Raw genomic sequence first — 57,671 nt, 5'->3', positions numbered from 1 at the left:
ACTGTGGCTGTATTCATACCGCCAGATTGATTAACAACTACCATGTGCCCACCACCCAAACCACCATTGCCTGACTGCATAATCGTAGCTTGGTTCAGATAACCATCCTGAGTAACAAAGGCACTGTTGTACCAAGAGACTTGAACAATTGTACTGTTGTTACTCTCGCCTTTTTGTAAGATATCTGCTTCGTTATACATATCGGACTGGGAAATTTCGGCGTTATGCGACATGCCAGACTGAGAGATGTTGGCATAGTGGCCTGTTCCCTTTTGGCTGATCATTGCTTCGTGGTAAGAGCCGTCTTGGAAAATATATGCCTCTGAATTAAAGCTGGCATACTGTCCTACTAATGCGCCGTGAATATTTCCTATTTGTTCAATAACTGAGACATTATCACTACCTAAATGCTGTTGAATTTCAGCTTCGTTGCCCATGCCATTCTGGAGAATTTTGGCCTGGCTATTTTGAGCAGAAATCTGGAACGAATTAGCGTGGTTATCCATGCCCCCCTGAAAAATCAAGGCTTCATTTCCGATGCCCCCCATTTGTAAACTATAAGCTTCGTTTAACTTATCTTCTTGTACCTGATATATAAGGCTATCCGTTTCATTTGTCTGGACGGCCTCAGCGTTATTAAGATTGCCGCTTTGAGAGATTTCTACAGTGCTGTCGATAGTGCTGCTGTCAGTTTGATCAACCAAAGCGTGATTATTGTTGCCGTTTTGCTCAAAAGTTACTGTGTTTCCTGACGCATGTGTGAGCCCACTGGCAGAGGCCATAATTACCAGAGACAGGGCTGTAATCTTTCTCACGTTTAACTCCTGTATACTACTTAATCCATCATCGTTCAGCGTGTTTCTGGAATAGCTATACCTATTTAATATTGGTAATAGTCGCTTTCTGCTATAACTTTAGCTTAACTTATTTGGAGTAAAGTCTAATGGCGTTAAGTACTTTGATTTTTTGAATCTAATTTTTAATCTGCGCGGTGGGTGGGGTATTTTAGGTGTCATAGAGAGGAGGTTAGATGACAATCTTATATCTGTTTTGTGAATTTAAAATAAGTTTCGGTTAATGAGCTGGGGGCATAATAGGTCAATACCTGATTTTATTGTTGACACTGACAAATACGTATAAAAGTGTGTCATTATCAATTTGACTGGAGTGGTATATGGCTATTAACTGTGTGAATTGTTAAGAGGTTAGGATTTAAATTGATATTAGAGGTTTATTCTAATGTTTATTGCTCGCATTTAAAAGTGATGTCAGCTTGTTGTCGAGAAGCTATCAAGGCTAGCTGCCAAATAAGAGATTGGTTGTTATTGTACAGCTGTTACTGTAAATATTTTTGTATTGTCTGGTAGGGTTTTTTCTTTAATTTATTGATGTCTGTGCTCAGCATTTTGGCTGGTTGGTGAGTGCGGTAGCAGTGCTAAAAATATTAATATTTCAGTATTGCTTAGCTATCTTTGTTTTCTAGTATAAAAATATGCCTGTTATTGTATTTTGGTTGAATATAGAAAAATTTCTTTTGGGGGTTGTGTTCTGTTTGCTAATCGAAATCAGAAGGTTTTAGCTGTTAGAGGGTTGGGTTCAGTTTATATTAAGGTTGTGAACGTAGCCTTCTTGTCAATTCTCATTAATGTCGTTTTTCAGCATTTTTTTGTTGATGCTTTCTAATGGGTAATTTTGCTTTCCTTCAAAAGATAATGTTTGAATTATCTTTTGAAGGATTTTAGATGGGATTTCTAAGGTATAATAAGGATGTTTCCGTCACCAATCTGGTTTACCATCATTATGCTATTGTCGTCAGCTTGTACCACCGAGATGAAGTTAGAGCTACCAATTTGCATCGCATTAAATATATTATTGTCTCCAAACTGGGTGATAAAGTATTGATTCAAGTTACCACCAGATTGACTGATGGTGGATTCATTCATATCACCTGGTTGAGAGACTCCAACAGTGTTCTCTTGAGATAACTGTTCAGAAAAGGACATATTTCTGTCTCCCGATTGGTTGTGCACAGCCATGTTGGACTCCCAGTACTGCTCTATATTGATCCGGTTGCTTGAACCTGACTGTGCGATAGTTAGCTCATTGTATTTACCAAATTGGAAGGTTGCAGATTCATTTCCAGCTCCATCCCCCTGGGACACGTAGGCAATTTGTGCGTTGCCAACTTGTGTGGAAGAAATAAAGTTAGCTAAACCATCAAATTGGATTGTATTAATCTGATTGCCCCCAATAAAGTGCCCTTCCTGATTTATTATTGTAAGGTTTGAGTCCACGTCAAACTGGATTACTATGGCGCTATTGGAATTTTTGGTCTGGTTAATTATGGCATCTGATAAGAAGTTGCCGGTCTGATTAACTAGTGCCATTTGTCCACCCCAACCACTCTGAGAAATTGTTGTTGATGTGATATTGGTTGATAACTGATTGGTGGTGGCGTCGTTATCGTTGGAGCTTTGGGTAATAGAGGCAGATGTCTCTACGGTACTGCCTTGAATAGATGTGGCACTATTTGTGTTACCGACTTGGGTATGAGTAATCTCGCTATCAGTAGTGTTGTCTTCTTGTTGCGGGTTAGAGAAATTAAAGTTACCAGTTTGATTGATAATTATATCGCTATTAGTTACAGAAGCTTCTTGCACTGGAGTAACTAAATTCCCCATACCATTCTGGTTGATAATTAGGGTATTGGCCATGGCTCCACTTGTGGTAATTGTTACCAGTAGGGTGGCAGTAATTGGAGTGTACTTGTTCAATGGTTACTCCTTGTGGATATCAGGATAAATTTAATAGATTTTCTGATCAAGAATACATGTTAAATGTAAGTAACTTTCTTTCATTTGGGCTTTCTTCTTGCAGGGTGACCTCTTCAATATTTCTCTTTCAAAGAAATAGAAAAGATGATGGATCTAGTTTTAATTTTAATTCTAACTTTGAGATTTAGTGCATCTTCTCGATGTATTTCACGTGATGTTATGTATAGTTTTGTTGAGAAATTTGCCGTTTTCCATGAGAGATAAGACTCATTGATGTAAGGGAAAAGTATGATTCTACTTTGATAAGCATTTTAGTGATATACAGTATCTGTTGCCGTAGGGATGATTTTGGGTTGATGAAATTTGGCATTTTTCTTTTGCCAAGAGTGATTGTTAGTTCTTCTAGAGTGTTGCGATAAATTATTCGTTAACTTATTCTTGATAGAAATTTATGGTTATATCAATATCTTTCTTGGCAGGCTTAATTTGGAGGTTGTGATTTACGTGGAAATGTTAAATCTCTTGATGATTTAAATATGTATGCAGGTGTTTTTAAGGGTTGGTTGATGAAAATATTTGATAATTATTTAAATTGTTAAAATACATCATTAAACTAAAAAGCTGACCCGCCTGGGTCAGCTTTGGTGTGAGCCTAAACAATAACTCTATGGAACAATAACAAAATGACCATCGCCAATCTGGTTGATTACTATCAGTCCTGGAGCTGCTTGGTTCACTGCATAAAAGTTTGAGTTACCGTCCTGCAAACCAACAAACATACCACCATTTGAAGTCTGAGTAAGGAAACCTTGGTTCATATCTCCAAATTGAGTTATATCAGAGGTGTTCATGTTGCCAATTTGGTTCACACCTACAACGTTTGACATGCCGTCCTGTAGAGTCATGGCCCAGTTATTACTACCAGACTGAGCATGCACAGCTACGTTAGACTCCCAGTATTGCTCAATATTACTGATATTGTTATCTCCTGATTGGGCGACACTAATATCGTTGTACTTACCAAACTGGTAGGAGAAAGATGAATTACCTGATCCTCCTATTTGGGAAACGAGTCCAGTTTGTGCGTTACCAATCTGGGTGGCATCAATAGAGTTAGAGTCACCATTTCCTTGATTTGTCTCGATTTCATTATTACCAATAAAATGCCCTTCTTGCGTAACTACCGCTGTGTTAGCCGTTCCGCTGAACTGATTCACCGTGGCGGTGTTTAAATTCTTTGTTTGGTTGACTTGAGCAGAGTTTGCGGTAGTACCAAACTGATTAACTGTTGCCACTTGGCCTACCCAGCCACTTTGTGAGATACCGATTGCTGAGCTGGTGGTAGAGACCTGGCTAGTAGTTGCACTGTTATCGTCATTTACTTGGGTAATCACAGCGGATGAACCGGAGGCACCATCTTGTACTGATGCTGCTCCGTTCGTGTTACCAAATTGGTTGTGGAGAATCAAACTATTACTGGTGTTATTTATTTGCTGTGGGGCGGAGAAATTCATGTCTCCAGTTTGGTTAATGAAAATAGTGCTGTCGGTCACTGTACCATCTTGAAGGGGGGCGACAGCGTTTCCCGCACCATTCTGATTAATGATCAGGGTGTTAGCAGCCATGGCGCCACTTGCAGCAATTGCCAGGAAAACACCTGCAGCAATCGGGGTGTACTTTTTCATCGGTTACTCCTTAGAGATATCAGATTTAGCTTGAAAGCTTTTTTGCTAGAGAGATTATCAAAACAGCATCGGAAGCCTGCGTGAAAATTGCTTTTCCTGGTGTAGGGGAAAATCGTTGAGGTTTTTTCCAAGGATTTCAATTGGAAATTTTTCCATTTGAGTTCTAGGAAAAATCATAGGTACCTCGTGAATATCAGCTTGATGCTGTGTAGAGTTTTGTGGGAAAAGCGCTAGACGGCTATGGGAGATAAGTTTCGTTGATCTAGGAAGAAAGTATGTTTTTTAGCTGCGTGAATATTCGAATGCCATACGATTTTTACTTAAATAGCAGTGAGTTATAGGGTGATGTATATCGCGCAAATTACTAATGGTTGATCATCTTTCTGGACCGCTGACCTTAATAAAGCTAAAAGAATATTTTTCGTAAAAGAAAATCCAGTCATAAAAAAGGCGGTCAAATGATGACCGCCACAAGATATTCTCTCTCTAAGAAGCTACAGTAAGAGCTACTGGAAAATGAAACCGACGTTAAATGCTCCAGCTTGATTCGCCATAGCTGTTTCGTTGGAACCGAGCTGGACAGTGGTATGCACATTGAGAGTTCCAGCTTGTAAGGTCTGTGCACTATGCCCTACACCACCTTGAGTAATGGTAGCAATATTGATTATGCCAGCTTGTGCGGTAAAGGCGTCGTGAAGTGAGCCTGCTTGTGCATGGATTGAGATATTGCCAAAACCAGCTTGGAGAGTGTTTGAGTCATTGGCCAGCCCAGCTTGAAGCACTGTGGCATTGTTCAGTGTACCCAACTGTGAAGAGCTTGAGCTATTTAGTAGGCCAGATTGAGCGTGGGTTGCAATGTTGAGGGTGCCAGCCTGATTAGCGACAGCAGTATTACCAACGGCTAAAACCTGGGCCAAATTTGCAATGTTTGCGGTGCCAGCTTGATTGACAAGAGCACTGTTTCCAGCACTTAGAATTTGAGTGACTGTTGCGAAATTTGAGGTTCCCAATTGATTAACTGTTCCGACATCTCCCAATGAGGCTGTCTGGAATACTGAGCCAAAGTTTGTATCCCCAGCTTGATTAATAGCGGCTGCTGAGCCTAGTGCGGGCGCTGCCTGGGTGGTAAGGGCACCGTTGCCATTACCAACCTGAGTAACAGAAGCCGTATTCAGGCTTCCGCCAAGCTGAAAGGAATTTGCACTGTTCCCGTTGCCAACTTGTGAATGATTTATTTGGTTGGTATCACTGCCCAATGCTTGCAACGCATTAGAGAAGTTGACATTACCGATCTGAGTTTGAGTCACTATGTTATTATCGTTGCCGGGTCCTACCTGAGTAGATATAGCCAGGTTGGCAACACCAGCTTGATTTTGCACGGTGGTATTGTTTGCCGCAAATACACTGCCACTTGTGGCGATCAGAATAGCGGCTGCGATGGGTGTTAACGCCTTCATGCGATACTCCTTTACTCTGGACGTTTTAGATTCAGCACACACTGTGCTGAAATTACTGACATCTTCCAGATGTCATGGATTCACAATGCAGGATTCCTTTACTCCTGGAAAAGCTGCATCGTTGAATTCTTGCTGAATAAAATAATCAGCGATTAGTACTTCAATCTACCAATTTACTTTACTTGGATGGCTTAACTGCTCTTTTGCCGATAGGGGAGGTTAGTTGTCTCCCAGATACTGCATTGGGGACCACTCTTGAGAGAGGGCCAGTTTGGCTTTGAGACTTTGATCTCTAAACAACCTAATGTCTGCATGACAAAATGTCCAAGAGGTGTAAAACAACATTCGATCAGATATGTATAGAGTTTTGCCGCTAATAGAGCGGTTCGCTATAGGACATAAGTCACTAAAAAGTAGGAATATAGTTCTTTTATTTTTCCTGGCTCTTTAATAGGCAGATTGGGTTAAATTTTCAGTTGAATTCATGCCTTTTGCCTGGGTAAAGCGGAAGTGAATATTGGATACACATGTTTTTACGTAACCAAATTTTATTGGATCACCTGCTAGAAGGTTTTCATGATCAAAATAGAGAAGAATACTAATAGGGGAGTAGAGAGTATAGTCTGTTGAGGTTTGTCAGAAGAAGCCAGGATGACAGGCCTGGCATCTTTGTGGGGAGTTTTCTGGGAAGGTCTCAGTGAGGTTTTTTTGAGACCGCGCGCCTTTGTAAGTTACATATATTTAATCGAATTGGCGGATATAAGTTGTAGTTGCTGTACCCATCACGGTGACTGAGGTATGTAATCCATGGCCACTCTGGTAGATGTTTACTTTGTGTAGCATTCCGATTTCCTCCACATGGGCGCTGTTTTGCATACCGAACTGGGTAATTCCGGCGGAGTTGCCCACACCATATTGTTCAATATCTATCAGGTTTTCATAGCCCACCTGGATTAGCCCACTAAGGTTTTGTTCACCCACTTGACGTGAAAGTACAACGTTATTCTCACCGGTCTGTGTCACCGAAAGATTGTTTCTATTGCCATCTTGATGTGCAGATGTGTAATTGGTTCTCCCTGACTGGCGTACATTAACATTGTTCACGCCACCTTCTTGGTTTATTACCGTGAGGTTGGAAACGGACAGTAGGTTCGCCGAACTCAATTCGCTACTTATGGCAAGCTCGCTGTTGGTATCAAGGTCAGTGGCGGCGCACACCTCTGTGAATAAACTGAAAAAAGCGGTTGCGAGCAAAACAGGAGATTTATGACTGCTTGGCATAGTTCCCTCTATCACTGTTAACTACTGATACCCATCACGAGGCTACATAATAACTGTGCTGTCGTTTAGATAGTATTGCAGTATAGGGTTGTTGATATCATCGGGATTCGCCAATGCCCAGGAGTTGTGCACAATGCCCTCGCTGATCAGGTGAATCACCGCAGATTCCATCGCTGAAAGCATAGCAAGCTGAGCGGGCTCGTTATAGGTTACTCCAGCTTCCATTTCTAATAGGCGCCGGAACTTCACATAGCGAAATACATCGGCACTGATTGCTTTCGAATAGACCGTTTTTGATGTCAATACTGAGTGTAATATTCTGCCCGAACGTATATCAATCGCACGCAGGTTAACCGTTACCTGATCAACACGATACTGCTCATCAGCACCGATGCCAAAGTACCTCGCCCCGGCACCACCAGTTTGGATATTTTGATCGTAAGCGACTATGCCACCCTCAAGGAGTACGTTGGCTGCAATTAGGGTTGGCAGCGGAATACTATTATTGGCTGGCGCATCCGGTTTACTGAGTCCCGCGCGGATAATCTTGCGCTCTGTTAACAGGTTTTGTAAGCCCTCACGCTCCAACGCGATAAACCATCCAGACTCGTTGAGCACATCCATCAACATGGCTGCACCACCCTGGGTGACTGCGGTGGAGAAGCTGCTGTTAGGAGCGGGTTTGTATTGCCCTGTCTGGTCACGAAAGCTGTACACCGCAGCCAGGATTTTTCCCTTGGGCTCGGGAAGATTTATCAAATCCCGAAAAGTATTCATACGTGGGGTCAGCATGGCATCGGTCCGCCCAGGACCAAAGAGCGCATCACCAACACTTTTTACTGCAGAACACCCGCTTAGAGTGAGTGTGAACGCCAGTGCGGGCAAGGCTAGGGCTTTTTTTATTGCATTGCGCATTGCCAGTTTTCCTTCAGAGTTGATTCTTATCTAGTTTGTGGGGTTGAGCCCACTAACAACAATCTCGCTTTTATCTCCCGTGTTTCTGTCAGTAATCAACACGGTGAGAACACCGTCATTGTCGACAATCTGTACGACGAAATCGTCGGTAATTAATTCGCCACTGTTTCCATCGCCGACATCCGTCAAGAGCTGGTTGAGTAGTCGTGTCTCTAGGGAGTCGGTAAAGCGGTCCAGGGCGCTAGGTTGTTCATAAATGCTGTCATGCTTATCTGGATCATCATGATCATCTTGCGATTGTGCATTTTGTAATAAGTAAGTACCGTTTAATGGGTTGCCACCAAAATTCGGATTAACCGGTTCATAAATTAATTCGGTTGCAAGCGCAGCACTACAGGTAAATAAGTTGGCCGCCAATAATGTCGGATAAATGAGGCACTTTTGGTTCATTAGAATTCGTCCTTTCCCAAATCAAAATTATCTATAAAGGCGCTGCTCACCCGGTCTTTTAACACCGCCTGATGAATATATTGAGCGGCTTCATCGGCCAAGCGATGGATATTGTTGGTGCTTGGGCTGATAAAGCGTCGAAATACTATTTTGTCGTTATAGGTAACCCATATCAGGTTCCCCCAGCGAGCTGAGGGACGCTCATAAATGGTTAAGTTATAAGTTGCATCTGGATAATTTAGATTTCTGTATTCACTGAGATACCTAGCAAAATCATGACCTGTCCGGGTAATTGTTCGATCGATGTTAAACCCGCTGATTTCGTCTTCCAGTCTGCCTGAATCGGTGTCTGCTTCAGGGACTGTGGTGTCATCCTGAGCAACTCCAGCAACTATAAAGAAGGCGAAAATCAGCGGGCTTAATCTCATATTCGCTCTTCCTGGAGATTGAGTTTTGCCCAGTTGCTGGCTTGCAAGCGATTCTTTACGCCGATTTTCCGAAAAATGTTATACATGTGATTTTTAACAGTATGCTCACTCAAATGTAATTTGGTTGCGATCACACTATTGGGTTCTCCTGTGGTTAGTTGCCCAAGGATTTCCTGTTCTCTTCGTGTAAGGGGTAAGGGGTTCTGCATACCTTCAGAGTGGCTACTTTCACAGCTGTGAATAGCAATGTTGAGCCTCTGAATAAGTTTTTCCTGGCTGATGTTGCTGTCACACAACAAGTAGAAGCCATTCTGGCGGAGTTTTTCTGAGATGTGGTTTGGTAAGTCCGCGGGAAAGTTGATGAGAATCGCTTTTGGGTGTCTGATTTTCTTTAAGTCAGAGATAAAATCCTTGGAGCAGCTGTTGATGCCTATCTGCCAGCAGTCGATTATGATTGCCTCGTAGTGTTGTAGACAGTGTCTCTGTTTTCCTATGCAGGCTTTTTCCCATGGCATGGGAATGGACTGAGAAAACAGTGAAAATAAAAGATCGCCCTGAAGGCCGGAATTGCTAAAAAAAAGAACCGGCATATACCTCGTACCTCTCCTTGAAACAGATGGACCGCTCCCAATGCTAAGAGCTGGATCCGTTATCGACTCCTGTCGTAAAAGTTTCCTGGTTGATCTTCATGATCTCTAGAAAATATCGCTGCTAACGAAAAGCACCTCTTTGTTTTAGGGAAAATGACTCACTTGGTGAGAATTTAGTTTGGAGTGTAGTCGTGGGCGTGAGGGCGTCTGGAAAAAAAGATGCCTTATTTTGTATTAAAAATGTTCATCAATGACGGGTGTCGTCTAGCTGTTTAATTCGTTGAATTAACTGAGCGTGCAAGCTTTTTCAGATTTTATTGTACAGTTTTATACGTGTCACTTAATTCTATTGCTGATGATGTTGCGAGTGTTTGTAGGGGTGATGATGAAGAAAAATTTATGTCTGGTAGCACATTTTATCTCTAGTTGGTGAATTGTTTTTCTGAAATAAATATTTCTGGGGAGTTTTATATCGAAGGCATGATTTCACTCTTAATGGATTTCTAGGTAAATCTTCAGTTCTATTTGAGTTTGATCGGATTGCAGCCTCGGTATTTAGGCGTTGGGTGGAGCGGTTAGGGTTGTACTAAAGCTATGAAAATTGCCAGAAGGCTTAACTCGGAAGACGGTCCAAGCGTATGTCGAAGTTGAACCAGGAAAGCCTGGAATTTTTTACCTCCGGGTAAATCATCGTTGTGTGAAATGAACGCTGTAGACGAGTGTCGCAATAAAGCAACATAAAGTGTGACATTTGGGACGATTGTCGGTGCTTCAGCTGTTAGGATGGCCTATCGCACGGTTCTATAGGAAAAGTGATGTCATGAGTTACTTATTAGAGTTACTACCACTTTGGTTGTGGGCTGGTTTGGCGTCTGTTTCGTTATTTTTCCTTAGGAGACTTGTACATCGAACGATTTACTCACTTGCAAGGTTATGTCACCACTCTTTATTGTTTGCTGCTAATTCGGTGGGGCTAGCCGGGCAGAGCCTGCGTGAGCGCAATCGGGAAGTGCTACTTGCCACAGGCCGCGAGATGACAGAGTGGCAAATTGAGCGGGAGTTTGAGCGAATAGAAGACTCCCTGAGGCGCGAGCTGACGCAATATCCTTCGCTACACCGCCAACTCTGTGAGCAGTTGGCGGCTATAGATGATGACTATGTGCGCAGCGCAGAGGTGCCTCCCGAGCCGTCAAATTGGGCTAGGGCGATTCGCTCTGTCACGGAAATTCCCACTCCAGATGATACGGTTGTGGCGGATGTGTTAGAGACTATCAATCACTCAATGCGCAAGGCTGAAAGTAAAGCCCTGGAAGCTTACCGGGAGTCTATAAGGGAACGCCATCAGTTACTGAAGCGGATGATGCCCGGTTGGCGCGCAATGCTAAAAAACCTGGGGCGAATTAATAGGAGCGTGGAGTCTGTTATTCACCGTAGCAAAGTGTTGGATGAGCATATGTCACGCTACGAGGATATTTTGCAGGAGAGCGACCGCAGCTTACACCTTCTATCCGTTTCTTCTTTCAGTCGTTTTTTAATTTCCTCACTAGTGATGTTCGTGGCAGTAGCGGGGGTTTGGCTGAATCACCAATTAATCGCACGACCAATGACAGAGATTATTGGAAGTGGGGGCTTTCTAGGGAGTTACTCGACAGCCGATATTGCTGCCTCAATTTTGATTTTCCTGCAAATCCTTGTTGGCCTTGTAATTATGGAATCTTTACGGATTTCGCGTTTATTTCCCTCTATTGCTTCCCTGGCAGACCCTATACGCAAACGTATACTATGGTCCGCATTATTCCTACTGCTGTGTTTTTCCAGTGTTGAGGCGGGGTTGTCACTCTCAAGGGACCTATTATTGCAAGGCGATCAGTTACTTACTGGTATACCTGGGGTGAGCGAACTTAGGTTTGAGGAGGCAAAGAGTTACTGGGCACTCGGGCTGGTACAAATGCTGCTGGGTTTTATTCTTCCTCTGGTTCTTGCTTTTATAGCAATACCACTGGAGCAGTTCATAAACTCTGCACGTACCGTATTTGGATGTTTATTGGTGTTATTCCTGGATTTATTCGCTACGGGCTTACGCCTTTTAGCGACTCTCTCAATGCATTGTGGCATTTTGCTCAACCGTACCTATGATCTCATTATATTCCTGCCACTTTGGATGCAGCGAGCCTACTGGCAAGCTCGCAATACATCAAGGCCGGATACTGTGGTGGCACAAAATGAAGTGCAGATAAATGGATATAATCATAAGGAAACGGTTGGAGAAAGTGTACCTGCAGGGCAAACCGCTGGTGCCTAAATGTTTGAGGGATGATGCTTGGATAAATAGGCTTAATGTCTTTTCGTTTTATTAAGTTTAGGTGACTGAAATAGATGTGGATGCTTTTTATTTTCTGTGTGTTGTTACTCGTGCTTTTCTTTTATGCACGCTCCGGTGTCGCTCCTGAATCTGCACTAAAACTTTCCTCGTGCAAAGGACCTATGGTCATAGCCCATGGCAATGACTGCGGTAATGGATTTTTTCCAGGGAATACCCAGGAATATCTGCAGAATATGGTGGCATTGGGAGTAGATGCCATTGAAATAGACCTCTGGCTCAGTGCCGATGGGCATTTGGTGTTGCGTCACGACCCGGATCTGGAAGATTCAACGGATGGCAGTGGTTTTATTGAAGACAGAACCCTGGCTGATTTACGCAATTTAAATGCCGCTTACCACTGGAGTAGGGATGATGAGACCTATCCCTACCGCCAAAAGCCCTTAAGAATCCTCACCCTAGAGGAAGCCTTTGAGTTAGTTGGTTCGATACCATTAATTTTGGATATAAAAAGTGAGCAACTACGAGCTGCCCATGTTTTGAGTGATGTGCTGGAATCTAGAGGTAAGAAGAGTCAGGTTATTGTCTCCTCTTTTAACCACAGGGTTATTCAAGAATTTCGGCGCTTGAGCCCGGATACGGCGACAGGTTCTACTAGCTGGGAGGCGGGTCTTTTATTTTTTGCCCAGCTGCTGCGGGCAGAGAGCTTGCTGGCGCCCCGCTACCAGACAATGCAATTATCTATGTTCTTCTGGGGGTTAGATGTCGTCACTAAGGGTACCCTGAGGGCAGCCCATAAACTCAATTTGCATGTCTCTGTGTGGACCGTAAACGGACGGGCGGATCTACAACGCTATATCGACCTGGGTGTGGATGGTATTGTTACCGACCGCCCGGATTTATTAATAGCCATGTTGCCCGGCCGGGAGACGAAAACAGAGACTAAGTTGCTCGAGCAGGCCTCCTGAATTGAGCACTGTCACGATAAAAATATGACAATAAAAATAGAGCAACCTTTATGAAAAAGATCGCAGCTATTGCGGCGCTGGCGGGGTCATTAATAGGCACGCCGATATTGGCGGAGGACCGTTTTGCCAAGGTCGAAATCAGCAGTGAACCGGTGGCGGGTAATGTATATATGCTCCAGGGGGCTGGCGGTAATATCGCAGTGCTGGTTGGAGAGGACGGTACCTTTATGGTGGATGACCAGTATGCGCCACTCACTGCGAAGATACAGAAAGCGGTGGAAAGTCTGGCAAAACAGCCGTTGCGCTTTGTGATCAATACCCACTGGCATGGTGATCACACTGGCGGCAATGAAAACCTGGGTAAAAGCGGTGCCCTGATCGTCGCCCATGAAAATGTGCGCAAGCGTATGAATACCGAGCAATTTATTGAAGCTTTCAAGCGCAGGGTTGAGCCCTCACCGCCGACAGCACTGCCGGTAATTACCTTTACCGATGCCACTACTTTTTACTGGAATGGTGATGAGGTGATGGTGCAGCATGTCGGCCCGGCTCATACCGATGGTGATTCCATTGTGCATTTTGCCAAAGCTGACGTGATTCATATGGGCGATATCTATTTCAACGGTGCCTATCCATTTATCGATCTGTCGTCTGGCGGCTCGGTGGATGGCGTGATTGAAGCTATGGATACTGCATTGGCGCTATCTGGACCAAATACCAAAATTATTCCCGGGCATGGCCGCCTGAGTAGTCCCGCCGAGTTAAAAGTGCAACGGGATATGCTGGAGACCCTACGGGATCGCATCCAGAAACTGGTCGATAGTGGTAAAAGCCGCGATCAAGTGCTTGCTGCCAAACCGACTAAGGATTTTGACGAGCAGTATGGCAAGGGCTTTATGACCCCGGATATTTGGACTGGAATTGTTTACGACTCCCTGGCTGCAAAATCCAAGAAGTCCTGACCATACTTCGAGGCCGACTATTTAAAACCGGAAAAAACTGTTGATATAAAAAAGGCCCGGAGTGAAATACCCGGGCCTTTTTGCTTTGGCGTTTGCTTAAGTCTTTTAATTAAGATACTAAAAATTATTAGGACGCCTGGGGCTCAGCACCATTTAAACCCGATGAAGCTTCTACTGCTGTTTCTGTGCTTTCTTCACGCACCCGGAACCAGGCTGCATATAGTGCTGGCAGAAAGATCAGGGTCAAGCCGGTAGCCACGATCAGCCCGCCCATAATGGCAACTGCCATGGGGCCGAAGAAGTCACTGCGTGACAACGGAATCATCGCCAGTACCGCGGTGAGAGCGGTTAACACGATGGGGCGGAAACGCCTTACGGTGGACTCAACGATCGCTTCCCAAGCACTCAGGCCCTGGCTGATGTCCTGCTGTATCTGGTCTACCAGAATCACTGAGTTACGCATAATCATGCCGGCCAGGGCGATGGTACCGAGCATGGCGACAAAGCCGAATGGCTTGCCGAACAGCAATAGGAATAAAGTAACTCCGATCAGTCCCAAGGGGGCGGTGAGGAATACCATGGCGGATAGGGACATGCTGCGCAGTTGCAGCATCAGCAGAGTGAACACTACCAATACAAATAGCGGCATACCGGCGTTAACCGATTTCTGCCCCCGTTCGGATTCCTCCACAGTGCCGCCCACTTCCAGCAAGTAGCCGGGTGGCAACTGATCGCGAATACTCTGCAGGCGCGGCCAAACTTCTTTCACTATCGTTGCGGGCAGCTCCTCACCGTAGATATCGGCACGCACGGTCACCGTGGGCAGGCGATCGCGGTGCCAGATAATGCCTTCCTCGAACCCGTATTCCAGGGTGGCGATCTGGTTTAGGGGGACACTGCGACCGCTACTGGTTTGTACTGCCAGGCTGCCCAGTTGGCTGAGGGCGTAGCGCTCCTGCTCATCACCGCGCACGCGCACATCAATCAACTCATTGTCCTCGCGGTACTGACTCACGGTAATTCCGGTGAGAGAGCTTTGCAGGGCACGGGAGAGCGAGGCGCTGTTCACGCCCATGGCACGGGCGCGGTCCTGATCGATATTCAGGTTGACCGTTTTGCTGGGCTCCTCCCAGTCCAGGTGCACGTTGGTCACTTTCGAATTATCACGAATGCGCTCGGCCACCTGGCGGGCCAGGCTGCGCACCTCACCAATATGCTCACCAGAGATGCGGAACTGCACTGGATAGCCAACCGGTGGTCCGTTTTCCAGGCGGGAGATGCGGCTGCGCAGAGTGGGGAACTCCTCCTGCATGGTCTCGATCAGCCAGCTGCGCACCTGTTCGCGCTCCTCGACACTGCGGGTCATCAACACAAACTGGGCAAAGCTAGCTGCCGGTAATTGCTGGTCCAATGGTAGGTAGAAACGGGGCGAGCCGGTGCCTACATAGACCACGTAGTTTTCTACCTGCTCATTTTTATCCAGCAGTGCCTCCAGGCGCTTGGCTTGAAACTCGGTGGATTTCAATGATGCGCCCTCGGCCAGCTTGAGATCTACCAGCAGTTCCAAACGCCCGGAAGAGGGGAAGAATTGTTGCGGCACCAGGCGGAAGAGGGCCAGGGAACCAATAAAGATCGCGAGGGTTGCCACTATGACGGTTTTGCGGTGGCGCAGGCACCAGGTGATCAGGCGGCGGAAGCGCTGGTAGAAGGGTTTCTGGTAGGGGTCTCGAACCTCACCGCTGTGATCGTGGCGCGCCAGATTGGGCAACAGGTAATGCCCAAGGTAGGGTACGAATATTACCGCGGCAATCCAGGAAACGATCAGTGACAGCGTGACCACCTGGAAGATCGAGCGGGTGTACTCCCCGGTGCCGGACTCGGCTGTGGCAATTGGCAGGAAACCGGCGGCGGTAATCAGGGTACCAGTGAGCATGGGGAAGGCGGTACTGGTCCAGGCGAAGCCGGCTGCTTTAAGTCGACTGAGCCCCTGTTCCATTTTAATGGCCATCATCTCTACGGCGATAATGGCGTCGTCCACCATCAGGCCAAGGGCGAGTACCAGGGCGCCCAGGGAAATCTTGTGCAGGCCGATATTGAAGTAACTCATCAGTGCGAAGGTCATTGCCAGCACCAATGGAATCGATAGCGCTACGATCAAGCCGGGGCGGGTGCCGAGGGAGAAAAAGCTCACCAGCAGTACAATGCCCAGCGCCTCCGCCAACACTTGCAGGAACTCTCCTACGCCGCGCTTTACCGCTGCGGGTTGGTCGGATACTTTACGTAACTGCATGCCGATAGGCAGGTCTTCCTGCAGCTCGGCAAATGTGGCGTCCAGCTTTTTGCCCAGCTTGAGGATATCGCCACCTTCTTTCATGGAAACAGCCAGGCCGATGGCGTCCTCTCCCATAAAGCGCATACGGGGTTGCGCGGGATCGCTGAAGCCGCGGTGTACTTCGGCAATATCCCCCAGCCTCTGGGTGCGCCCACCTGCGGTGATAGGGAAACGGCGAATTTCATCGACCGAGTGAAACTGGCCGCTAACGCGAATACGCACACGGTCGCTGACCGTATCAATAAAGCCTGCGTCGGCAACTTGGTTTTGTGATTGCAGCGCGCTTTGCACCGCACTAAGGGGAATGCCGAGGGAGGCGAGTTTGGTGTTGGAAATTTCCACCCAGATTTTTTCATCCTGCAGCCCCAGCAATTCCACCTTACCCACATTCTTAACTCGCTGTAACGCCAGCTGTAGACGCTCGGCATAGTCTTTCATTAAGGCGTAATCGAAGCCGTTGCCAGTCAGCGCATAGATATTGCCGAAAGTCGTGCCGAACTCGTCATTAAAAAATGGGCCCTGGATATCCAGTGGTAGAGTGTGGCGGATGTCGCTGACCTTTTTACGCACCTGGTACCAGAGATCGGGGATATCTCGCGAATGCATATCGTCGCGGGCGACAAACAGCACCTGGGACTGGCCAGGGCGGGAGAAAGAGGAGATGCGTTGGTAGTCACCGGTCTCGAGTAATTTTTTCTCTACCCGTTCGGTAATTTGGCGGGAGACTTCCTCAGCGCTGGCGCCGGGCCAAAGAGTGTTGATCACCATTACCTTAAAAGTGAAGGGTGGATCTTCACTCTGCCCAAGTTGCGTGTAAGAGGCAGCGCCCAGCAGCCCCAGTACGATCATGGCGTAGAGTACCAGCGGGCGGTTTTTCAGCGCCCATTCGGAAAGGTTAAAACCCATGGCAATTTCTCTGTGTTGAAGTGCGGGCTGATTGAGCTGGCCGCGCTTCGGCAATTTCATTGGAGCGTTTTTTAGCGCTCGGTCCAGTTCTTATTTTTGGGGTAGCCGTTAGTTAGTCCTGCTGGGCGAGGGCGCGGTCTGGATCGATCGGGCGGTTCATTCGATCCACAGGGCGAACCTGTTGCCCCTCCAATAAAAGGTGGGTACCGGCGGCAACGACCCAATCATCGGCGCGCAGGCCGGAGAAAATTGGTACAAATTCCTGGCCATAGGGGCCCACAGTGACCTCGGTTTTATGCAGGGTTTGATGTTCGCGATTGAGAACCCAGACAAAGGCCTTGCCGTTATCGGCGCTCACTGCCGACATGGGCACTTGTAAAACATCGGTGGTTGTCGCTTTAGGTACGAAGACTCTGGCACTCTGGCCTATTTCAATGCCGGTGGTTTTATTGGTAAAAGCCACGCGCGCTTCAAAGGTGCGGGATACCGGGTCCGCAGCGGGGGAGAGCTCGCGCACCTGCGCGGGAAAGGATTTGCCCGGCTGCGACCAGAGTTCAACGGTCAGGGGCTGGCCGACGCGGAAATGGCCAATCGCCTGCTCCGGCAAATCGATACGTACCTCGCGTTCACCGTCGGCGGCGAGCTCGAAAATCCCCTGGCCGGCGGCAATAACCTGGCCGGCCTCCGCCATGCGGCGGGCGATAACTCCACTCTCCGGGGCTTTCAGTTCTGCGTAAGCGGCCTGATTGCGCGCCACATCTAATTGTGCTTTTGCCTGTTGCAGGCGTGCATCACTGGCTTCAAAGCGGGTTTCCACCGCATCGAACTGTGAGTGGCTGACCAACTGGCGCTCTAATAGTTTGCGGTGGCGCTCCAACTCGCTGCGCGCCAGGCGCTGGTCGGCCTCGGCAGAGGTGAGGCGTGCGCGGGCGGAATCCAGTTGCAGGAGCAGATCTTCGGTGTCCAGTTCGGCCAGTGGTTGACCTTGGTCAACGCGGTCGCCCACATTGACCAGGCGCCGCTGCAGCTTGCCACTGATACGAAAGGCCAGGGCAGGTTCGAAGCGGGCACGTACCTCGCCGGGATAAAAATCCAGTTGGGCGCTGGCCAACTGAGGTTGGACCATCACCGCTGGGCGGGGTTTTTCTGATTGTTCGGTGGACTCCGATGGCGCACAGGCGGACAACAGTAGGCTGAACGAGAGTGCGGCGAAGAGTAGCGATCGGTACATAGGGGCTCCCTTCCTCGGCGGCGAGGCGACAAGGTAAGTCCGGAAGTGGACAAGTCATGGCCGGGCGGCCGGTAATGTTATACTGGCGAGTATAGTAAATTTATTAAACTGGTGAGTCCAGTATATGGAGTGCTATGTCTGAACAATCTCAGACGGCCGCCCAGCGCGGGCGTCCCAAGGACTTGGCCAAACGCCAGGCCATTCTCGATGCAGCCAAGGAGCTGTTTCTGACCAATGGTTTTGCCGCCACCAGTGTGGATGCGGTGGCCTCTGCTGCGGGTGTTTCGAAATTGACGGTGTACAGTCATTTCTCTGATAAAGAGACGCTGTTCAGTGCCGCGATCACTTCCCGCTGCGAGATGATGATGCCCCTGCCCATTTTCGACCTGAAAGAGGGCGATTCGGTGGCAGAGGTACTGGAGCGCATTGGTCAGGCTTTTCTAAGCATGGTGGATAGCAAGGATAGTATTCGCCTGTTACGGCTTTTGTGTGCCCTGGCTTCGCAGGAATCGCAGGAGTCAAAACTGGCCCAGTTGTTTTTTGATGCGGGCCCCCAGCGAATCCTTCGGGACATTGAACAGTTACTACGCCGCGCTACCGAGATGGACAAGCTGCAAGTAGCCAATCCGGCAGAGGCCGCCGAGGACTTTATGGGCATTTTGCTGGGTTGCCGGCATATGCGGGTATTGATCGGTTGTTGTGAAGTACAGGCTGAGGAGGAGCGGCGTGAACGGGTGCGCAGGGCTGTGGCGCTATTTATGCGGAGCTACCGCTGATTGATTATGCAGGTTACCGCTGACAGGCTAATGGCTCGAGCTTTCCGGCATTAAAGGGCAGCGGCTGATATCTCCATTTATTTCCAGCCATTCCGGTTTGTTTTGGTAGTAGGCGTAGCGCTCCGGTTGGATAAACATCGGGTCGTCGAAGGCGCCCCCGGCAATACCGCGATATTCCGGTAGAAATTCCAGCGTCCAGGTGAGGGCGCTGCCGCAGTGCTCACAGAACTGGCACTCGATCCAGCGGCCTGCGTCGGATAAAAGCCGGTGGGTTTTTAGTTCCGCGTTGATGAACTGGACATTGTTTTTGTCGAAGTACACCGATACGCCCATTAAGCTGCCGGTGCGCTTCCGGCACCAGCTGCAGGAACAGAGGCTCACCCGGCGTGGTTGGCCTATGGCGCGAAATCGCACGGCACCACAGACACAGCCACCTTCGTGAATTGCCTCCATCCCCACATCCTCAATGATTAGGTTTTAATGCGGTAACCGGTGCGAAAAATCCACCAGACCGTTGTCAGGCAGAGAAATAGGAAGAGCAGTGTCATCCCCACGCTGAGGCCCATGTTGACATCGGCTACGCCATAGAAAGCCCAGCGGAAACCGCTGATCAGGTAAACCACCGGATTAAATAGCGTCACTTTTTGCCAGAATTCCGGCAGCATACTGATGGAATAGAAGGCCCCGCCAAGAAAAGTCAGTGGGGTGATAATCATCAATGGAATGATTTGCAGTTTTTGGAAGTCGTCGGCCCAGATGCCGATAATAAAGCCGAACAAACTAAAACTTACGGCGGTCAGCACCAGAAATGAGATCATCCAGAAAGGATGGAGAATTTCATAGTCGACAAAAAAGCGCGCGGTGGCGAGGATTAATAGTCCGAGCAAGATCGACTTGGTGGCTGCAGCCCCCACATAGCCAGCGACAATTTCAAAGGGCGATACCGGTGCCGATAGGACTTCATATATGGTGCCGGAGAATTTTGGAAAAAAGATACCAAAGGCGGCATTGGAAATACTTTCCCCCAAAAGTGCCAACATTATCAGCCCGGGGATAATAAAGGCTCCATAGCTCACACCTTCAATATCCCCCATGCGCGAGCCAATGGCGGCGCCAAATACAATAAAGTACAGGGATGTGGAGAGCACCGGCGAGGCGACACTTTGTATCAGCGTGCGCCAGGTGCGCGACATTTCAAACTTGTAGATAGCCGCTATACCGTACCAGTTCATGGCTGAGCCTCCCCACTGAATTGCTCTTCACCCTCGTGACGTGCGGAGTGCACCAGGTTGACAAAAATTTCTTCCAGAGAGCTTTCCCGGGTGTATAAATCGCGAAATTCAATATTTGCCGAACTGAGGCGGCGCAGGAATTCCGGAATGCCAGTGTTTTCACTCTTGATATCAAAGCGGTAAATCAGCTCGCTGCCATCGCCATTGAGGCGCAGTGGCAAATCTGAGAGGCTATCGGGAATGCTTTCCAGGGGCGAGGGTAGTTGCAGGCTGAGCTCTTTTTCCCCCATTTTCTGCATCAGCGTTTTTTTATCCTCAACTAATACCAACTCACCGCGATTAATAACCCCGACCCGATCGGCCATTTCTTCCGCCTCCTCAATATAGTGAGTGGTGAGGATGACGGTTACCCCGGATTCGCGCAGGCCTCGTACCATTTCCCACATATCCTGGCGCAGTTCCACATCGACACCGGCAGTGGGTTCATCCAGGAAGAGCACGCTGGGTTCATGGGATAGAGCCTTGGCAATCATCAGGCGCCGCTTCATACCGCCAGACAGAGTGACAATCTTGTTATTCCTTTTTTCCCACAAGGAAAGCTGCCGCAGGATTTTCTCTAAGTAAGAGGGGTTGGGTGGTTTGCCAAATAAGCCGCGGCTGAATTTGATTGCGCCCAACACGCTCTCAAAGGAATCAGTGGCAATTTCCTGGGGGACCAGGCCAATTTCGCGTCGGGCACGGCGATAATCTCGCTGGATATCGTAACCGTTAACAGTAACGCTGCCCTGACCGGGATTCACGATGCCACAGATAATACTGATTAGTGTGGTTTTGCCGGCACCGTTAGGGCCGAGCAGTGCGAATATCTCACCCCGTTGAATATTCAAGTCGATACTTTTTAAGGCGTTAAACCCGCCACTATAAGTCTTGTCGAGACCTTTAACGGAAATAATCGGTTCCACTTCTTCTCCTTGTAAAATCCTAAAACGAGCCGGTCTAAATACTTTTGGGCGTGTTTATATCCTACTGCAAAATGATTTCACTGGATGGTTTTGCTTTCAACCAATGTAGGAAAAGCGCCAGGGTGGCCAAAAACAGCAGCACAGCGCTCGCTGCGGAAAAGCTACTGGCGAGGCCAAAACGTTCTATCCAGGGTTGGCTGATGAGTGGTGAGAGAAATTGCCCAATAAAAACACTGGCGGCGAGAGCACCGGATATTCGCCCACGAATATTGGGGGTGGCGGATTCCAGTCCGGTGGCGAAGATATGGGGGATCAGGGTACCCATTCCACAACCATAAATCGCAGTGGCAATCATAATCGCGTTAAATGAATCCGCCTCGGCGATTAGCCCCATACCGCAGGCCATAACTGCAAAACCCAGGACAAAAACGCCACTTTTCCCCAGGTGGTTGCGCGCCAGAGGATAGAACACCAGTGAGGCCAGGGCGCCCATTAAATTACTGGCGGCGATGGCAATACCCGCGAGGCTGGGAGCATCGACCCCAATTTCCTTGAGAAGGAAGGGGAGCTGGGTGGGGATCAGAAAAAAGACCAGGCTGTTTAGCAGGGCTGCACCGAGCAATAATGCAAAGGCCATCCAGTCGGGTTTTTCATCACTAAAGTGGTCAGACGATCGCTCAATATTATTGCGCTCAGGCTCTGGCAAGTAGCGTATTACTGCTGGAATCAGTAATAGTGCCGCCGCGTAAATCACAAAAGGTGCGCGCCAATGTATATCTGCCAACAGCCCACCGGCCACAAGGAAGATAACCCCGCCGAGACTGATAAAGGCCCCCTGCTGACTCATATAGGTACGCCTTTGATCGGGGTTGAAATAGTCACCTACCAGGGCGGTGACTGAAGTCATGGTGCCCGCTACCGCAATACCCAGCAGGATACGGCTGGCCAATAGTCCTGCCAGGCTGTCCTGCAACAATGCCGAGATGCCGGTCAGGGCATAAACAGTGACCGCCAGCAACAGCAGCCGCCTGCGTCCATAGCGATCGGATACAAACCCGGCGAGAGGGGCGAATAGAGCAATCATTAAGGCCGGTAGGCTCAAAATCAACCGGCTCAGCAGGGCAATATCTTCATGTTGGGCAAAGTGTGCCTCCAGGGCTGGCAGTGATGGCGCCACTGTGGCGCCAGACATTATTGTGAGCGCCGCCAGACACAGTAGTGTCAGCCGCATCTGTAGCGAGATAGCGGGTTTTGCCACGCTGAGAGGCGGTGCTATGTGGGCAGGAATCATCGGCGAATCCCTTTTTTGCCTTTGCTCACCTTTGTTAAGGACGGAGTTACCGATAGACACAGCCCCTCTTGCACGGCCAGGCTGATACTTTGGCTTTGTGCAGCCACTAAAAGAGAAGTGGTGTTAGTAGAGGGGGTTTCTGTAATGGGGTAGGTTTGTTTGCTGTTCCTGATCATCGGTAGTCTCCCTGAGCTTGCAATGGAATGCGGCGCAGTGTAAAACCTAAAGTAATATTGAGGTCAATAGCAGCCGGAGAGTTTTGATGCCTGGTACCAGTGAAAAGAAAGTATCCTCTTGTGGCGATAAGAAGTGCCGTCGCGAGATGACCGTGGGCGAGGTGGCTGAGCGCAGTGATGTGGCGGTGAGTGCACTGCACTTTTATGAGAGCAAAGGCCTAATCAGCAGCTGGCGTACCAGTGGCAATCAGCGGCGCTACTCTCGGGATGTGTTGCGACGTGTGGCCATTATCAAGGTGGCGCAGAGCACCGGTATTCCCCTCGCCGAAATTCGCGAAGCCCTAGCGACTCTGCCCGATGGACGCACACCCACGGCCAAAGACTGGGCCAAGCTTTCCGCCAGCTGGCGCGAGGAACTGGACCAGCGTATTCGCCAGTTGACTCAATTGCGCGATCGTTTGGAGGGTTGTATCGGCTGTGGTTGCCTGTCTATGGAGAGCTGTCCGCTCCGCAACCCAGGAGATCAAGCCGCGGAGCAGGGCGCTGGGGCTCGCTACCTGGATGTGGGGAGCTGACTTGGTGAGCTAATGGAAAGCAAATGGTGCGCTTCACGCTTGAGAAAATAATGAAGTTCTCACAATTTTTTATTGCTTGAAGTCACTGGAAAAGTTTCTGGTAAAAATCTAGGGTACCCTGCCATGCGTCTTGCGCCGCTTCCTGGTTATAAGCCAGCGGCAAGCCAAATTTCTGACCGCGCTCTGTGGCGACGGGATTGGTAAAGCCGTGCAGTACTCCGGGATAGCTCACTAGGGTGAATTTAGCACCGGCCCCCTGCATTTCCTCGACAAAAGCCCCGACCTGCTGTGGCGGAATCATACTGTCGGCACCGCCGGTGTAAACCTGTAGTTCCGCCTGGACTTTCCCTTTTTTCGCGCGGACCTCGCTGGCCAGGGCTCCGTGATAGCTGACTACTCCACGCAATTCCACACCGAGGCGCGCCATGGTCAAGGCAACGCCACCGCCAAAGCAATAGCCCTGTGCGGCAATTTGATTTTCCTCGACTACGCTGTGCTGCTGCAGCAGGGTGAGTGCGGTGCGGAAACAGGCTTCCAGAGAGACTGGATTTTCAAGCGCCTCATCGCGAAACTGCTGCGCTTCGGCGGGGTCGTCCGTTTGCTTGCCACTACCAAACATATCCACCGCAAAGGCACAGTAACCCTGTCTGGCGAGCTTTTCAGCCTGCTCGCGCACAAAGGCATTGTGTCCCCACCATTCGTGAACCAGCATGACACCGGGGCGCTTTTCTTGAGTGCTGTCATCCCAAGCAAGGTAACCACTGTAGGACTTGCCATCTACCGCGTAATCAATCTCTTCGGTTTTCATTGTTGCATGTCTCTTTGGCGAAAAATTGATGGTCTTATTCAGATTTGACTGGCGGGCCTTTGAGTTCCACCAGATTTTGTTCGGGATCGGAAATATAGATCGATGGCCCCATGCCCTCGGCACCGTAGCGCTGTTGTGGCTTGGAGGGCTCGATATTTTTCTCTTTTAAATAAGCAATAATTTTATCGGGTTCGAATGGATCTATACGTAAACAGAAATGATGCAGGTTACGCCCTTCGACACCCGGCGCGGCACCGCCCTCACGACCGATAGTTTGATCCACCGGAACCAAGTCGATTAAGGCGTGCCCGGCACGCAACTGATAGAGGCCCAACTCCTGATTTTCTCGCTCCATGGTGCAGCCGAGGATATCTTCATAAAAATTGCGCATGGCAGCCAGGGATTTGACCCTCAGCACCACATGATCAATGTGTTGAATCTTAAACACAGGAATTCCTGAAATTTTAGTGATTATTAATCTGGTGAATAAATTATCTTATAGGAAAAACCGCCACTGTTTTATAGATCGTTGGATGCGGCAGTAAGAAGTGCTGATTTAGAGATTTGCGCCAATGTTATACCGATTCTAAGTATCGGCGGGCTTGGAGGGCTAAGTGGGCGTCTCAGGCATCTAGTGAGGACTTCGCGCGGAGTGTTGGTCGAGAAAAACGGCACTCCGCACTTGAATGAACTTGGAATCAATGAGCAATATTGGGCTTAAGCACTATAAACCTTGTCTAAATCCTTTTGGGGATGCAGTTCTTTTGCGGGCCTGACAATCTCTGTTTCCAGCATCGCTGCAACTTCCTGCTTCTGTACGCTTTGTTGTAGTTTAATTCGCAGAAGCTGGGAGATTTCCGGTTTACAAGAGCCACAGCGGGTGCCGCAGCCAAGAGCCTCACCTAATGCCTCTACCGAATTAACTCCCTGACTGATTGCTTTTTCAATCTGGGGGCGGGAAATCTGCATACAGGTACATACAATGCGTTCACCAGGAGGAATTGCCTGGAGAAAATGGGCGGGATTTTCTGGGGCTTCCAGTTGTAGATAGCGCTCCAGGGTGCGTCGGTCAGGAAGAAGCTGCCAATCGTTACTGGCAAAAATAAGCAGTTCTATTTGTTCGCTATAAGCGAGCCAACGTTGGCTGTTTAGTGTTTCTATTTGCTGCCAGTGAACGCCTGAATTTTCCTGTAATAATTGTGCGCCCAGTTGGCGACCATTTAATGGCGTGCTCAGTGCCAACTCAAAGCGATATCCGTTTTGGCAGGGCACTCGATACCAGTGCAGCAGATTTTCTTCCCGATGGGTCTGCAGCCAGTGCCAAAGATTTTGTGCAAGTGGTTCCGGGCAAATAAGGGTGGCAAAGCTCTTACAGGGGAGGGCTTGCAGCTGCACCGGTACTTGTTTGAATTCCGGCTGGCCGGAAATTGGATCTACCTCTGCTTTGGTAAGGGCACTGACCTTCGATTCCTGAGCCAGAGTCTGGCTCCAGTGAATGGGAGCGAACAGTTCACCGGGCTTTTGACCACTATTGAGTACTGCACGTCCACACATGCGACCCTGGGCACTGCGCAATTCCACCAGCGCGCCTTCATCTACACCGTATTTTCGTGCATCCACAGGGTTTATTTGAATCTCGGCAGTTTCACTGTGATCCAGTAATTTGCGTGCACGGCCGGTGCGGGTCATGGTGTGCCATTGGTCGCGCATACGACCGCTGTTTAGCCAAAGGGGATAACTGTTGCCGATTTGCTGTTGGGGTGTGCACGGTTTGACCGCAATGAAATTGGCTCGGCCAGTTTCGGTGAAAAATTTTCCGTCGCCAAATAGTCGTGCGCTGCCCTGGGGGTTTTCCCAGTTAACCGGCCACTGTACCGGCTTTAATGTATCGTATTCGTTACGATCGATATCACTAAAATAGGAGATGTCAAAGGCGCGGCTGTTGTTGTTTTCGAATCCTGACAATTGCGCATGTTCACGGAATATTTCTGCGGGGTGGGTAAAGTTAAACTGCTCGCCAAACCCCAGGCGGTTGGCTAAATCGCAGATTGCCTGCCAGTCGTGGCGAGCCTCTCCGGTGGGCTCGAGAAAGGAGCGTTGCCGGGAGATGCGCCGCTCAGCATTGGTGACAGTGCCATTTTTCTCGGCCCAGCCAGTGGCCGGCAGCAGTACATCGGCGCAGCGGGCGGTGTCGGTATCGGCGATACAATCGGAAACAATCACTAGCGGACATTTACGCAGAGCTTCAGTCACCCGCTCCGCTTCCGGCATACTCACGGCGGGATTGGTGGCCATAATCCAGATTGCTTTGATCTGCCCACTTTCCACTGCGCGGAACATATCCACGGCTTTTAATCCGGGATTCAGTGCCATATTGGGTGCATTCCAGAAGCGCTGCACCCGGTCTATATCACTATCTTTAAATTCCATGTGGGCGGCGAGCATATTGGCCAGACCACCCACTTCGCGCCCGCCCATAGCATTGGGCTGGCCGGTAATTGAGAAGGGCCCCGCCCCAGCCTTGCCGATGCGCCCGGTTGCCAAGTGACAGTTGATGATTGCGTTATTTTTGTCTGTGCCACTACTGGATTGGTTAATACCTTGGGAATAGAAGCTGAGTGTTTTTTCGGTTTCGGCAAACAAGCGGAAGAAAGCTAATAGCTTTTTTGCAGGCACTCCACAACTCAGTGCGGTTTGCTGTAGGGACCAGTGCTGGGCGGTTTCCAGTGCCTGCTCAAAACCCTGTGTATGTTGTTGGATATAGTGATGATTGAGGCGGTTGTGTTGAGCGAGGAAATTAAGCAGCCCATTAAACAGTGCGGCATCGCTGCCGGGAGTTATTGCCAGGTGCAGATCGGCCATCTCGCTGGTAGCACTCGCCCGCGGATCAACCACCACCAGCTTGGCTTTACCCGCCTGCATACGCTGAAACAGAATCGGGTGGGTCCAGGCGGCATTGGAGCCAACTAAAACGATGAGGTCCGCTTCTTCCAGATCTCCATAGCAACAGGGCACGGCATCCGCGCCTAGGGCGCGCTTATACCCTGCTACGGCTGAGGACATGCAAAGACGCGAGTTGGTATCAATATTTGCGCTACCAATAAAACCCTTCATTAATTTATTGGCAACATAATAATCTTCGGTCAGCAGCTGCCCAGAAAGGTAAAAAGCTACGGAGTCAGGGCCATATTCGCGGATATTGCGGGCGAATTCGCTGGCGACATAAGACATGGCAGTATCCCAATCACAGGCTTCGCCATGCAGGTGCGGCCGTAAGAGCCGCCCATGATCTCCGAGTGTTTCCCCTAGGGCAGAACCTTTTACACACAGTCGGCCAAAATTAGAGGGATGCTGTTTATCACCTGTGACGGAAATCACAGAGGTATTTTGCCGCTCTTCCTTGTTAATTGTTACTCCGCAGCCTACTCCGCAATAGGGACAAGTGGTGCAGGAGCGCTGTGTGCTCAGGTATTCCTTTACTGCCATTATTCTTACTTATTGCAACCGATATAAACGGTATTTCCATTAAATGCCAAAGGGTAAGTGGCGAGCTGGATATTAGCGTCTTCCATACAAACACCATCTTCAAGGCGAAAATGGTGTTTATAAAGTGGTGAAGCAATAGTTAATTCACCCTCCAGCTCCGCAATTATTCCCCGCGAAATAACCCCAGCTTGTGCGATCGGGTCCCAGTTGTCAACGGCATAAAGCTGTCGATCCTGCCCGGGTAAAAAAAATAGGGCGATACCTTTTTTCTTCTCAGATCTAACCGTGTTGCCAGCTTTTTCTGAGGAGGTATCGCCCCAAAGGGCACACACCCCGGAATTGCTGACCAGATCTGAGCGTCGACAGATTGGCAGCCATTGGGGGCGGGTTATGGCAATAGAATTAAATGAATTTGGTTTGGCGCTGGCTTGATACATAACAACTTCCTTACAGGATTGTGAAAAAAATCAGAAATTGAAATTTATTCTTGTTTATTCAAATGAAAGTACTTTTTGGAATACGCCACTAGGCAGACTCTGCAGCTTCCAATATTTCCTCGGTGGTCGCCGGGCGTGGTTGACCGCGCTCCTTAACAAAAACAATTTTGTCATCACCCTCGCTGCTGTTGACAAACTGACGAAAACGCTTGAGTTTTTCCGGGTCGTTAATGGCGGACTTCCATTCGCATTGATAGCTATCAACCACGCGCGACATTTGCGCTTCAAGTTCGGCACAGATTCCCAGTTTGTCATCGACAATGACTTCACGTAGATAGTCGAGCCCACCATCAAGGCTTTCCAGCCAGACCGAGGTGCGCTGCAATTTATCGGCGGTGCGCACGTAGAACATCAGGAAGCGATCGATATATCGAATGAGGGTTTCGTCATCCAGATCAGTGGCGAATAAGTCGGCGTGTCGCGGGCGCATGCCGCCGTTACCGGCGACAAATAGGTTCCAGCCTTTTTCGGTGGCGATAACTCCCACATCCTTACTCTGCGCTTCGGCGCACTCGCGGGTACAGCCAGATACGGCCATCTTGATTTTGTGGGGCGAGCGCAATCCTTTGTAGCGGTTTTCCACGCGCAGGGCCATAGAAACACTGTCCTGCACCCCGAAGCGGCACCAGGTACTGCCTACACAAGACTTAACCGTGCGCAGAGACTTTCCATAGGCATGGCCGGTTTCGAATCCCGCATCAACCAGTTCTCGCCAAATCTCTGGTAGCTGCTCGAGGCGAGCACCAAAAAGATCAATACGCTGGCCACCGGTAATTTTGGTGTAGAGGTCATAGCGTTTGGCAACATCGCCAATCACAATAAGTTTTTCTGGTGTGATTTCGCCACCGGGAATACGCGGTACTACAGAGTAGCTACCATTTTTCTGCATATTCGCCATAAAGGTGTCATTGGTGTCCTGCAGGCCAACGTGGGCCTGCTCCAGAATATGTTCATTCCACAGAGAGGCGAAGATGGAAGCTGCGGTGGGTTTGCACACCTCACAGCCCTGGCCGCTGCCATGTTTATCGAGGAGCTCATCAAAGGTTTTAATTTCCCCAACCTGAATAATATGGAAGAGCTCTTGCCGGCTATAGGGGAAATGCGCACAGAGGTGATTGCTTACCTCCATACCTAGTGCCGCTAACTCAGTATCGACAATATTTTTTAGCAGTGCCGCACAACCACCACAGCCGGTGGAGGCCTTGGTTACATCCTTGACTTCAGCTAGGGTATGGCAGCCACCGTGTACCACATCGATAATCTGTCCCTTACTCACGTTATAACAGGAACATACGGTGGCACTGGCAGGTAAAGCCGAGGCACCGAGAGGCGATCCTGCACCATCAACTGAGGGAAGGATAAGTTGCTCAGGGTGCTCGGGCAGCTCAATATCATTAAGGTGATATTGCAGTAGAGTATCGTAATCCCCGGTATCACCCACCAGCACGGCACCGAGCAGTTTCTGGCCTTTGGCATCGGTTATCATACGTTTGTAAACGCCGCCCTGCTCATCTACAAAAGTAATTGCGGCCGCACCTTCACTGCGCCCGTGGGCATCGCCAATAGAACCGACTTGAACACCGAGCAGCTTTAATTTGGTGCTCATATCGGCACCATTAAAAAATATCTCTGCACCGGTAAGTTGTGCGACAGCGGTGCGTGCCATGCTGTAGCCCGGAGCTACCAGGCCAAAGATTCGCCCTTCATAGAGCGCGCACTCTCCTATAGCAAAAATCTTAGGGTCTGATGTGCGACAGCAGTTATCGATGACTATGCCACCGCGCTCGCCAACCTGCAGTCCTGAAGCTTTTGCCAGCGTATCCTGAGGGCGAATTCCCGCGGAGAAGACAATCATATCGGTAAGCAGTTCATCTCCTCCTTTAAACTGCATACGCAAGCGGCCATCAACTTCTGCAATAAGTTCAGTGGCCATACTGGTGTGTACCTTTACACCGAGAGCTTCGATTTTTTTGCGCAGCAAATCGGAGCCGCCCTCGTCGAGCTGAGTGGCCATAAGTCCCGGCGCGAACTCCACCACATGGGCTTCGAGTCCAAGGGCTTTTAAAGCATTTGCCGCTTCCAGACCGAGTAGGCCACCACCGACAACCACACCACTTTGCGCTGTAGATGCGGCTGTGCGGATAGCATCCAGATCTTCGAGGGTACGGTAGACAAAGCAGCGCTCGTGCTGGTGTCCTGGGATGGGGGGCACAAAAGGATAGGAGCCGGTGGCGAGTACTAGCTGATCGTATGTATATAAGTTTCCATTCTGGGCGGTAACGGTTTGCTTTTCGCGATCAATGGCAATAACGGGGTTATTGAGTTCTAGCTCGAAGCCCCATTCATGGTACTGCTCGATATGGCCCATGGCCAAATCTTCAGCGCTGCACCCGGAGAAATAATTGGACAAATGTACGCGGTCATAAGCGGGCCTGGCTTCCGCACAAAAGACGGTGACTTCAAAACCGATGTTTTTATTTTTTTCTACCAGCTGTTCAAGAAAGTGGTGCCCGACCATGCCGTTACCAATCACAACCAGCTTTTGCTTTTCTTTCTTTACCTTCATTGCTATTCCTGCCATCTGAAGTCAATTTTTTCGGCAGGAGGGGAAGCGCTTGATATGGCAGGGGCGCCTCCTCTTCTGCCGAAGAGTACAGGCGCCGTTGCCTCGAATTGGGGGAAAATTTTGTTGGTCATTTAATGTATTCAATCTCCGTGCCAATATTGAGACCTGGAATGGCGCCAATCTGTGCCTATTGTCCACAATTTTGGCGACACCTTGCGACAAGTTGGTGCGAAAAAATAATTTTCTGCTCTGTATTAGTGCTTAATGAAATTCTGTGGAATATTGGAGGCGTGGAGAATTTATTTTCGGGCTGCTGGTAGGTAAAACTGAGATCCGCTGATGGGCTATTAGAAAATATACAGGAGATGAGAAAGCAGCAGGATGAGCGCTATCAGTTGCCAGAACAAAACAGGGTTTCTTTCCAGTAGTGGGCGGCTATTGGGTGGTTTGAAGGCCGGGTTGGGGTGCTGTAAATCTTGAATGAATTCCGACAGGCTGTCGTAGCGTTGTCTGGGGTCGGCAGCGCAGGCTTTTTGCAGGGCGCCATCCACCCAATGGGGAATATCCCTACGGTGCGTATACGCTTTCGTATAACGCATTTGTTGATAACTTTTGAGCTGATAGTGCAGGTTGCCCAGGCGCTCGGGATAGGGGTATTTTCCCGTAAGTAATTCATAGGCGATGACTCCAAGGGAAAAGATATCTGAACGGTGGCTGGCACTATCCCCAAAAAAGAATTCGGGAGCCGCATAATTTTTACTGCCTGGAGCACCAGTTTCTGAGAAATGTAATTGCTCCCGGAGGCCGGGCCCATCAACCCCTCCCAGATCAATGATGACCAGACGCCCATGGCTGCGCATCATGATGTTCTCTGGCTTCAGGTCGCCATGCACAATTTCTAGGCGTTGCAGGCTGCGCAAGGCACTTACCAGTTGCGCCAGCAGCTCCCGTACCTGGGATATTTGCGGCTGGGAATTAAGTTGCATCCACTGTCGTAAGGTCTGTCCCTCGACATATTCGAGAATATGGTAAAGACAAGCGCGCTCTGCCCTTGGGGGATATAACTTGATAATCCCTGGGTGGTTGATTCGCCGGCCAGTCCACTCCTCGGCGATAAAGCGCTCGATATAATGCGGATCATCGCAGTAATTTACTGACGGGGTTTTAAGAGCGCGAAGTACACCGGATTCAAGATCTTGGGCCAGGTACAGGTGACTGCGCTTGCTGGCATAAAGTTCCTGCAGAATAAGGAAGCCATCGAGTTTTTGACCGGGATTTAAATCCGGGGCGAAGGGCAGCTTCCGGTTGTGCATTGTCAGTTCGTCGCACTGCGGGAAGTCCAGGTGATTGACCCTGGCAGCGACTGCACTCAGATTATCGCTTGAGCCAGCCTTCAGGGCCGCATCAACCAGCTGTTGCGGTGTGGTCCTGTCGAAATCAGCGAGTCTTTCCTGGATAGAGGTTTCGGGCAAGAAATCGTGTATCCCATCGCTACTCAGCAAATAAATATCATCGGGTAGTAGCGCTTCACAGCGATAGTCCACATCGATGTGGACATCCATACCCAGTGCCCGGCTGAGAAAAGTGCGCCCGGGAGACAGTTGGTGACTATGATCGCGGCTGAGACACTCAAGTTTGCCGTCGCGCAGACGGTAGATGCGTGTATCCCCAACATGCACTAAATGGGCGCTGGTACCTTTAATAATAATGGCAGAGAAAGTGGTGAGCCAGCCACGCTGAATTTCTACACTGCCTCCGCTTTGCCGATATAGCCAGCTATTGAGGGAGTGGAGAACCCGCGCCACTGCGTGGCGGGTAGACCAGGTTTCCGGGGTGCTGTAATAATCGGAGAAAAAACCATTGATGGCTGCGCGAGCGGCCTCCCCGCCAGCCTCAGCGCTGGCGACACCATCGGCAATAGCTGCGAGCGCACCATAGCGCTTGAATTCTATCCCCTTTGGTAGCCGCACTGCACAGGCATCGTCGTTGTGCCGGCGTTGGCCGGCACAGGTGGCGCTGAAAATTTGCAAGGCATCCATTTTTTTGTTCTGCAAATTATCAGATACTCCAGAGAGGTTTCGCACCTCTTCTGAAGATTTTACATGCTGCTCTTTATCAGGCGACATCAATCATTGATACACTGCCATCGGGATGTACCTCGGCCATTTGCCCCTCGGGTTCCTCCAATAATAACAGTGCGACGAAGCCGAGAAGTGCAGTGATGCCGATAACCATAAAAAATGTTTGGTAGGAAACCAAGCTCAACACGGTGAGATAAAACACTGCACCTACATTGCCGTAAGCACCTGTCATACCTGCGATCTGCCCGGTAAGGCGTCGCTTAATTAGGGGGACTACAGCAAATACCGCCCCTTCACCGGCCTGCACAAAGAAAGAGCACGCCATGGCAGCGGCAACGGCCAGGTAGAGTGGCCATTCGGCATCGATCAAGCTCATAGTGAAGTAACCCAATGCCAAGCCCGCAGTGAGTACCAGCAGGGTGGACTTTCGTCCCCAGCGATCACTAATCAAGCCACCCGCTGGACGGGACATCAGATTCATAAACGCATAAGCGGAGGCAAGCAAGCCCGCTTTTACTGGGTCCAGGGTAAAGGTCTCAGAGAAAAACAGCGGCAGCATAGAGACCACGGCCAGTTCGGAACCAAAAGTGGCGAAGTAGAGTAAATTGAGTACGGCCACCTGCTTGAATTTGTAGCGGTGTACGGGAGCTGGGGGATTAGTGAAAACTTCGCGGTTGATACTAAATGTCTTGCGCGCATCCAGCAGGTAAAGTAAGCCGAGCCCACAATAAATCAAGGTGGCAGCAAGGCTGGAGATTAAACCGACACCACTTGAAAGTTTCCAGGTTAACAATGCTAGGGCTGCATACATTGGTACCTTCATAATCAGTAATAGTACGAAGTCTCCTGAACTGGTGACCTCCATTGCCCCAATTTTTTTCGGCTTGAAATACGTGGAACCCTTGGGAGTATCGGTCACGGAGAAGTAGTAAATCACACTGTAGACCAGCGCAATAACCCCAGTGATACCAATCGCATAGCGCCAGCCATTATCGCCACCAAAAAACAGTGCGATGGTGGGCAGGCTCATAGCGGCAGCGGCCGACCCGAAATTACCCCAGCCCCCATAAATGCCTTCAGCGGTACCCAGCTGGCGAGCGGGGAACCACTCCGAAACCATGCGTATGCCGACAACAAAGCCCGCACCAATGAAACCGAGCAGAAAGCGCCCAATTGCTGCCTGGGTAAAGTTTTCCGCTAAGGCAAAGATAAAGCAGGGAACACTGCCGATTGCAAGCAGCAGGGAGTAGGTGAGCCTTGGGCCGTACTTATCGGTGAGCATTCCGATCACAATACGTGCGGGAATGGTTAGGGCGACATTTAATATAAGAAGCGTTTTTACCTGATCAGGCGTGAGTGATAGGCTCTCTGATATAGCCATCAATAATGGGGCATGGTTAAACCAAGCAAAAAACGTAATGAAGAAAGCCACCCAGGTTAGGTGTAGGATTTTTATCTTTCCTCGAAAAGAAAAAAGATTGAGGGATTCACTGGACATGTGCATTTCCTTTGTTTGCAAACTCCGCAGGCACAAAAAAAGCCCACCGCCGCGCCCTTTTTTGGGTCGCAGTCAATGGACTTCATTGCCCGGTATCTTTGGTGAAAGAGGGATTGACTGTGCGTATGCGCCATGCGGCAGGACATTGCACCATCGATATATTTCCATTCAATTAATGTGCCATTATTTTTTTGTGCAGAGATAATCCAAAGTCTGATGGTAGAGGTCCGATCTAAAGTTCTGATTGTTCGCTGAGTCGGTCTCGCTAAAGTCGTTGCACATTTCTATCAATTGCTGGGCTTTTGCTTCATTGGGGTGACCGTTGTCATTATCCGTATGAGCGAACAAATGCCAGCCCGGATTAGCTATGATGTCAGTGTTCCGACGGTAGAGAATTTGGTCATTGAGGGAACCTTGTAATACTGATTTTGGTAAATCCAGATAATGCCTTTGCGAGAGTATTCCAGCTGCTTCGTGGCGGTTTTCCCGGGCGGACAACCATGAGCAAGCCTTTAGCAATGCGGCGCGGAGCGCCAAATGACTGGCTGGATTGGCTTCATGCCAACTTTGAGTGACTGCCAATACCTTTTCCGGCATTGCTGGTAGTAGGGTATTGCAGGCGGTGGCTATTACACCGGTTCCTTTGTAGGCCGCGAGGCTATTCCATGGCTCTCCAACGCAATAACCATCAATCACTCCTCTGTGGAGGTTCTCTAGCATTTGCTCGGGGGGAAGCGCAATAAGTTGTAAATCCTGATCGGGGTTGATACCTGCAGCCTGTAACCAATGACGCAATTGTAAGGTGTGACTGGAGAATGGATACACCGTAGCGAGTCTTATTGGTGCAGTCCCCGTATTCTTTTGCAGGTAAGCTTTTAACGCTGAGGCAATATCGAGTTGAGTTTCTTGGGATGTGTAGTGTTGCAGGCGTTGATAGAGGTCTTCCGAAAGAGTTATAGCGTTGCCATTGCAGCTGAGTATCAAACCACTGATGAAGCGTTCTTTGCAGCCAGGCAAGGCTTGCGACAAGGTTAATGGCATTGGGGCCAGCATGGCTGCTGCGTCGGCCTTGCGAGCAATCAATTTGTCACGCAGGGTTGCCCAGGAAGTCTCCCTTTGCAGCTGCACTTCTAGACCAAATCGGTGAAAGTACCCTTTCTCCTGAGCGACTATTAGAGGGGCACTGTCGGTGAGTCGCAGATACAGCAGTTTGATCAATTTTTTTTCCGGGCATAGTAAAGAAGACATCGGTGATTCAATGCTCGCTTTGGAAATAGTGGATAAGTTGCTCGGCTACTGCGCACATGGTTGCATTACTACTCATAGCAAGATTGCGCAAAATCTTGTGGGCATCTTTCTCTGTGAGATTTTTCTTTGCCATTAATAGTCCCTTGGCTCGCTCAATGGTTTTTCTGTCGCTGAGTTGCTGTTGGGTCCTCTCAAGAGATTGGCGCAGTTGCTGGAAGCTCTTGAACTGAGCCATGGCAATTTCTATCGCCGGTGCAACGCGCTCCGGTGTCATCCCTTCGGCCATATAAGCACTCACTCCAGACTCAACCGCGCGACTAATAAAGTCCGCTCTATTGTGACTGGAGAACATAGCGACCGGTGTGGGGGCTTCGCGATTAACTACAGCGAGACTCTCTAAAATATCTCTATCGGGAGATTCGATATCGATTAGTACAATGTCGGGTCGATACTTTTCCACTTGGAAAAGAAGCCCTTCTGCGCTACTTATTTGCGCAACAATTGTGTATCCGGCAGCTTGTAAACGCTCACGGACCGAATGAGCACGCTCATGGTTGTCGTCAACCAACATGATTGCGGGGCTAATGTTTGACACGGCTTGATATGGCACTCGTTCAAGGGCTTGATACTATTTATCAAGAGTTAATCAAAATTTGTGCCAAAAGTGCGATAGGGATCAAATAAAATAAATTCTTCTAGTTCCATGAAGTGTGCGAGAGTTCCAAATTGTTTCTTGCCGCGCCATTTTGCGACTATTGGATCTTTAGTACAAGTGCGAAATTTATAGAGGCTTTGAGTTATTGATTAGTAGAAAATCCTGTAGAAATTCTATTTCGAAAAAACTTTGGGGCCCTATGGGAAAAATATTTCACATTAAATTTTGATTGTTAAAGTTTGATGGTCCTATTTTTGTGTCACTTTTTGTTATGGAAATCTCACTGCGAGGTCTATTTAGATAAGGAAAGTGAGGTAAGAGTAAGAATTTTAATATTGAGAAACATTAATCTTTAAACTTTGGTGTTGGGTATCCAATAGTCTGCGGCTAAATGAGATTCTCTCCATTTTTTTAGCGATTTCCTGTTGCTGTTGTAACCGTTCGACGTACGTGAATTGTGGTTTCATTTGAAACAGGATTGTTAGCCTTATAAATTTCACCAATTGTGGCTATTAGGTGTCTTCCCTTTCAATCCCTCTTTTCGGCGTTTACACTCGGGCTGTTTATAAATTGGGCAACCCAGACCTTTTTGAGGTAGATGTAGTTGTAAATTCATAATATTAACTATGAGGGGCACGGCGGTGATAATAGCCATACCTAGAGAGACTGCAGAGGGGGAGGCGCGTGTTGCGGCAACTCCAGATAGCGTTAAACGTTTACTTGATTTGGGTTTTTCTGTTGTTGTGCAGGCAGGTGCTGGTGACAGGGCTAGTTTCAATGATGATTCTTATCGGCAAGCTGGAGCTGAGATTCGTGAAGACATGGCGACTTGCTTTAAGGGGGCGGATGTTGTTCTAAAAGTACAGTCACCCACGGATGAAGAGTTGGCATTGATTCCTAAAGGAGCAACGCTGATCGCCTTTTTAAAACCGGCACAAAATGCCGAGCTCCTGCAAAAGTTTGCTGAAAACAATATTAACGCGCTTGCAGTTGAATCCATCCCCAGGATTTCCCGTGCCCAAAAAATGGATGCGCTCAGCTCCATGGCTAATATTGCTGGCTATCGCGCCGTTATCGAAGCCGCACATAATTTTGGCCGATTTTTTACTGGGCAGATCACCGCGGCAGGAAAAATTCCACCAGCCAAAGTACTCGTTATCGGAGCCGGTGTCGCCGGGCTCTCGGCGATAGGTACAGCCAAAAGTATGGGTGCCATTGTGCGGGCATTCGATACCCGTGCCGAGGTGCGGGAACAGGTTGAATCCATGGGCGCTGAGTTCCTCACTGTAGAGGTAGAGGAAGAGGGTTCCGGTTCTGGCGGTTATGCCAAGGAAATGTCCCAGGAATTTATTGATGCTGAAATGGCTCTGTTCCGTGAGCAGGCCAAGGAAGTCGATATTGTTATTACTACGGCACTTATACCCGGTAAGCCTGCGCCAAAACTTTGGCTTGCCGATATGGTCGACAGTATGGCGCCGGGCTCTGTGGTGGTAGACCTGGCGGCGGAAATGGGTGGTAATTGTGATTACACCGTGCCCCACCAAAAAACTGTGCACAGTGATGTGACAATCATCGGCTATACCAATTTACCCAGTCGTGCGGCCACACAGTCTTCAAGATTGTACTCTACCAATCTTGCTCATTTGCTCAGCGAGCTCACTCCAGAAAAGGACGGTGAAATAGACCTGAATTTTGACGATGAAGTTATTCGTGGGGCGACTGTGGTGAAGTCTGGAGAAGTTACCTGGCCACCCCCCGCTCCCAAAGTTTCTGCTCAGCCTAAGAAATCACCTAAAACGGCTGAAGAAGCCAGGGTTAAAGTTGAAGAAAAGATAGATAAGCGCAAGTCGCCGCTGTCAATTTTTGTTTTCTGGGCAATCGCTGCAGTTTTACTTTTGTGGCTAGGTCGAGTGGCTCCGCCAGATTTTGTTTCTCACTTTACGGTTTTTGTATTGGCCATCTTCATTGGTTGGCAGGTGATTTGGAATGTCACCCATGCCCTGCATACACCCTTAATGAGTGTTACGAATGCCATTTCCGGGATTGTGGTCGTTGGGGCGCTGTTGCAGTTGGGGGCTACTGGCTCGGGGCTTGTTACCCTGCTCGCCTTTGTGGGAGTTCTAGTAGCCAGTATTAATATATTCGGTGGTTTTTTTGTTACTTACCGAATGCTGAAAATGTTTCGCCGGTAAGGAAGGAGATAAGTAATGAACGGTATGATTGCAATGGCTTATCTTTTTTCCGCAGTAATGTTTATTTTGAGTCTGGGCGGTTTGTCCAGCCATGAAACTGCGCGACGTGGAAATATCTACGGCATGGTCGGTATGGCGGTTGCCATAATTGCTACCATTGCCGGTATTACCTCCGGTGCCTATTGGATGGTCATCATTGCCATGGTGGTAGGCGCTGTAATAGGCCTATCCCTGGCGAAACGCGTGGCTATGACCCAGATGCCTCAAATGGTGGCACTGCTGCATAGCTTCGTGGGCTTGGCTGCAGTACTCATTGGCTGGGGCGGATTTCTCGATCCCCGAGTGAGTTTGCATGGCTCAGCGCATATTGTGCACAGCACCGAAATTTATCTCGGCGTTTTTATTGGGGCCATTACGTTAACGGGTTCCTTAGTCGCTTTCTGTAAGTTGCAGGGACTGGTTTCTGGTAAGCCGCTGATGTTGCCGGCCCGCCACTGGCTCAACCTGATTGCTATTTTGGCTTGTATTGTATTGGGTGTGCTCTTTGTGCCTGCGCAAGTAAATGCGGCCACGGTTCTCAATTTGTTAGTAATGACAGCTATTGCGTTATTGCTCGGCATTCACCTGGTGGCTGCAATTGGCGGTGCCGATATGCCGGTGGTTATCTCAATGCTGAATAGCTACTCAGGATGGGCCGCGGCGGCAACCGGGTTTATGCTGGGTAACGATCTGCTTATTGTCGTGGGTGCACTGGTCGGTTCTTCTGGTGCGATCCTTAGCTATATCATGTGTCGTGGCATGAACCGCTCTTTTATCAGCGTGATTCTCGGTGGTTTCGGCTCCGACGGTGGGGAAGTCTCCGATGAGGAGGTTGATGGTGAGGCTATTGCTATTGACCAGCAGGAGCTGGCCGATGATCTCAAGGCTGCGGATAGTATTATCATTGTGCCTGGATTCGGAATGGCTGTTGCCCATGCCCAACAAGCGGTCAGTGACTTGACCGATCGCCTGCGCGGCATGGGTAAAACGGTGCGTTTTGGTATCCATCCTGTTGCGGGACGGCTGCCAGGCCATATGAATGTCTTGTTAGCCGAAGCCAATGTGCCTTACGACATTGTTCTGGAGATGGATGAAATCAATCCCGACTTTCCCAGTACAGACCTGGTACTGGTGATCGGAGCCAATGACACGGTTAACCCCGATGCCGTAGAAAAGCCGGGCTCGCCAATTGCCGGAATGCCAGTATTGGAGGTTTGGAAAGCGCGTAGAGTAGTGGTGCTTAAACGTTCCATGGCTTCCGGTTATGCCGGTGTGGCAAATCCCCTTTTCTATAAGGAGAACGCGCGTATGCTATTTGGCGATGCCAAAGATAGTTTGCAGGGTGTACTTGGTAAAGTGTGCGACTGATTAAACAATACCTGGCAATGAATTGTCAGGTAGCTTCGTTCGGGCTTGGGTCGTTGGTGCCAGATTGGCATTAAACACTCCAGGCCCGTTTGTTTTTCGGTAGGCATAATTCTTTTCAAGCTTAATTGACTATCGCTTGCCTTTGTCAATAGTGATAATCTCCCGGCCTTTACAATTTTTAACAAAATTTAAAGGAGTTGGGGGATGGGGACCCATTTTCGTGAGCTTGTCCTTCGAGGATTGATTGCATTTGGAGCACTTAGTCTTGTTGCTTGTGGTACTGGAGGGAGCAATAACAATAATGAATCGGGAGGTGCGAATGCGGGTAGCGATTCAGGTGATGCCGATACCCCCACTCCGGTCGGAGGTAATTGGGTAGAGAATAATTTCCTTTTATCCTCAACTTTTATGGGTAGGTGTGTCTCTCCAAGAACTGGTACTGACCCAGCGACCGGTTATGAATATATCGATCAGCTAGGGACGCGAGAAGATGAGAACAACTGGCTTCGCTCAATGAGTAATGAAATCTATCTTTGGTACGATGAGATCACAGATAAGAATCCGGCAAGCTTTGATGACTCATTGGCTTATTTTGATGAGCTGAAAACCTTTGTGAAAACACCTTCCGGTCAGGATAAGGACCGTTTTCACTACACAGTCCCTACTAATAAGTGGCTTTCGCAAACTGAGTCTGGAGTATACGTTGGCTATGGCCTGCAATGGGCGCTTCTGTCGAGTAAGCCGCCGCGAAAAGCGGTAGTTGCCTATCTGGATGAAGAAGATGGAGGAAATCTGCCGGGTGTTATTACCAGAGGTGCTGAGGTAATCAGCGTGGATGGTGTCGACTTGGCCAATGGCGAAGATGTAGACACTTTAAACTATGGCATGTGGCCTGAGAATGAAGGTGAATCCCACACCTTTGAAATTAGGCCATTTGGCTCATCTACCATTGAAAAAGTTACTCTTGTTGCCTCGGCAGTGAAATCTGACCCTGTTCAGTATGTAAAAACTGAGGTGACAGACTCTGGTCGTAATGTAGGCTATATGCTCTTCAATGATCATATTGCAACAGCTGAGGCGGAACTAATTAATGCGGTTACCCAGCTGAAATCTGCTGCAGTTGAAGATTTGGTGCTGGATTTGCGCTACAACGGCGGTGGCTATTTGGATATCGCTGCGGAGTTGGCCTACATGATTGCTGGTGCAGCTACATTTGGCCAGCCCTTCGAACGAGCTGAGTTCAATGACAAACACCCAGAAACAAATCCAATCACGGGTGAGCCAATTGACCCAACTCCATTTCATACTTCAGCTCTCGGGCTTATAGATGAGTCTTTAAAAGGAGATTCTCTACCTACACTAAATCTTCCACGCGTATTTGTTTTGACCAGTGAAAATACTTGCTCGGCCAGTGAAGCCATTATTAATGGTTTACGTGGAATAGATATAGAGGTTATTCAGATTGGTGAAACAACTTGTGGTAAGCCCTATGGTTTTTATCCACTGGATAATTGCGGTACTACTTATTTCACAATTCAGTTTTCTGGTGTAAATGCCAAAGGATTTGGCGATTATTCTGATGGCTTTGTACCAAATGGCACCTACGGCACAGAAGCTGATTTGCCAGGTTGTAACATCGGCGATGATTTTAATCATCTACTGGGCGATGTTAACGAGGCGCGTTTTGCTGCGGCTCTTAACTATATTGAAACTGGGGATTGTGGAGAAATCGCCGTGAGTGCATTTTCTGAGTCTGGGGTCAATACACGTATTCCATTATCGAATGCTCAAGTACCAAAGGAAATTTCTCGCAGTAATCGAATAATGGTGAGATAGAATGAAAACTGCAGCCCTGATAGGTTTCTGTTGTCTCGCATTGATATGTCTTGGCTGTGCCTCTCAGTCAAATATTCAAAGTGCCCAGCCGGCGCTGCTAGAAGATACTAGTCCGGAAGTTAGAGAGAAGATTCGAGCCTTGGTATCAGAAGCTATGGGTGGAATTAAAATTACTCTAGGCCCTGATGTATTTTTGGAAAAGAGTCTTTTGGTAGTAGAGAGTGATCGGCAGCATATGGCATTAATTGGCCGAAATATGGCGAAGCCAATCAAGTTCCAGCTGCTTACTGATGGGAAGAGGTGTTGGCTCACTAGATTGTCTAGTGGTGAGTCTTGGGAACTACCTGTGTCATGTAAGTTTGCTGCTGATACAGACGGCTGACGGAGTTGACAAGAAGCGGCTAAGGCCGCTTCTTGTCATGTCTTCAACGCAGCAAGTTGGACTTGCGCACATCCGGCTTCTGCGCTGCCCGATAAATCAAAGCAATCTTGCCGATCTCCTGGATTAGCTCCGAGGAGGATTTCTCACAGAGCTCCCCCACAACCTGGTGGCGGACTTCACGGTCGGCGATCATCAGTTTGACCTTGATCAGCTCGTGATCTTCCAGTGCACGCTCCAGTTCTTCCATCACGCCCTCGCTGAGCCCATTGCCCGCTACGGTCACGACAGGTTTGAGATTGTGACCGAGTGAGCGAAGTGCTTTTTTGCGGTCGGCGGTTAAAGGCATACAATACTCCATTACCACTTTGTGGATATCGATATGGGAGCGGCAAGTTAGCCGTGATCGTAGCCAACACTCATTAGTTGTTCGGCGTGTTCGATCGCGACCAATGGTCGCTCTTACAATTAAGCTGTAGTGATTGTAGGCATTGTACCCGATGGGCCGATCTAAGAGCAGCCACCGCTGGCTGCGTGAACATTTTAATGACCATTACGTCAAACAGTCCCAAAAAGAGGGCTATCGCTCCCGTGCCAGCTATAAGCTGCAGGAGCTGCAGGATAAGGACCGTCTGTTCAAACCGGGCATGACCGTGGTCGATCTGGGCGCAGCACCGGGAGGCTGGTCTCAGGTGGCGATGGAGCTGGTAGGGCACAAAGGCCGGGTTTTGGCGTCAGATATCTTGCCGATGGACCCCCTGGCCGGTGTGGACTTTGTGCAAGGTGACTTCACTGAGGAGTCAGTGCTTAATGAGTTGTTGCAACATCTTGGCGATGAGATGGCAGACCTTGTGATTTCCGATATGGCCCCCAATATGAGTGGGATACGCGATGTTGATCAGCCCGCCTCCATGTATTTGGTAGAGCTGGCGGTAGACATGGCCCGGCAGGTTTTAAAGCCCGGCGGTGCCTTTGTGGCCAAAGTCTTCCAGGGCGAAGGGTTCGACGAGCTGATCCGCGACTTGCGCGCGAGTTACAACAGTGTTGTGACTCGTAAGCCTGGCGCATCCAGGCCTCGCTCTCGCGAAGTCTACCTGGTGGCCAGGGGCTTTAAGGGCGGTTAAGCGCCGCGGCGTATTTCTAGTCTGTCGGCTGGATATGGTATAAGCATTATTCCATAAGGCGGCAGGGCTGTTGTCTCCTACACCTATACTGATTTGATGGGTATAGATAGGATCGGCACAGCAAAATGAACGGATTTTGAGTGCGAAAGCGAGAGGGCTATCCCTTTGAATGATATGGCAAAGAACCTGGTACTGTGGTTGATCATCGCGGCAGTGCTGCTGATGGTGTTTCAGAACTTTAAGCCGCAGACACGGGATGAGGCTCTCAGCTATTCCGACTTTGTTCAGGATGTGCAGTCGGGACAGGTGAAAAGCGTCGTTGTGGATGGTCTGGTGATCACTGGCGAAAAAGCCGATGGCAGTCGCTTCAAGACTATCCAGCCACAGATTATTGACGATGAGCTCACTAATGAGCTGGTGCGCAGTAATACCCAGTTCGTTGGCCGTGAACCTGAGTCCCCCAGTATCTGGCAGCAGTTGCTGGTAGCGAGCTTCCCGATCCTCATTATTATTGCCGTCTTTATGTTCTTCATGCGCCAGATGCAGGGTGGTGCTGGTGGTCGCTCCGGGCCCATGGCCTTTGGCAAGAGCAAGGCGCGCCTGCTGGGTGAAGACCAAATCAAAACCACTTTCGCCGATGTGGCCGGTGTGGATGAAGCGAAGGAAGAGGTACAGGAGCTGGTAGAGTTCCTACGAGATCCCACCAAGTTCCAGCGCCTGGGTGGTAATATCCCCCGCGGTGTGCTGATGTGTGGTCCTCCCGGAACCGGTAAGACCCTGCTGGCTAAGGCCATTGCGGGTGAGGCAAAGGTACCTTTCTTCTCTATTTCAGGTTCCGACTTCGTAGAGATGTTTGTCGGCGTGGGTGCTTCCCGCGTGCGTGACATGTTCGATCAGGCCAAGAAACAAGCTCCCTGCATTATCTTTATTGATGAGATCGATGCCGTAGGTCGTCATCGTGGTGCCGGTGTTGGCGGTGGTCACGACGAGCGTGAACAGACCCTCAACCAGCTACTGGTAGAGATGGATGGCTTTGAAGGCAGTGAAGGGGTGATCGTGATTGCCGCCACTAACCGCCCGGATGTGCTCGATCACGCCTTACTACGCCCGGGTCGCTTCGACCGTCAGGTGTTTGTCGGCCTGCCGGATATCCGTGGGCGCGAGCAGATTCTGACAGTGCATATGCGCAAGGTCCCGCTGGATGACAAGGTTAATGCCCAGACTATTGCTCGTGGCACGCCAGGTTTCTCCGGTGCCGATTTGGCCAACCTGGTCAATGAAGCCGCATTGTTTGCTGCGCGTGCCAACAAACGTACGGTGACCATGGAAGAGTTTGAACGCGCCCGTGACAAGATCATGATGGGTGCCGAGCGCAAGTCCATGGTGATGAATGAGAAGGAGAAGGTGAATACCGCTTATCACGAGGCTGGCCACGCGATTATTGGCCGCCTGGTGCCTGAGCATGACCCGGTGCACAAGGTCACCATCATCCCTCGCGGCCGTGCACTGGGGGTCACCCAGTTCTTGCCGGAAGAGGATAAGTACAGCCTTTCCAAACGTGCGATTGAATCCCAGTTGTGTTCACTGTTTGGTGGTCGTATTGCCGAAGAGATGACCCTGGGTATAGATGGTGTGACAACTGGTGCGTCCAACGATATCGAGCGTGCTACCGACCTGGCACGTAGTATGGTGACCAAATGGGGACTTTCTGAAAAGCTAGGCCCCTTACACTATGGGGAAGATGAGAGTGGTCAGCCGGGGCAAGGTAACCCGGTTTCCGGCAAGACCTCTAATGATATCGATGAGGAAGTTCGCCGTATCATTGATAGCTGCTACGAGCGTGCTAGTAAGTTGCTGGAGGAAAACCGCGATATTCTCGAGGCAATGAAAGATGCCTTAATGGAATACGAAACCTTAGATGCGGAACAGGTGGACGACCTGATGGCTCGCCGCAAGGTGCGCCCACCTAAAGACTGGGAAGACAACAACTTCGGCTCCGGTGGCAACAGTTCAACCGACGAAACGGATAAGACCGATACTTCTGAAGCTTCCACCGAGGCTGACAAAAGTAACTCGGTTGGTGGTCCGTTAAACGAGCACTGATTCTCAGTAAAAAGTTCAAAGGACATAAACGGAATGTAGATCGGGATGGCGTCAATCCAACCCGATTCGACATTCCGTTTTTTTATCTCTGTATATGAAAATTACCTGTGGAAAACACACCCTGGATCTCTCCTCACCTGTGGTGATGGGGGTTCTAAATACCACTCCTGACTCCTTCTCCGATGGCGGTAGTTACTATCAGGCCGGCATGCTAGATCTATCCCTTGTCTTGCGTCGGGCCGAGCAAATGCTATTAGAGGGAGCCGCAATTATTGATGTAGGCGGTGAGTCTACTCGCCCCGGAGCCGATCCCATTTCCGAGCAGGAGGAACTCGACAGGGTACTGCCTGTAGTGGATGCTATTTGCGCTAGGCTGGATGTTGTCGTCTCGGTTGATACCAGTACACCAGCGGTTATGCGTGAAGCTGCTGTAGTGGGCGCAGGGCTTATTAATGATGTTCGCGCGCTAGAGCGAGATGGGGCTCTTGAGGCTGCTGCTCAAACAGGTCTGCCAGTATGCCTGATGCATATGCAGGGACAGCCCAATACTATGCAAAGCGCTCCCGCTTATGGAGATGTCGTTGCAGAAGTCGCAAATTACCTGGCAGGGCGCATTAAGGCCTGCGAGGCCGCGGGTATTAGCCGAGAACACCTCCTATTGGATCCAGGTTTTGGCTTTGGGAAGACTGACGCCCATAATCTTGCTCTCTTGAGGGCTTTATCCCAACTGGGACCAGCGGAAACTCCTATACTGGCTGGCTTATCACGCAAGTCGATGATCGGGCGTCTTTTGCAGCGAGAGGTAGAGGATCGACTGCCTGGCAGTTTGGCACTGGCTATGCTGGCAGCCCAACGAGGGGCAAAGATTTTACGGGTGCACGACGTTGCCGAGACGGTAGATGTATTGCACTTACAGAAAATTGTGGATGAACATAAAGCCTAATTTCTAAAGCAATTATTTGCGATCCAGAGTTGTGTGGGCAACTGATTAAACAGTTTGAGAAATTAATTGCGGTGTAATTCACTGCTATAGAGAAATGTTATGGAAAGAAAGTACTTTGGCACTGACGGAATTCGTGGTCATGTGGGAGAGGGGGCAATTACCCCAGACTTTATGCTGCGGTTGGGATACGCCACCGGTAAAGTGCTAGGGAAAATGTCTGCGGGAAAACGGTCCAATCGCCCCTACATTTTAATTGGGAAGGACACTCGGGTTTCAGGCTATATGTTTGAAGCGGCCCTGGAGGCGGGTTTGATCTATTCCGGAGTCGATGTGGGATTGCTTGGCCCCATGCCCACCCCGGCTATTGCCTACCTCACACGCACTTTCCATGCTCGAGCGGGAATAGTTATTAGCGCTTCCCATAACCCTTTCCATGATAACGGCATCAAGTTCTTTTGTGGCGAAGGTTATAAACTTCCCGACGAAGTAGAGCGCGAGATCGAAGCGGCTCTGGAGCTTCCTATGGAAGCGGCTGAAAACCTTGGCAAGGCTTATCGAGTCGATGATGCTGCCTCACGCTATATCGAATTTAGCAAAGCGTCGACACCCTGGAACTTCTCTCTGGGTGGGTTGAAGGTTGTCCTTGATTGTGCAAATGGGGCCACTTATCACATAGCGCCGAAGGTCTTTCGCGAGTTGGGGGCGGAAGTTACAGCCCTGAGCGCAAGCCCCGACGGACTGAATATCAATCTGGAGTGCGGTTCCACCAAACCCAAGCAGCTACAGCGCGCGGTAGTGGAGCAGGGTGCAGACCTGGGGATTGCCTTTGATGGTGATGGCGACAGAGTCTTGTTTGTTGACCGCAATGGTGAGCTTGTCGATGGTGACCAACTGCTCTTTATCATCGGCTTGTATCAACAGGAGCATCTCGGCGGTTGTAAAGGCATTGTCGGCACCCTGATGAGCAATTATGGCTTTGAGCTGGCTCTGCGCGAGCGCAAGATCCCATTTGAGCGAGCGAAAGTTGGCGACCGCTACGTGCTTGAAAAAATGAAGGCAAATGGCTGGATGCTGGGGGGCGAGTCTTCCGGTCATATTATCTGTGCTGATGCCTCCACAACTGGAGATGGTATTGTTGCTGCCCTCCAGGTACTTCGTGCCCTATCAGAGTTTGATCAACCACTGCACCAACTCAAGGCGCGTATGCAGATGCTTCCCCAGCACATGATCAATGTGCGACTTGGGCATCGCGATGGCATACTCGATCACCCAGAGGTGGTGGCCGCAGTCAGTGATGCGGAGCTTCAGCTCGCTGAGAATGGACGCGTGTTGTTGCGCCCCTCAGGTACGGAGCCCCTGATTCGCGTGATGGTGGAAGGTCGTGATAGCGCTCAGGTAGAGCAACTGGCACAGCAAATTTCCTCTGTAGTGCAAAGGGTTGGGGGCGGCTGAGCCCTTTACTCGGATCGCCTTTGCTGTGTTCTAAAGGGCGCCACCAGAGACTTAAACAAACTCGTATATTTTTGGTTGTATGTTGGCGGCAATGTCGCTAAGATTTGCGCCCCTTGAAGGAGCACATATGCGAATACCGCTGGTAGCAGCAAACTGGAAAATGAACGGCAGTAAAGCATTTGCCGAGCGTTTTTTTTCTGACTTCGACTTGCAGGCTATTGCCGCTCAGGTTGTTGTATGTCCACCGTTTCCTTATATCCCCTTGGTTTCCCAGGTTGGAGAGAATAAGGAACGCTTTAGCGTCGGTGCGCAAAACCTCAGTCAGGAGTCCAGTGGTGCTTACACCGGTGAAATATCTGCTGAAATGTTATTCGACTGGAATGTCCGCTATGTCATTGTCGGGCATTCCGAACGCCGCAGTCTCTATGGGGAGACAAGCGAGCTGGTAGCCAAGAAATTTGTGGCTGCTCAAGAGGCGGGTTTGATTCCGATCCTCTGTGTGGGGGAAACCTTGCAAGAGCGCGAGCAAGGGCGAACTCTCGAGGTAGTCGCAGGCCAGCTTAAAGCTGTCGGCGATATCACAGAGAGTGATGTCTGGAAGCGTTCGGTTGTGGCCTATGAACCAGTTTGGGCCATTGGCACCGGTGAGACCGCAACTCCTGAAGAGGCTCAGGACGTCCACCAGTTTATTCGAGGAGAACTCGGAGATGTGGGCGATGAAGTACAGATTTTATATGGCGGTAGTGTAAAATCCGCTAATGCCAGCGCGTTATTTGCGCAGGCTGATATTGACGGCGCCCTTGTGGGTGGCGCTTCGCTTGATGCGAAAGAGTTCGCCGCAATTTGTCGCGCTGCTGGATAATATTCAGCGAGCGAATTAGGGAATACTGAAAACGGGTTAGTATAACCCCGGCAGAGAGTTTCCAGAAAATGGAAAAAATTGTTTTAGGTATACATGTTCTGGTTGCATTAGGTATCATTGGCCTGATTTTATTGCAGCAGGGTAAAGGTGCTGAGGCTGGTGCTTCCTTTGGTGCAGGCGCATCTCAGACTGTTTTTGGCAGCCAAGGTGGCGGAAATTTCTTTTCCCGCTTGACAGCAATTTTGGCGACGGTATTCTTCGTCACCAGTTTGGGGCTGGCCTTCCTGGCTCGCCAAAACGCAGATGCCAACATCGACCCCAATTTGCCGCAAGTACCTGCTGCAGTAGAGCAAGTTGGACCGGCCAATGAGTTGCCACAAATCGAAAGCGATATACCGCAACTTGAAACAGATCTGGAAGCCGGTGATGTTCCTCAGGCTCCAGCAGAAAGCGGCGAATCTCAAGAGCCAGCCGCTGGTCAAGATGGTGACGAGGAACAACAGTAAAGTTTTAGCCCAGGTGGTGGAATTGGTAGACACGCTATCTTGAGGGGGTAGTGAGCTATGCTCGTGCGGGTTCAAGTCCCGCCCTGGGCACCACATCAAGATCCGAAGAAGTTCGGAATCATCCAAAAAGCCCGGTAAATCCGGGCTTTTTGCTGTCTGAAGGGTACGCAGCCCTCCGCTCTAGTTCATTGTCATCCGGTGCTATCTGGTGCTACATTTGGTGCTACCTCGGTTCAATTTAGAAGCAGGTAGCACCACCTTGGTCCTGCCAGATACTCAAATCAAACAAGCCAAACCAAGCGACAAGGATCAGTGGCTTACGGATGGACAGGGACTGCGCCTGTTGATCAAACCTACTGGCTCCAAGTATTGGCGGCTTAAATATCGATTCCAAGGAAAACAAAAGACGTTGGCCTTGGGCGTTTACCCCTCTGTAAGTCTCAAACAGGCGAGGCAAAAAGTAGCTGAAGCAAACAGCTACTAGCAGAGGATCGTGACCCTTCAGCACAGAAACGAGTTGAGAAGTACCAAGCCAGAGTCAGTATTGACCGGAGTTTTGCTGCTGTTGCTGAAGAGTGGTGGAACCAGCAGAAAGGAACCTGGACAGAGGACCATGCCAACCGTGTATGGACTAGGCTACGAGATAATACCTTCCCTCGAATTGGCCAAAGGCCCATAGCTTATCTTCAGCCCCAAGATGTAATAGCCATTGTCCGCGATATTGAGGAGCGGGATGCTATGATGTTGCGCAACGGGTTTTACAGGATATTCGCCGCGTTTGTCGCTATGCCGTTCAGGTTGGCAAACTTACTCACAATCCAGCGATTGAGTTAACGGGTATTTTGCGTGGCAGAAAAAGTAACCACCGGGCTTCCCTCCCACGAGAAGAGTTACCTTGCTTCCTGAAAGAGTTAGAGCTTTATCAGGAGCGAGGGCGGATATTAACCAAGCTCGCTATCCAGTTATTGTTACTCACCTTTGTTCGACCGGGTGAATTACGTTGTGCACGTTCGGAACAGTTTGACTTTGAATCCTCTCTTTGGCGAATCCCCGGTGAGCGTATGAAGATGGGCACGGATCATATTGTGCCGCTGTCTTCACAAGCTCTTGCTGCACTTGAAGAGTTGAAGTCTTTAACTGGCCAGCACTCTCTTCTTTTCCCCTCTGAGCGGGAAAGGGCTCGGCCAATGTCAGATAACACTATGCGTAGGGCAATTTTTAAAATGGGGTGGGACGACTCTCAAGAGGGAAGAAGTAAAGCGATCACTTATAGTGATCAACTATTTCCGGATAGTAAGTTAAGGTTTGTTTCAGCTTTCGCAGGCGGTATTCCGTCATTGTGTTGCTAGGGACGCTTCCAATTGTAGTAAGTCATCAGGTAATGACTGATGTCTCGCCTTGCTTCTGTGATGGATGTGTAACCGAGAGACGGTATCCATTCACTTTTTAGGTTCCGAAACGGTCTTTCCGTTGGTGTATTATCCCAGCAATTTCTATGCCGACTCATACTCTGAGCCATTTGGTAGCGTCACAGCCATTGGCTGAACGGATGACTGGCATACTGGCTATCATGATCAGGGTGGAGTATAACTCCATCGGGTTTTCCTCACTGTTTCCAGGCCTTTTACAGCTAATGATCCATTTGGTTGCCCGGAGAAGGCTTACCCAACGATACGGCGCTAGATAACACCAGCTTGAATATAGGTAATATCACCTCATCAAACTTGGATGGGCTTATCTACGATAAACTGGTGGTTAAGTTTATTTGCTATACCTAAGCGCTCTACGATTGCTCTCTTTTACTTATGAGGACCAGGTTGCTTACATACCAAGTCCGTTTCATACATGAGCCTTCGAGCTTTAAAGTGCTCGATTGGTACCCCTGCTCGCAGAGTAAAGCTACGATTGTACGGTTTCTGGCAGAGCTACGACCGCGCTCGAAGGCCTCAATGATTTTGGAGCAGAGTTACACTCTGGGTAAATCAGCGGGGTTCTTTTGTTTCCTATATTCGTGGTAACTTGGTTGAAATATTTCAAACGCTTCGGGACCAGTTCCACGAACTCCTGTTTACTTAATTGGTCAATCAACACATACGATTCATCTCGTCAGACACTAAGATGCGGTAGCCTTTTTTCGGATTTCTTTCTCCTTTTTTAAGCGACTGATAAGAGCTTCATGCTTCTTAATTTTCTGTTACTTGGTGATCAGCACTTTACTTGTAGGCGTCTATCCACGACGCTCAGCCTCTAGTTGCTTAACCCAATGCCGGATATCCGTTGCACAACACCCGTTGATGGGGCTGGTTCCAGGGCCGAATAGCTTTCTTCTACGATTAGCTAGTGTAAATTCAGGAGAAAAAATCGAAGTTGCTTGCAAATTTAACACCTCTATCTTCGGTGGCAACTTTACCATCTAAATTGGTGTCCGGATTTAGTAGAACATTACACTTTACAATTCAGCACAAGAGTACAAAATTGATGCGCGAAGCCTAGAAATACTCTCGAAATAGACAGAGGAATTATTGATGTTCTTGGTCCCTTGAAAAGGGTTTTCGAGATTCATATAAGAAGCTTATCTGCCAGACCTGTCGCCACTCAATTTGTTTGTCAGTTAGTGGAACCTTGGTACATTCTAAGAAGCATGTTGGCGCTTTTAAAGCTCGAAGTATATTTGCCGCCTCCTAAAATGACTGCGGTGCAGGGATTCTTGTGGCTAGGGAATCTTAACAGTTTTTCTGAGTGAGGTTGGTGATTTCTTGTTAGTTAATAACAGAGTATTTATACTGCCTGCTCGTATATTTTTTTTAAGGATGAAAAATGAAGTTTTTGAAGTATATGCTGCCCGCACTGGCTTTACTGTTTATGAATCAATCGTTTGCTGAAATGGTTTTTATTAGCGGAGTTAAGCATAGTGTCACAGATTACTCTCATAGTTCAGATACTCAGCGAGTTGCCGACATTGATATCCTAAGTGATGAGGGGCAGGAAATAACTTTTGATATTACCGCAATCGTTTCAGGTTTAGGTCGGTTGAACCCCGATGTTATCTGTCGTTATACATACGGAAGGGATAATTGCTACACAAGAAATCATCCCAGGATTTTCGATTTTGTTTATGATGTTAGGGTCACCGCAAACTGTATTGCTAAAGATGGTAGTAGAACGGCAATAGGAGCTGACAGGGATAATAAGAATGTTTACACCAATGTACCTATTTCAGATTTTCGTAGTGAGGTGGTCTTAACTATAGACAACGCCTCAATTTCTGGCGGGAAGTGTAAAACCTTAACCATCGATATCCAGGGTGACTTGGATGTAATTAACGAAGTAGATTTAAAAGTCTTTACTTACGAAAAATTTTAGTTAGTAGAGTGGTGGTGCCGGTAAAAATTATTGGCACCATTTTAATCAGTCTAAAAATTCATATGGCAGTTTATCCAGAAGTGATAGTCTACCATTCGTTCCCTATCTAAATGCTTTCCAGAAAAAAATTGGAACTCCGTGAATAACTAGCATTACTATTAATAGTGAGCGGATACATCAAAAGATGAAGAGACTTAGCTCTGGTTGGTTAACATCGATTGGTTCCAAGTGATAACTGGAATTCTCTTATCCTGGTAGGTAGATTGTCTTGTAACCACTTAAAAAGTTCATTCGGTTACCCTCTGCTTTGGCTCGCTCTAGGACTGCTATTCAGGCTAGCCATTACCAATTGTTAATATTATCGAAATCAAGGATTTTTAAGGCGCTTCTTTACGGAGGGAATGGAAATTAGCAAGGTGCTAAAATCCTTGCCGATTATGAAGTATTTCGCATGAATGCTTTATCAGTGAAGGGGCGATATTCTTTGGCCTGCTGGAATTTCTGGTAAATAAACGTGTTTTGCTTATGATGATAGCCTGGAAATATTTGATTTTAAAAATTCACTTAAATAATAATCTTATATTTGTAGTTGATACATAATGCTGCTTTTATTGATGAGTTATTTAACGTATTTCGCAGTATTAAAAGTTGAGTTTATCAATAATTTATTGCCATATAACGCTGCTATTGTTTTGGCCAATCTGAATAACCATGATGTAATTAATTTGGCTGTTTTGCACGATATCCTGTCTGTTTTCATTGCCGATTTGTTTGCTTTTAATATAATTTGAAGTTCCTTTTTGGATAATAGAGAGGTTGTTTCGGTCACCAACTTGACTAGCAGATATGCTCAGATCTTCCCCTGTCTGGATAATAATTGCAAAATTTTTAGAGCCTGTCTGGTGTGTGATAATATTAAGATATTCTCCAGCTTGTTCAATTTCGCTAATATTTTTAGCACCAAGCTGTTCGCTGGAGATACTGATGGAGAGACCACTCTGATTCGCTGTGAGTATATTGTCTGAGCCAAATTGGTTAGATTTTAATGTGCTTAGCTCTGTAATGAGTTGGTTAGCGGTGATCTGATTACCTGATTTGGATTGCTGAATTTCCATTGTGCTTTGATCAGAAACTTGCTTTAGGAGGGCATCGTTATCTTTCCCCCTCTGGTTGAGCTCAATGGTATTGTATATCCCAGACTGCATAACTGAGGCCTGGTTGGCTTCGCCCCTTTGCAACATCGTAATATTGCTAAAAAAGCTTTTTTCCTGACTAATCAGTGCGCGATTAAATTCATCATACTGCCGGACTTCTAACCTGCTTTCGGTAGACAAAGATTGAGATATCTCAATGAAATTCTTACCGCCATCTTGGAGCAGGTTAATATTGCTATTGTTAACATCAATCAAATAAATAGAGGCAAAGTTTTCTTTGTTATATTGAAGGGACGATATGGTGTTGGAGAAACTCGTTTCATTTTCCTTTACAACAATTTGATGTTTATTCCCATTTTGAGTAGCTTCTATATTGCTGGAAGTGCTGGATTCTTGATTGGAAATAAATATATTGTCATCTCCTTCTTGAATGTTTGTGACTCTATTGTTTTCCCCTGCATTTTGAGTGGCATTAGATGAGTTTTGGTTGCCTATCTGTAATATGGATATTTTGCTATCGAGGCTATTATTCTGGCTAGCAGATACTATGTTGGCGTTACCAAATTGTTGGGCTGTAATAGACGATGAGATACTGCCAATCTGGTAAATGGTGGCTTGGTTTCTCTGGCCAGTTTGGGTGGTTTGAATACTGCTATCAATAGTTTCAGGTTTTTGTTCAATAATGGTCTTATTGTTATGACCTGACTGAATTTCCTCGATAGAGTTGTTGATTTCCAGTGATAATTGATTGCTGTTAAGGCTGTTTTTCGAGACTAATTGGTTCCGTGGAATAGAGTTGTCTACCGCAAGAGTCGTGGCACTGAGAAAAATAAGCACCCCAGGAATAAAATTGATATACGGGGGCATTAGTGTCTCCTTTACTACTTAAATCTAAGGAAATCGTCAGTACTGGAGGTCGGCTTTTGGAAACCTATGACCTTATTTAACAGGTTGTAAAAAGCCAAAAAAGATAGAGGCCTTGTGTTGAAGGACTAATTGCACTCAACCATTTATTGAGTAACCAGATATTGTGAGGCCAGATTATTCACTTTGAGTCCCCTCCGTGCATGTGGGTAAAACTTCTCATAAAGTATCAGAGTAGGCCAGATTTCACGCCATAAGAGATAAGTACTAATTATATGAGAAGAAAGTATGGTGTTGGCATCCGTTTTCACGAAGGTCCTTCATTGACATCGATTTTTTAATTTGGGTAGTTGGTAGATTGAGAAACTGTGATAAACAATAGGTTGGCGGCCAAACCATTTTTATTGTTTTCTTGTGTGCCGTTTTGGGAGTGCCACCTGCATCAAAGTGAAAGTTCTGATCATTTATTTAAGATTGCACAGAAGTTTTCCCTGCCAGGGTCGATAATTTAAGAGATTCGTATGCGAGAAAAATTTCTCATGTTTTATGTTTGTCTGCATCAATATAGAGCCGTTTTTATCTAAGGGGCTAGATATCTTTGCTTGTAGGAAAACTGCAGGATATCCAGTAAATTGGATTCCGTATAATCCTTTTAGTTATGTGGTTTCTTCGCCCGCTAGAGATGAAAATATATTGCCTACCTCAATGGTTTTTTCGTAGTGTCAATTTTGGATTTTGCATTTGCTTCTTTAGTATCTGGCGCTTCGATTTCATTTTCCATTTCACTGGTTGTTTTTTAAGGTCTATGCTGCCTTAAGGCTTGATGCGGTTACTGTAAACAAACTGTTCAAGCAGCACTATAAAAGATCTAACTGCTAATGCCGGGGTTACAAGGAGGTGTTATTCGTGTCTCGTTTATCGCGTCGGGACTTCTGTTTAGGTACCTTGGCGGCTTCTCTATTGACTGGAGCCCATACGAAGGCCCAATCCACTGGCCCCGCAGACTCTTCTACAAGGCCCTTGCTGCCAATTCCCCCTGAATTGAGAGCTGACTCATCGGGCAAAATTGATCTAGTGGCTAAGCCAGCCAAGCAGACTTTCCTGAAAGGAGTAACAACGCCAACCTATGGATTTAATGGGCCCTTTTTGGGGCCGGCTTTGCGTTTCCGCAAAGGTGAAACGGTGATCGCTAATGTACATAACCTGCTGACTCAAAATGTAACGGCACACTGGCACGGGTTAATTGTACCTGGCCATGCCGATGGTGGTCCCTATATGCCCATCAAGCCAGGTCAGACTTGGACTGCAAAACTGCCTATTATCCAGCAGGCGGCGACACTTTGGTTTCATCCCCACCTCTATCCCACTACTGCTGAGCTCGTACTCAAGGGATTGGCAGGGCTTATTATTATCGATGATGAGAATAGTGATGCGCTGCCTCTACCTAAGCGTTGGGGCTTGGATGATATTCCTGTGATTATCCAGGATCGACGCTTCAATAAAGATGGCAGTTTCTTTCATCGCTTTAATGAAATTACTGTTGCCGCCGGTTATTGTGGTGACCACCTACTCACTAATGGCGTGATCAATCCGGTGGTTAAACCTCCCAGAGGGTGGCTGCGTTTCAGAATCCTGGATGGCTCAAATGGTCGCAACTACCGGCTTTCCACTAGTGATCAACGGCCCCTATATGTGATTGCCACTGATGGTGGATTTTTGCCGGAACCGGTAGAGGTGAAAGAACTACCAATTGCTGCTGGGGAGCGCTATGAGGTGATGGTGGATGCCCGCAATGGCCAGCCCTTTGATTTTTTAACCTTGCCGGTGCCACAGCAGGTGATGCGCCTGCCTCCATTCGATGGACCAGTGGTGTTTCTCAGTGTCTTGCCTAGCAATTCGGAGGGGCAGGGAACCCTGCCTGAGCAGTTGGTCTCAATGCCAGACATACCCACAACATTACCTCCGGTCAGTCAGCAGTTGGTTATGCAGATGAACCGCCGAAAGATCTCCGATAAGCTGATTGATGCCACAGGCCTGGAGAAAATGGTTAACTCAGGAACAACTGATCCTGCGGTGGTAGCTAAGGTTCTCAAATTGATAACCGAGGCACCGGCTTTGCCACTGAAAGCCCAGCTGACAGCCAATGCGGTCAGTGGTGTTTCCTTTTCATTTACTGAGCCGGGCTTTAAGGTCCCCATTAACAAGGATTTGCGCTGGCGCATTTCAGAAGGCAGCGACACAATGCTACACCCTGTACATATTCATGGTTGCCAGTTTCGCCTGATCAAGCTTAACGACGCCACTCCGCCCCCATATATGCATGGCTGGAAAGATACGGTACCCATATCCAATGCTGGCAGTGCGGAGATCTATGTTCGCTTCCCCCTTGAGGCAATGCCGGATATGCCTTACATGGTGCACTGCCACGTTCTCGAGCATGAGGATTCTGGCATGATGACAGAATTTAGTGTGACTTGAGGTGAATTTGTTTGGGGAGAATTTCCTTTTATTAAAACTCCACCACAAACCTGCTAATTCTCCTTTTAATAAAAGGCAGATGATTGGCGGCAGCCAAGAGGGCGCTAAATTCAATTTTGCTGAGGAAAGATTGCTCAGTGACAATTTTTCTTCCATGTTCAGTGATATCAATGACCTTCCTATCTTCTCGATGACGAAGCGCAGAATATCCATCCAGTTGATCTTCTGCGATACACCGGGCTAACTCGGCCGCATCCGCAATCCCCAGATTCATGCCCCGTCCCCCAACTGGAGAATGGCAGTGTGCTGCATCGCCTGCTAGGTGCACTCTTCCTTTGGAGTAGCTCCTTGCCTGGCGGATAGAGATTTTGAAAATGCCCTCCCGTCGTACTTTGTGGATCCTTAGAGGGAGGGGAAATGCCTCCAATGCCTTTTCGCAGCTTGCTACAAAGCGGTATCGATTTTTGCCTATAGGTACTGAAACCACTACAACTCCAGGCTTAATCTGGGCTAACGTGAATGTTTGAGGGTGAGGCCAATTATCAATCTCTACATCGGCTATAGACCAGAGTTCTTTTAAATCGAATCCGGGGTAGGGGATGTTGGCATTCTGTCGAACTACGCTATGAACACCATCGGCGCCGATAATAAGATCGAAGTTTTCCTCCTCGCCGTTAGAAAACTGGGCCACAACGTATTGCGCTTCCTCACGAAAGGTATTGAGCGCAAGTTTATATTCGACCTGCACACCCTTTGAAGCCAGTGATTCTGCTAGGATGGTTTCGGTACGATCCTGGGGAAGACCTAAGATGGTTGGAAAATAAGAGGAGCTGGAGTGCAGGGGCATAGTCAAGGCAA

46 protein-coding genes, 1 tRNA gene and 2 pseudogenes (2 of these 49 running past the window's edge) are annotated in these 57,671 nt (G+C 48.6%); 21 read left to right on the top strand and 28 right to left on the bottom strand.

Features of this window, described 5'->3' with window-relative positions:
• The 9 genes from ACJJID_RS13755 to ACJJID_RS13715 all read right to left on the bottom strand — a co-directional run.
• A protein-coding gene (locus ACJJID_RS13755) for a hypothetical protein (protein ID WP_444919970.1) crosses the window boundary here: on the bottom strand, positions 1–815 show its 5' portion. Its footprint begins 76 nt before the window's first position; 815 of the gene's 891 nt are visible here — the first part of the coding sequence; it begins with the start codon at positions 813–815; the stop codon falls past the left edge of the window.
• A 936-nt stretch (positions 816–1,751) separates the two neighbouring features.
• Positions 1,752–2,774, bottom strand: a complete 1,023-nt coding sequence (locus ACJJID_RS13750) for a hypothetical protein (RefSeq protein ID WP_444919969.1) — start codon at positions 2,772–2,774, stop codon at positions 1,752–1,754.
• 665 nt (positions 2,775–3,439) lie between these two features.
• Positions 3,440–4,459, bottom strand: coding sequence for a hypothetical protein (locus tag ACJJID_RS13745; RefSeq protein ID WP_444919968.1), 1,020 nt, complete (start codon positions 4,457–4,459; stop codon positions 3,440–3,442).
• Between the two features lie 506 nt (positions 4,460–4,965).
• The gene (locus tag ACJJID_RS13740) at positions 4,966–5,916 is read right to left on the bottom strand and encodes a hypothetical protein (protein WP_444919967.1); all 951 of its coding nucleotides are present in this window, start codon (positions 5,914–5,916) and stop codon (positions 4,966–4,968) included.
• Between the two features lie 741 nt (positions 5,917–6,657).
• Positions 6,658–7,197, bottom strand: a complete 540-nt coding sequence (locus tag ACJJID_RS13735) for a hypothetical protein (protein ID WP_444919966.1) — start codon at positions 7,195–7,197, stop codon at positions 6,658–6,660.
• Positions 7,198–7,239: 42 nt separating this feature from the next.
• Positions 7,240–8,112 carry a CsgG/HfaB family protein gene (locus tag ACJJID_RS13730; protein ID WP_152454798.1) on the bottom strand — a complete coding sequence of 291 codons (873 nt, stop codon included), beginning with the start codon at positions 8,110–8,112 and terminating at the stop codon, positions 7,240–7,242.
• Between the two features lie 30 nt (positions 8,113–8,142).
• Positions 8,143–8,562 (bottom strand): curli assembly protein CsgF, encoded by a 420-nt coding sequence (locus tag ACJJID_RS13725; protein ID WP_444919965.1) that lies wholly within the window; start codon positions 8,560–8,562, stop codon positions 8,143–8,145.
• Complete coding sequence (locus ACJJID_RS13720) at positions 8,562–8,990, bottom strand: CsgE family curli-type amyloid fiber assembly protein (protein WP_444919964.1); 429 nt, start codon at positions 8,988–8,990, stop codon at positions 8,562–8,564. The genes ACJJID_RS13725 and ACJJID_RS13720 overlap by 1 nt, the downstream gene beginning before the upstream one ends.
• Positions 8,987–9,199 (bottom strand): response regulator transcription factor, encoded by a 213-nt coding sequence (locus tag ACJJID_RS13715; RefSeq protein WP_444922636.1) that lies wholly within the window; start codon positions 9,197–9,199, stop codon positions 8,987–8,989. Before ACJJID_RS13715 ends, ACJJID_RS13720 begins: the two co-directional genes overlap by 4 nt.
• Before the next feature lie 1,330 nt (positions 9,200–10,529).
• Here ACJJID_RS13715 and ACJJID_RS13710 point away from each other — a divergent pair.
• The 3 genes from ACJJID_RS13710 (at position 10,530) to ACJJID_RS13700 (ending at position 13,830) form a co-directional block, all read left to right on the top strand.
• Positions 10,530–11,882, top strand: a complete 1,353-nt coding sequence (locus ACJJID_RS13710; protein WP_444919963.1) for a hypothetical protein — start codon at positions 10,530–10,532, stop codon at positions 11,880–11,882.
• A gap of 74 nt (positions 11,883–11,956) precedes the next feature.
• Entirely contained in the window at positions 11,957–12,868 is a 912-nt protein-coding gene (locus ACJJID_RS13705) for a glycerophosphodiester phosphodiesterase (RefSeq protein ID WP_444919962.1), read from the top strand.
• Positions 12,869–12,918: 50 nt separating this feature from the next.
• Positions 12,919–13,830: an MBL fold metallo-hydrolase gene (locus ACJJID_RS13700; protein ID WP_444919961.1), complete on the top strand. Its 912-nt coding sequence runs from the start codon at positions 12,919–12,921 to the stop codon at positions 13,828–13,830.
• Between the two features lie 127 nt (positions 13,831–13,957).
• On the opposite strand, the gene ACJJID_RS13695 is transcribed toward ACJJID_RS13700, so the two are convergent.
• Together ACJJID_RS13695 and ACJJID_RS13690 are read right to left on the bottom strand one after the other, a co-directional pair.
• Positions 13,958–17,128 carry an efflux RND transporter permease subunit gene (locus ACJJID_RS13695; RefSeq protein WP_444919960.1) on the bottom strand — a complete coding sequence of 1,057 codons (3,171 nt, stop codon included), beginning with the start codon at positions 17,126–17,128 and terminating at the stop codon, positions 13,958–13,960.
• 52 nt (positions 17,129–17,180) lie between these two features.
• Positions 17,181–18,299 (bottom strand): efflux RND transporter periplasmic adaptor subunit, encoded by a 1,119-nt coding sequence (locus tag ACJJID_RS13690; protein WP_444919959.1) that lies wholly within the window; start codon positions 18,297–18,299, stop codon positions 17,181–17,183.
• Positions 18,300–18,433: 134 nt separating this feature from the next.
• Here ACJJID_RS13690 and ACJJID_RS13685 point away from each other — a divergent pair, with 134 nt between their 5' ends.
• Positions 18,434–19,075, top strand: a complete 642-nt coding sequence (locus ACJJID_RS13685; RefSeq protein WP_444919958.1) for a TetR/AcrR family transcriptional regulator — start codon at positions 18,434–18,436, stop codon at positions 19,073–19,075.
• A 27-nt stretch (positions 19,076–19,102) separates the two neighbouring features.
• On the opposite strand, the gene ACJJID_RS13680 is transcribed toward ACJJID_RS13685, so the two are convergent.
• The 4 genes from ACJJID_RS13680 to ACJJID_RS13665 form a co-directional block, all read right to left on the bottom strand.
• Positions 19,103–19,528 carry a GFA family protein gene (locus ACJJID_RS13680; protein ID WP_444919957.1) on the bottom strand — a complete coding sequence of 142 codons (426 nt, stop codon included), beginning with the start codon at positions 19,526–19,528 and terminating at the stop codon, positions 19,103–19,105.
• A gap of 17 nt (positions 19,529–19,545) precedes the next feature.
• Positions 19,546–20,307: an ABC transporter permease gene (locus ACJJID_RS13675; RefSeq protein WP_444919956.1), complete on the bottom strand. Its 762-nt coding sequence runs from the start codon at positions 20,305–20,307 to the stop codon at positions 19,546–19,548.
• Complete coding sequence (locus ACJJID_RS13670; RefSeq protein WP_444919955.1) at positions 20,304–21,269, bottom strand: ABC transporter ATP-binding protein; 966 nt, start codon at positions 21,267–21,269, stop codon at positions 20,304–20,306. The genes ACJJID_RS13675 and ACJJID_RS13670 overlap by 4 nt, the downstream gene beginning before the upstream one ends.
• A gap of 61 nt (positions 21,270–21,330) precedes the next feature.
• Positions 21,331–22,560 (bottom strand): MFS transporter, encoded by a 1,230-nt coding sequence (locus ACJJID_RS13665; RefSeq protein WP_444919954.1) that lies wholly within the window; start codon positions 22,558–22,560, stop codon positions 21,331–21,333.
• Between the two features lie 262 nt (positions 22,561–22,822).
• Between ACJJID_RS13665 and soxR the strand changes: the two genes are divergently transcribed.
• Positions 22,823–23,311 carry a redox-sensitive transcriptional activator SoxR gene (gene soxR / locus ACJJID_RS13660; RefSeq protein ID WP_152454785.1) on the top strand — a complete coding sequence of 163 codons (489 nt, stop codon included), beginning with the start codon at positions 22,823–22,825 and terminating at the stop codon, positions 23,309–23,311.
• An 82-nt stretch (positions 23,312–23,393) separates the two neighbouring features.
• Here the strand turns inward: soxR and ACJJID_RS13655 are convergent, their stop codons facing one another.
• From ACJJID_RS13655 to ACJJID_RS13615, 9 genes are all read right to left on the bottom strand, one after another.
• Positions 23,394–24,119, bottom strand: a complete 726-nt coding sequence (locus ACJJID_RS13655; RefSeq protein WP_444919953.1) for a dienelactone hydrolase family protein — start codon at positions 24,117–24,119, stop codon at positions 23,394–23,396.
• A gap of 34 nt (positions 24,120–24,153) precedes the next feature.
• Complete coding sequence (locus ACJJID_RS13650; protein WP_444919952.1) at positions 24,154–24,567, bottom strand: VOC family protein; 414 nt, start codon at positions 24,565–24,567, stop codon at positions 24,154–24,156.
• Positions 24,568–24,836: 269 nt separating this feature from the next.
• Positions 24,837–27,605, bottom strand: coding sequence for a nitrate reductase (locus ACJJID_RS13645; protein ID WP_444919951.1), 2,769 nt, complete (start codon positions 27,603–27,605; stop codon positions 24,837–24,839).
• A gap of 5 nt (positions 27,606–27,610) precedes the next feature.
• The gene (nirD, locus tag ACJJID_RS13640; RefSeq protein WP_444919950.1) at positions 27,611–28,042 is read right to left on the bottom strand and encodes a nitrite reductase small subunit NirD; all 432 of its coding nucleotides are present in this window, start codon (positions 28,040–28,042) and stop codon (positions 27,611–27,613) included.
• An 88-nt stretch (positions 28,043–28,130) separates the two neighbouring features.
• Positions 28,131–30,668 (bottom strand): nitrite reductase large subunit NirB, encoded by a 2,538-nt coding sequence (nirB, locus tag ACJJID_RS13635; protein ID WP_444919949.1) that lies wholly within the window; start codon positions 30,666–30,668, stop codon positions 28,131–28,133.
• Between the two features lie 347 nt (positions 30,669–31,015).
• On the bottom strand, positions 31,016–32,794 hold the full coding sequence (locus tag ACJJID_RS13630; protein WP_444919948.1) for a protein kinase domain-containing protein: 1,779 nt from the start codon (positions 32,792–32,794) through the stop codon (positions 31,016–31,018).
• Positions 32,784–34,247: a NarK family nitrate/nitrite MFS transporter gene (locus tag ACJJID_RS13625; protein ID WP_444919947.1), complete on the bottom strand. Its 1,464-nt coding sequence runs from the start codon at positions 34,245–34,247 to the stop codon at positions 32,784–32,786. Before ACJJID_RS13625 ends, ACJJID_RS13630 begins: the two co-directional genes overlap by 11 nt.
• Before the next feature lie 183 nt (positions 34,248–34,430).
• Complete coding sequence (locus ACJJID_RS13620) at positions 34,431–35,465, bottom strand: CmpA/NrtA family ABC transporter substrate-binding protein (RefSeq protein WP_444919946.1); 1,035 nt, start codon at positions 35,463–35,465, stop codon at positions 34,431–34,433.
• Between the two features lie 37 nt (positions 35,466–35,502).
• Positions 35,503–36,090, bottom strand: a complete 588-nt coding sequence (locus ACJJID_RS13615) for an ANTAR domain-containing response regulator (protein WP_444919945.1) — start codon at positions 36,088–36,090, stop codon at positions 35,503–35,505.
• A 701-nt stretch (positions 36,091–36,791) separates the two neighbouring features.
• Here ACJJID_RS13615 and ACJJID_RS13610 point away from each other — a divergent pair.
• The 4 genes from ACJJID_RS13610 to ACJJID_RS13595 all read left to right on the top strand — a co-directional run bounded on the left by ACJJID_RS13610 (position 36,792) and on the right by ACJJID_RS13595 (position 41,967).
• On the top strand, positions 36,792–38,342 hold the full coding sequence (locus tag ACJJID_RS13610; RefSeq protein WP_444919944.1) for a Re/Si-specific NAD(P)(+) transhydrogenase subunit alpha: 1,551 nt from the start codon (positions 36,792–36,794) through the stop codon (positions 38,340–38,342).
• A 15-nt stretch (positions 38,343–38,357) separates the two neighbouring features.
• On the top strand, positions 38,358–39,749 hold the full coding sequence (gene pntB / locus ACJJID_RS13605) for a Re/Si-specific NAD(P)(+) transhydrogenase subunit beta (RefSeq protein WP_444919943.1): 1,392 nt from the start codon (positions 38,358–38,360) through the stop codon (positions 39,747–39,749).
• Positions 39,750–39,953: 204 nt separating this feature from the next.
• On the top strand, positions 39,954–41,585 hold the full coding sequence (locus ACJJID_RS13600; RefSeq protein ID WP_444919942.1) for a S41 family peptidase: 1,632 nt from the start codon (positions 39,954–39,956) through the stop codon (positions 41,583–41,585).
• Position 41,586: 1 nt separating this feature from the next.
• Positions 41,587–41,967, top strand: coding sequence for a hypothetical protein (locus ACJJID_RS13595; protein ID WP_152454774.1), 381 nt, complete (start codon positions 41,587–41,589; stop codon positions 41,965–41,967).
• 43 nt (positions 41,968–42,010) lie between these two features.
• Here ACJJID_RS13595 and yhbY read toward each other — a convergent pair whose 3' ends face one another.
• Positions 42,011–42,313 (bottom strand): ribosome assembly RNA-binding protein YhbY, encoded by a 303-nt coding sequence (yhbY, locus tag ACJJID_RS13590; protein ID WP_152454773.1) that lies wholly within the window; start codon positions 42,311–42,313, stop codon positions 42,011–42,013.
• Positions 42,314–42,464: 151 nt separating this feature from the next.
• On the opposite strand from yhbY, the gene rlmE reads away from it, so the two are divergent.
• The 10 genes and pseudogenes from rlmE to ACJJID_RS13540 all read left to right on the top strand — a co-directional run.
• Positions 42,465–43,088 (top strand): 23S rRNA (uridine(2552)-2'-O)-methyltransferase RlmE, encoded by a 624-nt coding sequence (gene rlmE / locus ACJJID_RS13585; RefSeq protein WP_444919941.1) that lies wholly within the window; start codon positions 42,465–42,467, stop codon positions 43,086–43,088.
• 174 nt (positions 43,089–43,262) lie between these two features.
• Positions 43,263–45,191, top strand: a complete 1,929-nt coding sequence (ftsH, locus tag ACJJID_RS13580; RefSeq protein ID WP_444922635.1) for an ATP-dependent zinc metalloprotease FtsH — start codon at positions 43,263–43,265, stop codon at positions 45,189–45,191.
• A 94-nt stretch (positions 45,192–45,285) separates the two neighbouring features.
• Positions 45,286–46,134, top strand: a complete 849-nt coding sequence (gene folP / locus ACJJID_RS13575; protein WP_444919940.1) for a dihydropteroate synthase — start codon at positions 45,286–45,288, stop codon at positions 46,132–46,134.
• Between the two features lie 99 nt (positions 46,135–46,233).
• On the top strand, positions 46,234–47,586 hold the full coding sequence (gene glmM, locus ACJJID_RS13570) for a phosphoglucosamine mutase (protein ID WP_444919939.1): 1,353 nt from the start codon (positions 46,234–46,236) through the stop codon (positions 47,584–47,586).
• Between the two features lie 127 nt (positions 47,587–47,713).
• Entirely contained in the window at positions 47,714–48,448 is a 735-nt protein-coding gene (gene tpiA, locus ACJJID_RS13565) for a triose-phosphate isomerase (protein WP_444919938.1), read from the top strand.
• A 68-nt stretch (positions 48,449–48,516) separates the two neighbouring features.
• Complete coding sequence (gene secG, locus ACJJID_RS13560) at positions 48,517–48,954, top strand: preprotein translocase subunit SecG (RefSeq protein WP_152454767.1); 438 nt, start codon at positions 48,517–48,519, stop codon at positions 48,952–48,954.
• Positions 48,955–48,961: 7 nt separating this feature from the next.
• Positions 48,962–49,047 (top strand) — tRNA-Leu (locus tag ACJJID_RS13555).
• A gap of 115 nt (positions 49,048–49,162) precedes the next feature.
• Positions 49,163–49,438, top strand: coding sequence for an Arm DNA-binding domain-containing protein (locus ACJJID_RS13550; RefSeq protein ID WP_444919937.1), 276 nt, complete (start codon positions 49,163–49,165; stop codon positions 49,436–49,438).
• A 59-nt stretch (positions 49,439–49,497) separates the two neighbouring features.
• Positions 49,498–49,788 carry a phage integrase central domain-containing protein gene (locus ACJJID_RS13545; RefSeq protein ID WP_444922634.1) on the top strand — a complete coding sequence of 97 codons (291 nt, stop codon included), beginning with the start codon at positions 49,498–49,500 and terminating at the stop codon, positions 49,786–49,788.
• Positions 49,789–49,796: 8 nt separating this feature from the next.
• Positions 49,797–50,171, top strand: a pseudogene (locus ACJJID_RS13540) (tyrosine-type recombinase/integrase); the annotation flags it as partial.
• 59 nt (positions 50,172–50,230) lie between these two features.
• On the opposite strand, the pseudogene ACJJID_RS13535 reads toward ACJJID_RS13540, so the two are convergent.
• Positions 50,231–51,288, bottom strand: a pseudogene (locus ACJJID_RS13535) (IS3 family transposase).
• Between the two features lie 483 nt (positions 51,289–51,771).
• On the opposite strand from ACJJID_RS13535, the gene ACJJID_RS13530 reads away from it, so the two are divergent.
• On the top strand, positions 51,772–52,317 hold the full coding sequence (locus ACJJID_RS13530) for a hypothetical protein (protein WP_444919936.1): 546 nt from the start codon (positions 51,772–51,774) through the stop codon (positions 52,315–52,317).
• A gap of 665 nt (positions 52,318–52,982) precedes the next feature.
• Here ACJJID_RS13530 and ACJJID_RS13525 read toward each other — a convergent pair.
• Complete coding sequence (locus ACJJID_RS13525; protein ID WP_444919935.1) at positions 52,983–54,338, bottom strand: hypothetical protein; 1,356 nt, start codon at positions 54,336–54,338, stop codon at positions 52,983–52,985.
• A 903-nt stretch (positions 54,339–55,241) separates the two neighbouring features.
• On the opposite strand from ACJJID_RS13525, the gene cueO reads away from it, so the two are divergent.
• Complete coding sequence (gene cueO / locus ACJJID_RS13520) at positions 55,242–56,813, top strand: multicopper oxidase CueO (protein WP_444919934.1); 1,572 nt, start codon at positions 55,242–55,244, stop codon at positions 56,811–56,813.
• A gap of 31 nt (positions 56,814–56,844) precedes the next feature.
• Here the strand turns inward: cueO and ACJJID_RS13515 are convergent, their stop codons facing one another.
• A protein-coding gene (locus tag ACJJID_RS13515) for an FAD-dependent oxidoreductase (RefSeq protein ID WP_444919933.1) crosses the window boundary here: on the bottom strand, positions 56,845–57,671 show its 3' portion. It continues 235 nt past the right edge of the window; only the last 827 of its 1,062 coding nucleotides appear in the window; its start codon lies beyond the right edge, outside the window — the gene reads right to left on this strand; its stop codon occupies positions 56,845–56,847.

The organism is Microbulbifer sp. CnH-101-G, from assembly GCF_052466775.1.
This window is presented reverse-complemented; position numbering and strand designations above follow the sequence as displayed.

Bases quoted from the DNA above. Each gene is read 5' to 3' on its own strand.
- folP (WP_444919940.1), top strand. From the start codon at position 45,286: ATGAAAATTACCTGTGGAAAACACACCCTGGATCTCTCCTCACCTGTG.
- ACJJID_RS13600 (WP_444919942.1), top strand. From the start codon at position 39,954: ATGGGGACCCATTTTCGTGAGCTTGTCCTTCGAGGATTGATTGCATTT.
- nirD (WP_444919950.1), bottom strand. From the start codon at position 28,042: ATGTATCAAGCCAGCGCCAAACCAAATTCATTTAATTCTATTGCCATA.
- ACJJID_RS13655 (WP_444919953.1), bottom strand. From the start codon at position 24,119: ATGAAAACCGAAGAGATTGATTACGCGGTAGATGGCAAGTCCTACAGT.
- ACJJID_RS13530 (WP_444919936.1), top strand. From the start codon at position 51,772: ATGAAGTTTTTGAAGTATATGCTGCCCGCACTGGCTTTACTGTTTATG.
- ACJJID_RS13595 (WP_152454774.1), top strand. From the start codon at position 41,587: ATGAAAACTGCAGCCCTGATAGGTTTCTGTTGTCTCGCATTGATATGT.
- ACJJID_RS13725 (WP_444919965.1), bottom strand. From the start codon at position 8,562: ATGAACCAAAAGTGCCTCATTTATCCGACATTATTGGCGGCCAACTTA.
- secG (WP_152454767.1), top strand. From the start codon at position 48,517: ATGGAAAAAATTGTTTTAGGTATACATGTTCTGGTTGCATTAGGTATC.
- ACJJID_RS13665 (WP_444919954.1), bottom strand. From the start codon at position 22,560: ATGATTCCTGCCCACATAGCACCGCCTCTCAGCGTGGCAAAACCCGCT.
- tpiA (WP_444919938.1), top strand. From the start codon at position 47,714: ATGCGAATACCGCTGGTAGCAGCAAACTGGAAAATGAACGGCAGTAAA.
- ACJJID_RS13695 (WP_444919960.1), bottom strand. From the start codon at position 17,128: ATGAAATTGCCGAAGCGCGGCCAGCTCAATCAGCCCGCACTTCAACAC.
- ACJJID_RS13645 (WP_444919951.1), bottom strand. From the start codon at position 27,605: ATGGCAGTAAAGGAATACCTGAGCACACAGCGCTCCTGCACCACTTGT.
- ACJJID_RS13740 (WP_444919967.1), bottom strand. From the start codon at position 5,916: ATGAAGGCGTTAACACCCATCGCAGCCGCTATTCTGATCGCCACAAGT.
- ACJJID_RS13680 (WP_444919957.1), bottom strand. From the start codon at position 19,528: ATGGAGGCAATTCACGAAGGTGGCTGTGTCTGTGGTGCCGTGCGATTT.
- ACJJID_RS13675 (WP_444919956.1), bottom strand. From the start codon at position 20,307: ATGAACTGGTACGGTATAGCGGCTATCTACAAGTTTGAAATGTCGCGC.
- ACJJID_RS13630 (WP_444919948.1), bottom strand. From the start codon at position 32,794: ATGTCGCCTGATAAAGAGCAGCATGTAAAATCTTCAGAAGAGGTGCGA.
- ACJJID_RS13735 (WP_444919966.1), bottom strand. From the start codon at position 7,197: ATGCCAAGCAGTCATAAATCTCCTGTTTTGCTCGCAACCGCTTTTTTC.
- ftsH (WP_444922635.1), top strand. From the start codon at position 43,263: ATGGCAAAGAACCTGGTACTGTGGTTGATCATCGCGGCAGTGCTGCTG.
- ACJJID_RS13525 (WP_444919935.1), bottom strand. From the start codon at position 54,338: ATGCCCCCGTATATCAATTTTATTCCTGGGGTGCTTATTTTTCTCAGT.
- soxR (WP_152454785.1), top strand. From the start codon at position 22,823: ATGCCTGGTACCAGTGAAAAGAAAGTATCCTCTTGTGGCGATAAGAAG.
- ACJJID_RS13685 (WP_444919958.1), top strand. From the start codon at position 18,434: ATGTCTGAACAATCTCAGACGGCCGCCCAGCGCGGGCGTCCCAAGGAC.
- ACJJID_RS13625 (WP_444919947.1), bottom strand. From the start codon at position 34,247: ATGTCCAGTGAATCCCTCAATCTTTTTTCTTTTCGAGGAAAGATAAAA.
- nirB (WP_444919949.1), bottom strand. From the start codon at position 30,668: ATGAAGGTAAAGAAAGAAAAGCAAAAGCTGGTTGTGATTGGTAACGGC.
- yhbY (WP_152454773.1), bottom strand. From the start codon at position 42,313: ATGCCTTTAACCGCCGACCGCAAAAAAGCACTTCGCTCACTCGGTCAC.
- glmM (WP_444919939.1), top strand. From the start codon at position 46,234: ATGGAAAGAAAGTACTTTGGCACTGACGGAATTCGTGGTCATGTGGGA.
- pntB (WP_444919943.1), top strand. From the start codon at position 38,358: ATGAACGGTATGATTGCAATGGCTTATCTTTTTTCCGCAGTAATGTTT.
- ACJJID_RS13715 (WP_444922636.1), bottom strand. From the start codon at position 9,199: ATGCAGAACCCCTTACCCCTTACACGAAGAGAACAGGAAATCCTTGGG.
- ACJJID_RS13705 (WP_444919962.1), top strand. From the start codon at position 11,957: ATGTGGATGCTTTTTATTTTCTGTGTGTTGTTACTCGTGCTTTTCTTT.
- ACJJID_RS13700 (WP_444919961.1), top strand. From the start codon at position 12,919: ATGAAAAAGATCGCAGCTATTGCGGCGCTGGCGGGGTCATTAATAGGC.
- ACJJID_RS13745 (WP_444919968.1), bottom strand. From the start codon at position 4,459: ATGAAAAAGTACACCCCGATTGCTGCAGGTGTTTTCCTGGCAATTGCT.
- ACJJID_RS13690 (WP_444919959.1), bottom strand. From the start codon at position 18,299: ATGTACCGATCGCTACTCTTCGCCGCACTCTCGTTCAGCCTACTGTTG.
- ACJJID_RS13720 (WP_444919964.1), bottom strand. From the start codon at position 8,990: ATGAGATTAAGCCCGCTGATTTTCGCCTTCTTTATAGTTGCTGGAGTT.
- rlmE (WP_444919941.1), top strand. From the start codon at position 42,465: ATGGGCCGATCTAAGAGCAGCCACCGCTGGCTGCGTGAACATTTTAAT.
- ACJJID_RS13730 (WP_152454798.1), bottom strand. From the start codon at position 8,112: ATGCGCAATGCAATAAAAAAAGCCCTAGCCTTGCCCGCACTGGCGTTC.